Below are 56,958 nucleotides of genomic sequence, written 5' to 3'. Positions count from 1 at the left end.
GGCCGGGGACGAGACTCCGCCGGTCGGCAGGGCGGTACCCGCCGATCGGCGGGGGCGTTACCGAAGGCAGCCGGATGGTCCGCCCCCTGACGTCCACGCGAGGTTCTCTGTATGACACAGAAACAGCCGCCGCAGGAGACGCCGGCTCCGCCAGAGAACTCGCCTCCGCAGCCCCGAACCTCCCCCGAGTCCGCCGTACCCGCCTCACCGGGTCCCTCGATGGGACGCCTCGTCGGGGTGGACCTGGCCCGCGCGCTGGCGGTGTTCGGCATGTACATCGTGCACATCGGCCCCCCGCTGTCGGCCACACACGGCGTCGCCAGCTGGATCCGGTACCTGCCGGACGGTCACTCGTCGGTCCTGTTCGCCTCCCTCGCCGGGCTCTCACTGATGCTGATCGCCGGTCGCCGCGAGCCGAAGACCGGCCTGGCCGGCCGACAGGCGAAGGCCCGCATCACGATCCGCGCCGTGGTCCTGCTGGCGCTGGGCACCGTGATGGCGATGGAGTACGGGGGAGTGATCATCCTCGGCTTCTACGGCGTCTACTTCCTGCTCGCCCTGCCCCTGGTGCGACTGCGTGCCAGGACCCTCGCGATCATCGCGGCCGCGCTCGCCCTCGTCACACCGCAGCTGGCGTTCGCCCTGACCTCGCTGCTGACCGAGCCGATCCAGCAGAGCATCAACGCCTACGACCCGCTCCGCCGCCTCAGCGAGGTGGGAGTGCTCGATCTGCTGCTCACCGGCTTCTACCCGGCGCTCACGTGGATGTCGTTCGTGATCGCGGGCATGGCACTGGGCCGCCTCGACCTGTCCTCCGGCACTGTCCAGCGGCGCCTGGCCGCGCTCGGTGCCGCCCTCGCCGTGACCGCATACGGCATGTCCTTGCTGCTCGCCGGCAAGGACGCGTTGCGGAGCCTCGCGGAAGACGGGCCGTCGTCCGGCAGCTCCGGTTCGCTGCCCCTCGACAAAAGCAGGGATCGACCCGTCGCCGCGGCGTGTGGACTGCTCCTGGGCCGCTTTCCTCAAAGCCCAGGCCTCCGCGATCGTAGCCACCGATCTGTTCCACATCGATACGGTCTTCCTGCGGCGCTGGTTCGTGCTGTTCTTCATCAACCACGGCACCCGGCGGGTGCACATCGCCGGCATCACCCGACACCCGACCGGCCCCTGGATCACCCAGCAAGCACGGAACTACCTCATGGACCTCGGCGACCATGCCGAGTCGATCACGTTCCTCATCCGGAATCGCGGGGCCTACTTCACCGACAGCTTCGACGCCGTCTTCGAGGCGATCGGCGTGCACGTCCTTCCAACACTGCCCCGAGTACCCCGGATGAACGCCATCGCGGAACGCTGGATCGGATCATGCCAACGTGAGGCGACCGACCGCATCCTGATCACCGGAGAGCGCCACCTACGCCTCGTCGTCAGTGAGTACGCGAAGCACTACAACACACACAGGCCGCACCGACCCCTCCAACAACGGGCGCCGGACCGACTCGCCGACCCCGGGCCACCCACCGCCACAGACAACACTCGCATCCGTCGACGCGATCGACTCGGCGGCCTCATCCACGAATACACGCAGGTCGCATAGGGTGACACCGTTTCCGGCACCCACAGGGGCTACACGGTATTTGCACAGTGACGAAAAGGCCGCCGGCTGGTCGCGCGGTCACGCCCAAGGGCCAGCTGTGTCGCTCCGCAATGTGGGCGACCAGCGCGGCGCCCAGCCCGCGTCCAGTTCTGCCGGTGACACTGACCGTCCGGCCCTCGGCTCGGTAGAACGGCTGGGTGACCTGGGCGGCCTGTTCGGGAGAGAGGGCGGGTCCGGAGTTGCTGATGCTGAAGAGGGCCTGCTCGGCGTCGACCGTGAGGCTGACGTCTACCGTTCCCGGCTTCGTGTTGTGCTGGATGGCGTTGCTGACGAGATTGTCCAGCATCAGTCGCAGGAGTACCGGGTCGGCGTTGACCAGGGCCGGAGGGGTTGGGGTAAGTCGTAGCTCGACGTCCACGACAGCTGCTTGGGGCCGTTGTTCACTCAGCACCTGCTGGATCACGGCGTCCAGCGCGACCGTCTGCCGGTTGAGTTCGCCGTCCTCCGCTGCTGCAAGATCGAGGAGTGCCGTCACTGTCTGTGTGCTGCGGGTGCTGAGCTGGCGGAGATCAGTGAGCAGGTCGTGCATATGGCCCAGATTCGGGTCTCCCAGGGCGACGTCAATAAGCGCCTGGCTGGCCGCGAGCGGTGTCTGGAGCTCGTGCGAGGCGTTGGCGGCGAACTGGCGCTGGGTGTCGAAAGATCGCTGCAGACGGGCCAGCATCCCGTTGAACGTGCGGGCCAGGCTGGTGACCTCGTCGGGCGGGCCATCCGCGTCCACGCGGGAACTGAGGTCGCCCGCGACTGCGCTGCGTGCCGCGGCGTCGATTTCGGCGAGGGGTGCCAGAGCACGGCCGACCGCTATGCGCATGAGCAGGGCACCGATCACGATGACGATGAGAAAGGCGAGAGAGGAGAAGACGGCCAGGAGGCGCAGGAAATCAGCGGGGCTCGACACGGTGGTTGGAACACTGGAGGACCTGGCCGAACTCGGTGCCTGACCCGGGACGAGCGTCACATCGACCGGGGTGAGGGTGTACCGCGGCACGTAGGCCATAAGAACCACCACCAGCACGATGAGCAGGGCGGCACTGATGGTGAGCAACGCACCGAACACGATAGTGACCCGCGCCTTCACCGAGAATCGCCGAGAGGTCATCGGGCGGAGTCCTGATCTTTCTGAGGACACGAGGCCTGCTCGGTGATGATGCGGTACCCAGCGCCGGCGATGGTCTCGATGGGCCAGGGGTGGCCGAGCTTGCGACGCAAGGTGGAGATCACCACCCGGGGAGAGTTGGTGAACGGATCGGCGTTCCGGTCCCATGCCTTGGCAAGAAGTTCCTCGGCACTCAGCACTCCGCCGCCTGCGCGCAGGAGCTGCTCGAGGACGGCGAATTCCTTGTTGGTCAGGCTCAGCGGGACGCCGGAGCGAGAGACCTGGCGGGTGAAGGGGTCAAGGCTCAGGTCACCGGCCCGGAGCAGCGTAGGGAGTCGAGGCCCCGTACGTCGCGAGATCGCCCGGAGCCGGGCAATGAGCTCAGGAAACTCGAAAGGCTTGGCCAGGTAGTCATCAGCACCGAGTCGCAGACCCTCCACGCGGTCATCCAGCCGACCAGCGGCGGTCAGCATCAGCACCCCTACCTGCGGGTACGCATGAACGGCGCGACGGCACACCTCATCACCATGCACGACCGGGATATCACGATCGAGAACCATGGCGTCATAGTCGTTGAGCTCCAGCATCTCCAGAGCTGATCCGCCGTCACCGGTCGCGTCGACCGTCATCGAGTCTCGCTGCAGACAGATCTGCAGCGCCTTCGCGAGCAGAGGCTCGTCCTCGACCACAAGGACTTTCACGCCCCTGCTCCTCTCGTCCCCCGCGCCACTTCCGAGCTCTCCCTTCGTAACGGGCCCCAGCAATAGCTTCGCAGACCGTCATACCCAGTGCCGGGGCAGCCGCCCCGGCACCGAGCTGCCTCAAGCAACGCAAGATCAGGGGCGGTACGTCTCGTCGCCCGCAGGCGTACCGGGGCGGTCCCCCTCGGGCAGGGGGTACGCCTGGGAGTCACCCGCCGAGATGCCTGGGCCGTCGCCCCCAGGCAGAACAACCGCAGGCTGATCCCCACCGTTGTGGGAGGAGGCGCCGGACGCAGCATTGGCAATCGTCGCCCCGCCGCCGATCAGCACTGCGGCGGTGACCAGACCGATGCCCCAGCTTCGCCTGAATTGCATGATGAATCCTCTCTGCGGACCCCAGGTGGGCCAGCTCCTGCAGTCAAGCCGGAGGGATGTTGCGAGAGTTTAAAGAGGTAGCCGCGCCTCTCCGTTGCGAAGGACGCCCCGCTGACGTGGGCAGGACAGGCGGCAAGCCCCGTCGACCCCTCCGGCTCCGCGTCGAGGATTCCACTGCCCACAGGACGTCGGCGAGGACGGCCGTGTCGCCCCGCCACCACGCGAGGGACTACGAACGCCTTATCCAGCACTCCGAAACCCTCATCACCTGGGTTGCCATCACACTCATGACCAGGCGCCTGGCTCGGAATGGTGCCACTCCGGGCTGACCGAGGAAAGCAGCTTCGTCCGCACGTCTCACCTACGGAGCCCAGCCAGGCAATCTGCCGCGATCGCACGCCTCATCCTTGCCGATTGGCGCCTGAGCGGTGGGCCGCACCCATCGGGCTTGTGGAACCGTCTGGAGTTCAGGCGTTGCTGATGCCGCTCTCGGTGCTACGGGCGCGACGCTCGGTGATGTAGCGGTACAGGGCGCCGAGCGCGGCGGCCTGGACGATGGCGCCGATGGGGATGCCTCCGTAGCTGCTGATGTCGTAACAGATGGGCAGGAATCCAGCGGCCATCACTGAACGTCACTCGGAATGGAGACCGGTTCGGCCTGGGCTTCGAAACAGGTTCCAAGAGGCCGCGCAGATAGGCGCGATTGGGGAACACCGACGGTACTGCAAGGTGTAGGTCTTGATGATCTCGGATCGACAACGCTCTGTGATTATTGGAGAGACCCAGTACCAGGGGACTTCACATACCCAACCGCAACATATACCGCCGTGCTCACCTTTGACGCGGAGACAGCCTGATACCTGGCCCGTCTTCAGGCAAGATGCTGATCATGAGCGACACACCAGAGGCGAAGAGCGCCTACGTCCTGGAGAAGACGTACAACGGCCAGACGGACTGGAGCTTGTTCTTCGTCTACTCGCAGCGCGAGCACATCCGAGCTCTACTCCAGGATCTGTTCTTCGACAACCCAGATCCCAACCTGATCCAGGGGCAGATAGAGACCCACGCAGAGGGCGAGAGTGCTGACCTATGGCTGATCACGCATGGACGCTGCACGGGCCACATCGATTTGCGGCAGTTTATCGAGATTTCGGACGATGATGACGTCGTCATCGACTGGGACGCCTTCGACGCCGCCGTACCTGAAATCCTGCCCGGCCCACCTCTACGCCATGGCGAACAACTTCACGTCTTGGAAACATCAGAGAGCCTCCACCGTACCGACGGGGAACCGGCCTTCGACTACCCGACAGAACCCATCCACTATGGGATGCAGGTGTGGACTGGAGGGCCGATGTCAGATGAGCCTTACGCCTATTACTCCGATCCCGACCCAGACCCAGCCCCCCACCTGCACGACTGGCCCCCTTTCGATTGAGCCCCCATCAATCGCTTGTCTCGTGATCAACTCGTGCAGACCGGCGCGCTGACGCGTTCATGATGAGGACGTGGTCGAGGGCTTCGCGTCGGATGCTGCCGATGATGCGTTCGCAATGCGCGTTCATCCGGGGAGCCTGTGGCGCACTTTTGAGGATGTCCATCTCTTCGGCTGCAAAGACGGCGTCGAACGCTTCGCTGTACTTGCCATCGCGGTCGCGTAACAAGAAGTGCAGGGACTCGATGCGTATGCCCAGGTCGGCGGTGAGATTCCGCGCCTGCTGCGCCGCCCAGTCCCGTGTCGGGCGGGCGGTGACCCCGGTGATGTGCAGCCGCCGGGTGCCGTGCTCGAGGAACACCAGCGCATACAACCGCCTGCCGAGGGCGGTGTCGATGTGAAAGAAGTCTGCCGCGATGATGCCCTCCGCTTGCGCGGTCAGGAACTCGCGCCAGGTGGGGCGTGAGCGACGTGGAGCAGGGTCGATGCCGGCCGCGTTGAGGATCTCCCACACCGTCGAGGCGGCGACTCGATACCCGAGTCGGGCCAGTTCCCCTTGGATCCGCCGGTGCCCCCACGTCGGATTCTCCCTCGCCAGCGGCCGGTGCCCCGGCGCGCGGTGTAGTCCCACTTTGCGGCGATGAATCTGCGGTGCCAGGCAAGCAGGGTGCCGGCGGTGACAGGGAAGATCTCGCGCCACTGGCGCCGGGGTATCAGCCCGGACAGGGCGGCGAACCAGAACCGGTCGGCAGGCTTATAACGGACCGGTCCGGCCAACTGGCGACGCAGGACCGCGTTCTCGTGCCGCAGCACCAGCAGTTCCGCCTCCTTCGCCGTCCGGCGTCGCAGGAGCACCGATGGAACAGTCAGCAGCTTCCGGGTCACCTTGTACAACAAGGACACGATCACGGAGGACATGATCCCAGCGGACTGACCGCATCCCGCTCACCTGCGGCGATGACCTTTCGAGCGGCACAGGGTCGGTGTCCTCGGTGGAGGACCAGGGCCGGTCCCGGCCGTCCGCGCGCATCCTGGACTCCCCCATCTGCACCAGGTCGGGCACCTGGCCGGACGGTAACCCGGCGTCCTGGAGCCGTCTGCGGTATGCCTCCGCCATGACCGGCGGCTGTGCGGTGGGCAGGTGCTCGTACATCGTGATGTCGATGTGTGCGCCGACGGCGGCGCCCCGGCCGGCTGTCCCGTCCGGCGTGCTGCCTGCCCGTCCTACGCCGCGACCGAGTACAGCGTCCCGCTGTTGCCGAAGTAGACGGTGTCCTTGGACGCGACCAGAGTCCCCACACTGCCGGGCCCGTTCAGGGTGAAGTCCCATTTCTTCTTGCCCGTCGCGGTGCCCAGGGCGTGGACGATCCTGTCGGTGCGGACATACGTAACGCCGCCGATGCTCGCCAGTTTGATTCTTCCGTTCTTCGGATCCTCCTCGATCAGCGGAAAGCGCCATATCGGGCTGCCCGTCTGTGCCTTCAGGGCTCGAATGTTCTGAAGGGTGCCCAGGAGGATCACCCCGAGCTCGGGAACGTGTGCGACTTCCGCGTAGTCCTCGCCGTGGAGAGGGAACGTCCAGGCCGGGTCTCCGGACAGCACGCCCACCGCGTACAGCTTGGTTCTGCCCTGGACGCACACGAAGTCTCCGGTGAGAGTGATTCTGCTGATGGGTTCTTCGACCGGACGCGTCCACTGCCGTGCACCCGTCCGCGAGTCCAGGGCCACCAGGGTGCTGCCGACAACGGTGAACACGGTTCCGTCGGCCACGACCGGATTGGTGGTACTGTTGCCCGACGGGTACTGCCACCGTGTCGTCCCGGTGCGGGCGTCGACTGCGTGGAGTGCCGAGGGGTAGGGCAGATAGACCGTGGTGTCGCTCCCGGTGCCGTCGACCGCCCATCCCAGGGCGTCGTTTCCTCCGGAGGAGATGGTCCTCCGCGTCGCGCCGGTGGACGGGGAAAGGATGTCGAGAGTTCCCGAGCGATACACGTACACGGCGCTTTCGTCGCTGAATATGCTGAACTGCATACCCAGGTTCTCGTCGAAGGAACGGCCCCACTTCAGCTTTCCTCTGGTCATGTCCATCGCTACGACTGACTGGGCCATGTTCACGATTGCGGTGTGGGCGACGACGTCCGTGATGTACACCCCGTATTCGGGGCCGAGCTGCGCCGCGGGGAGGCCCTTCCCCTGGAGCGGGGCGGACCAGAGGGGCTTGCCGTCGGTGGTTCGTGCCGCCACCAGACGGTTGCGGTCGGCGTAGAGGAGTGTGCCGGTGCCCTTCTCGGGCGGGGGCGCCAGTCTGATGGCCTGGGCGTAGTCGACGGGTGCGGTCCAGCGGGCCTGGCCCGGCCGGGATCCGCTCGTCCGGGGAGCCTTGCCCCCTGTTCCGGCGTTCCGGCCGAAAAGTTGCCAGGCTCCGACGCCCCCGCCTGCCACGGCCGCGGCGGCCACCGCACCCGTCAGGAACCGCCTGCGTCCCGTACCCGCGGAACCGCCTTCGGCGTCCTCCGGCCGTGGGCCCGTGGGCATCGGCGGCGGGACGTCTTCCTGCGTGGACAGCGGCAGTGTCTGCGGGTGTTCCACTGGGGATTCCGGGGCAAGGAGCGGAGCCTGTGGCGGTGCGTCCAGGGACGCGATGGCCGCAGCCACGGGCGGCGGTGCCCAGTCGCTGCCCCCAAGCGTGCGGAAGGGACTCCTTCCGCTCCCTTCACCCTCGGCGGCCCGTACCAGCCGGTTCAGGACCTCCGCCGTGGTCGGACGCCGGTCGGCGTCCTTCGCCAGGCAGGCGGCCACCACGTCGGCCAGATTCGGCGGGAGCCCGCGGAGATCGGGTTCCTCGTGGACAGTCCGGTAGCACAGTACGGGGGCCGTACCACTGCCGAACGGGCCTTCACCCCTGCTGGCGAAGGTGAGCACCGATCCCAGGCAGAAGACGTCGCCGGACGGTTCGACCCGGCGGCCGAGCACCTGCTCCGGGGACATGAATCCGGCCGAACCGACAACGGCGCCCGTCTGCGTCAGCGCCGAGGCGTCCTCCACCACCGAGATCCCGAAGTCGATAACCCGGGGTCCGTCCGGCGACAGAAGGATGTTCGACGGCTTCAGGTCCCGGTGCACCACCCCCGCGCAGTGGATGGCTTCGAGCGCCTCGGCCAACCCGGCCCCGAGGGCCAGGACCGCAGCCTCCGGCCAGCTGCCGTGGCGGGCCACCGCGTCACTGAGCGGCATTCCCCGTACGTACATGGTCGCCAGCCAGGGCGGCTGGGCCGCCGGATCGGCGTCGACCACCGCCGCGGTGTAGGCGCCGTTCACCTGCCGTGCCGCGGCCACCTCGCGGGCGAAACGTCTGCGGAACCGGGGGTCGCCGGCCAGATCCGCGCGCACCACCTTCACCGCCGCCACACGCCCCCCGCGTGACCGTCCCAGGTACACGCTGCCCATGCCGCCCGAGCCCAGCCGCGCCATGATCCGGTAGGGCCCCACCTGCCGGGGCTCTCCTGCCTCAAGTGCCTTGTACGCCGTCACGTCCCCGCCGCCGTAGTTGGTTCGTCCGCCCCCGAGGGCCTAGTCGTCATGGCACCGCACCGTACAGAACGGGGCCCTACGCCGTTCCTGGACGCCCGCCGTTGTGAACACCCTTGTTGCACACCCGAAGTCGACTCGGGCCGGGCCTGTCGACGTCCCTGAAGGGTGTCAATATTCCAATCAGGCTGCTGAGCTGGGCCTTCCCTGTGGATGATGAGGTAGCCGGGGTGGCATGGTGTGGTACTCGTTGAGCAGTCCGCCGAGTACCTGCTGGCGCCTGACCCCGGCAGCGGGCAGGGGGATGACGTTCGGGTCGTCGTGGGGTGCTCGTAGCCCGAGGCTGCGGTGTGCTCGCCCCCCGTTGCAGTGCTCCGCGTACGTGGTAAGGACCGTGCGCAGGTGTCGTTCGCCGGTGATGAGAAGTCGGTCGGTGCATTCGGCGCGGGCTGTGCGTATCCATCGTTCGGCGAACGCGTTTGACCGGGGGCTCTGCGGCGGCGTCGGGATGACGGCTGTGAACTTGCTGTCCCGCTCCCGGATGAGGAGCCGGAAGCACCCAGCAGCGCTCTCTTCGAGATCCATCAGCAGGTTGCGGGCGAGCTGGGTGCCCCATACGCCGGTCGGGTGGGCAGTGACACCCGGGACGTGAACGCGCCGGGTCTTGATCTCCATGACGAAGAAGACATAGAGACGTCTGAGGAAGACGGTCTCCACGTGCATCACATCGCAAGCGAACAACGTGTGAGCCTGTGAACGGAGGAAGGAACGCCAGGTCTGCTGGCTTGCTCGCTGCGGTGCGGGCGGTAGACCGAAGCGGCGCAGAACGCGTCGGATCGTCGCAGCGGCGACCCGATCACCAAGCCGACGCAACTCCCCTTGGATCCTGACATACCCCCAGGTCGGATTTTCTCTCGCCAGGCGCTGGATGAGCGCAACTGTCTCTTCCGGCAATGGTGGACGCCCGGACCTGACCGCCGTCTGGCGCCACTTCCAGCGCGCCAGACGGCGGTGCCAGGCCAGCAGGGTGCCCGGAGTGACCAGCCGATGGCGACGTAAGACGGGTGGCAGATGCCGGGCGAGAGCGGAGAGCACGGCACGATCGGCCCATGACAGCCGCGGCCGCTGGACCTGCCGACGACCCACAGCGACCTCATGACGAAGGGCAAGGATCTCGGCATTGTTCGCGGCGGCCGACCGGCCCACCAACAGGAAGCAGCCCAGCAGGCGGCAGAAGATCAGATAGAGCAGTCGCAGACCCACAATCACTGATCATGCCCACACTTGGGCGAGCGCAAAGCCCCAGGTCAACCACCATAATCGCCGTGATGCCGTTACTGGAGACGTACGGGTCGTATTCCTGGAAGGCGACGACCTTGCCGAGCAGGGGGACGTTGGCCTGCCTCCCTGCAGTGAAGGACATCAGTTGCCGCTGCCGTTCTTCTCGAGAAGCTTCTTGTACCAGTCGCGCAGCTTGTCGCCACCGGAGGACTTCCAGGTGGAGATGGCCTGCTGCACATCGGACAGCTTCTTGTGGCCGCGCACGAAGTCGATCTCCAACTGCTCGAACTGGCTGGAGAGGGTCGCGTAGCGGGCCGGCTCGACGATGTTCATGCCATAGGTGGACGTCTTCTTCAGGAAAGCACCCTGCCGCTGCTGCCACTCGACCTGCTTGCGGGCGACCTCGGGGAAGTCGGGGTGGGCGGTGTAGGGAGCCGGGGCCGCCAGTCCCCCCCAGGTGTTGCTCACCTCGGAGTTGCCCTTGTCGGTCTTGACCGGGACGCCGTTCTTGACCGTGTAGTGGGTGCCCTCGACGCCGTAGTCGACGAACATCCGCTCCTTGGTACCGTAGGGCGCGGCCGCGAAGTTGGCGGCGGCCAGCGCGTTCTCGATGGTCTCCTTCGATGCGCCCTTGCGGATCATCGACCAGATGCCGGCGGGCGGGGAGGCGTACAGCGTCGGGTTGCCACCGTCGGCGCCGAAGTAGTCCATGCCCTCGATCTCGAAGTCGGGGTTGGACTTCGCCTGTTCGGCGGTCAACCCGTACCAGCCGTATAGGTTGTCGTTGTAGACCAGGGTCTGCCCGGCGGTGAACCGCTGGCTGGGGTTGCCCGTGTTGGCCTTGTCGTCGGGATGGACCACGCCCGCGTCGAACAGCTTGCGGACCCACTCCAGGTGTTCGAGGTACTCAGGGTGCTCGATGCGGTACGTCAGCTTCCCGTCGTCGCCGAGGTTCCAGCCGAGCGGCCCGGCAGGGAGGACACCGAAGATGCCCGCCGCCGACCACCTCATGTCACTACAGGCCCACACCTTGGCCTTGGCGCTGGTGGCCTCCTTGGCCCAGCTGAGGAACTCGTCGGGCGACTTGGGAACGGAGTAGCCTTTCTTGTCGAAGATGTCCTTGCGGTAGAAGGGCGCGATGCCTGGCGCGGCGGCGGTGGGTATCGGGATGCCGCGCAGCGCGCCGCCGAAGATGGACATGCGCCACGAGTCGGACGGAATCGCGGCCAGGTTCGGATACTTCTTGACCTTGTCGCCCGCCAGGTAGGGGCCGAGGTCCATGAACTTCGCGGTGACCGCGCTCGCGATCTTGCCGACCAGCTCCCAGCTGGGCACGACCACCATGTCGGGTATGGAGCTGGAGGCGAGAACGGCGCCAAGCTTCTCACCGTAGGTGTTGCCGTCCTGGTTCTGCCAGGTGATCTTGGTGCCCGCCGCGGCGTCGAGCGCCGTGTAGTAGGCGCACCCGGGCTTCGGCGGTGTGCCCCAGAACGGGGACATGACCTTGAAGGAGGCGCCGGTGCCGAGCTTGTCCGGGACCGAGGTGGCGAGGCCCGCGAGGTCGATCTTGCCGGTGTAGCCGGCCGACGAACCGTTCTTCGGCGGAAGGTCCGGCTTGGCGACCGTACTGGCGACGTACGTCGGGAGCAGCTTGTCCGCTGCCTTGCCCGACGTGGCACCCTCTCGTGAACCGCTGTCCGAACCGCCACAGGCGGTGAGCAGCGGCATCCCGCCGGCCACCGCGGCGGTGGCGACCGCCGTGGAAGCGAGGAAACTTCTCCGACTCGGCCCTGAGGAGATGGAGGCGGCGTTCGTCGTCATTGCGTCAACCCTTCATGGCGCACCTGCGTGCCCGGCGGAGGTCGTCGGCTGCGGTGCCGTGACTGGAACTGGCTGAGCGGGAAGCGGACATCCCATTACTGCGACGTGATGTCCAGTCGAAGCGCTTCGATGTTGCTGCGAGGTTAAGTGAAGGCATGGGGGCGCACAAGGGTCGCTCCCAAGATTCCTTCGAGGTGCAAGAAGGGGCTTACCCGCATGCCCTGCTCAATGCAACGATGTTGATCCCTTGACACTCCCCTAGCGCCCTGACGAGCAGCGAAGCGCTTCGCAAGCACTATCCGACTCCATCTCAAGGGATCCTATGTGTCTGCACACACCCGCACCCATTACCGCCGTTCCGCGACCGCAGCTGCCGTTCGCGAAGCGCATCGACGACCTTCTGTCGTGGCTCACTCTCGACGAAAAGATCGGATCTCTGCACCAGTTCACGCCCACCGTCGAGCGCATAGGCGTCGACGGGTTCCGGCCAGGAGGCCCTGCACGGCGTCGCCTGGATGGACCAGGCCACCGTCTTCGCCCAGGCTGTCGGCCTCGGCGCGACGTGGGACACCGATTTCGTACGGTTGGTCGGCGAGGCCGTCTCCAAGGAGACCCGCGTGATGCGCGCCCGCGACGACCGGGTGGGTCCGAACTTCTGGTCCCCGAAGGCACGGTCGGTCCATCTCTTCGCGGGTGACGGTCCCTTACTGGTAGTGCTCACGTTCTCCCCGGGCACGGCCGGGCCCACGGCTTCGCCACGTGAGCGCCCCCGTGGTCGAGGGCCGGTGTGCACGGCGTCCGCCTCGGACTGCGTGGCACGGTGCGGCTCGCACGCATCGCCTTCTCCGTCTGAGGTCCCGCATCGGCCGGGCCGCTTGTGGACCGGATGTCGGGATGGGGTCGGTCAGACGGTCGCGGGTTCGAGGGTGACCTGGTGGCCGAGGGCTCGGAGCTGGCGGACGAGGTCGCGGGGTCTGCGGGCGGGGTTGAGGTGACGCTGATGCCAGTCGGCGCCGAGTTCCTTGTAGGAGGCGCCGGGGTCGTTGATCAGGTGCCAGGCGATGACGAGTATCAAGCGGGCGACGACGACCAGGGCTTTGGCGTGTCCACGGCGTTTGACGATGCGCCGGTATCGGGCGCCGAGGAAGGTGTCCGTGCCCGCGGCGGCGTTGGCGGCCTCGCCGAGCGCCCCTTTGAGCCAGGGGTTGCCCTGCCCGGCCGGGCCCGCGCTGTTCTTTGCCCGACTGGATGGTCCTGGGACCCTGGATCGTCCGCGCCGGCCTGGCCAACACCTCCTGCCTGACCTTCGAGTCGGCCAACAACCCCGGCCAGTTCCTGCGCCACTCCAACTCAGCCGACCTCGCTTCGAAATGCGTGCCGACCGAGCTCGACCAAGACACCGGCACCCTGAAGGGTGTCAATATTCCGATCAGGATTCCGATCAGGCTGCTGAGCTGGGCGTTTCCTGTGGATGGCGAGGCGGTCGGGGTGGCGTGGTGTGGCACTCGTTGAGCAGCCCGCCGAGTACCTGCTTGCGCCTGACCGTGGCGGCGGGCAGGGGGATGATGTGCGGGTCGTCATCTGGGGCACGTAGGTCGAGGCTGCGGTGAGTTCGTCCGGGAGTTGTAGTGCTCGGCGTACGTGGTCAGGACCGTACGTAGGTGTCGTTCGCCGGTGATGAGGGGTCGGTCGGTGCATTCGGTGCGAGCTGTGCGTATCCATCGTTCGGTGAACGCGTTGGACCGTGGGCTTTGCGGCGGAGTCGGGATGACGGCTGTTCCGTTGCCGGCGAAGACGGCGTCGAATACGGCGGTGAACTTGCTGTCCCGGTGGCGGATGAGGAACCGGAAGCAGCCAGCCCTCTCCTCGAGGTCCGTGAGCAGATTGCGGGCGAGCTGGGTGACCCATGCGCCGGTCGGGTGGGCATCCGACCGCCGTCTGGCGCCATTTCCAGCACACCAGACGGCGGTGCCAGGTCAGCAGGGTGCCCGGAGTGACCAGCCGACGACGGCGCAAGGCGGGTGGCAGGTGCCGGGCGAGAGCGGAGAGCACGGCACGATCGGCCCATGACAGCCGCGGCCGCTTGATCTGCCGGCGAAGCACAGCCACCTCATGGCGAAGCGCGAGGATATCGGCGTTGTTCGCGGCGGTCGATCGGCCCAGCGACAGGAAGCAGCCCAGCAGTCGACAGAAGATCAAGTAAAGCAGTCACAGACCCACGATCACTGATCATGCCCATACTTGGGCGAGCGCAAAGCCCAGGTCAACCACCCTACGGCAATAAAGACACCGTTCAGGCGCCCCCTGCCACCGGCATCCACGCCTACGCGTGGATCAAGCCCCCGGGCGAGTCGGACGGCTCCAGCGAGGAGATCCCGAACGACGAGGACAAGGGCTTCGACCGCATGTGTGACTCGACCTACGAGGGCAACCCGCTCAACCAGAACCACATGTCCGGCGCGCTGCCGGACGCCCCGCTGTCAGGCCATTGGTTCGACGCGCAGTTCCAGGAGCTGATGGACAACGCCTACCCGCCCCTGTGATCCCCGCGGCCGTCTGACGCCAGAAGCTGAACGTCGCGGGATGGCGAAGAGCCCCACGCACCTCGCCCCCGATGCCACCCAGGCATCGGGGGCGAGGTGTGTTCAGAGCCCATGGCACCTCCATTGTCGAAGCGCTTCGAAGCTGCGAGACGACCGTCGAAGTGCTCATCGAAGTCTGCAGCAGGGGTTGTGCGACCCGCCCATGGGTCCTAATCTCAGCGCACATCGAAGCGCTTCGACCATTCATCTGACCTATGACGCAGCGCGACGATGAGCCGCTTCCCCTCCCCCCACACACACAACCCCACGCCATCGCACGTTCCCGTGCGCTGACCCAGCGATCACCGCCCAGCCCCCGATCGCCCATGCTCGTGCCCACGTCACCTCCACCGACAGGGCACGAGCCGCTTCAACCCCTCGACACAACTGGACCCCCTACAAGGAATACGGCCGCACCTTCACCCCCAACTATGCCGTCGGCCAGATCACCCTGAAACAGGACTTCTTCGCCGAGGTCACCGACAACTCCACCGTGACGCTCACCTTCCACTTCTGGAGCGGCGAAACCTCACCTACACCCTGACCCGCACCGGCACCACCGTCACAGGCACCACAACTTGACGGGCACCGCACCGATCACAGATGAAACCGAGTTTCTCGAGAAAGGCGTGTCCTTCATGCGACGCAGATCGCTCCTCACCGCTGCACTGACCGTACCGCTGGCCACCGCAGGCGTCGTCGGCGCCCTCCAGACCCCCGCATATGCCGCCAACTGGACCTCCTCCGACAAGTGGGGGGAATGGAGGGACGGCGCGTACACGGTGCACAACCACGTCTGGGGCAGCGGCGCCGGCGCCCAGACCATCTGGGCGAACTCCCACTCGACCTGGGGCGTCTGGGCCGATCACCCGAACACGGGAGGCGTCAAGTCCTACCCACATGCCAGGTACATGCTGGGGCGCGATGTCTGGAGCATGGGGAACGTCTCCAGCAACCACAACGTCACCGTGCCCTCGGGCTCGAACCTCGCCTACGCCACCACCTACGACGTGTGGGGCAACGGCCACGACTACGAGATCATGATCTGGACGCAGTGGTACGGCCAGGTCGGCCCGATCGGCTCGTACGTCACCGATGTCAACCTCGGCAGCCGCGCCTGGGCTTACTACCAGGGCAGCAACGGGTCAAACCCCGTTCACAGCTTCCTGGCGCGCAACCAGACCACCGACTCGTGGGTGGACATCACCGCGCACTGCCAGTGGCTGGTGAGCCAGGGCCGAATGCCGCAGGTCAGCATCGACGAGATCGCGTTCGGCTTTGAGATCACCTCGTCGGCCGGAGGCTACAACTTCAACTGCAACAGCTACGACGTATGGACGTAGCGGGCGATCCGACCGCCGGGCCCAAGTGCGGGCCCGGCGGTCCGCCGTCTCACCCTTGGAGGCGGAACCGCTCACGCATGCCTCGGGCTTCTGGCTAAGGGCTTGCAGATCATTAACACGTCGTCTTGATCTTGCTGTTGGTCTCGCAGGTCAGGGCGAGGACCCGTGCTTGGAGGCTGTGAGAGCCGCGGGTGGGGTGGTCGCGGGCGGGATGGCGATGCTGTGGATTTGAAGCAGTCTCCGATTCTTGAGGAGGGTGCGGTGCATGGCGGTACGGCTGCTGCCGAACAGTACGGCCATGGGTTCTGCGGCCAGGGCGACTCGCAGGTGGAGCACGGTGGCCAGGACCTGTTCGCGGAAGGAGAGCCGAGGCGGGCGGCCGCTGGGTGTCACCGTCGGGGGCCAGAGTGTCTGTGAGTTTGCTCAGTTGCCGCTGGCTCATCCCTGTGAGGGCAGGATCGGACAGCAGGGCCTGGTCCCATTCCCGGATCGGTGCCTGCGAGACCGGGGTTGCAGGGATTGCAGGGTCTGGCTGGGGGTGCAGGACATAGTTCCAGTCGCCGTGGAATGTGTGCCGGGTCAGCGGAAGGACGGCCATTCCCGCGTCGCCGATTCGTATTCCGATGGGATAGGTGTTGGTGTCCAGCTGGGCGGTCACGCGTAGTCCGGTGCGGGTCGTGGTTGCCGCGATGCTGTTCACGATGACTTCGTGGCTGGTCAGCGGGCGGCCGCGCCAGTTCATGGTGATGTGTGAGAACTGCCGGTGCTCGATCTTGTTTCACTTCGATGTTCCGGGCGGCAGGTGGCACACGATGATCGTCAGCCCGGTCTCGGCGGCGAGCTGGGCAAGTTCCAGCGGCGGATGGATTCCACCGCGAACGCGGCGGTGTCGTGATCGGTGCCGACGTTGACCCAGCCCGTGTTCGCCGCCATGTCATAGATTCCGTAGGGGACGGCCTTGCCCAGCTGCGGGTCGGCGAAGCCGTGGATGTGAACGGGAACGGGTTCGCCGGTCGGCCGCCACTGGCAGCCGGTGTTCTTGAAGTCGCCGACGAGCTCCTTCTTCTTGGTGTCCACGCTGATCACCGGCTGGCCGGCGTTTCGATGCTCGCGTGCCTGCTCGCTGATGTGGCGGAACTGGGCGTCCCGGTCCGCATGCTGGCCGCCCTCGAGTGTCTTGGCGTTGGCCTGCAGGCTGAAGCCCTCCTCCCGCAGCAGACCGGCAACAGTGTCGGCACTGGTCTTGTGCCCGGCCTGGGTCAGCTCTCGCCGAGGGTGCGGGTGGACTTCACTGTCCACCGCAGCGGCGACATCGGATCTCCGCGTTCGTCAGGCTCGACCAGCTCAAGCAGGGACGGTCGCAGCCTCGGGTCGAGATCCGTAAGCCGCTTGCGTCCGCCGCCCGGTCGGGGCACCCGCCCCAACGGCTCCTCACCGGCCTCCAGCTCGAACACGCCCTTGCGGACGGTCGTCTCGCTCACCGCGGCCGCCCGGGCGACGGCCCGGATGCCGCCATGCCCCAGCCCCCGGGCCTCCGCGGCCATCAACAGCCGTCGCTGCCGCTCATCGAGATGCGGCCACAACACCGCAAACTTCACAAGAGTGCCGAAGCCGGAGACCGGCTGCGCCGCAACGACATGCCTCGCAAGACCAGCTAGTGCAACACCTGCGCGACATGCGACTTCGCATCGATCTGTCGCGATCGCCCCTCCACTCCGTGAGCACTGGCGAGATCTTCAAGTCCGCTCACTTCGAGGCGTCGTCGGGATCGTGAACGCACGTCGGCGCCCAAGCAGACGGAGCAACATAGCGTGGGATCGCCGGTTAGCCAAACCGGCGATCCCACGCACCATAGATACTCCACCGCCACGCCCTGCCCCCCCGCGCCGAGAGGCAACGTCAAGACGAACCAACGCAGGCCATGAGAAGCTACTCCAGAATGGCTTCACTCGGCCTGTCCAGCATGACCAGTCCCTGTGCTGGTGCGGCTTACCTACCTGATCGTCACACGGATCTTCGCCTGGCTGTTCCTGATGACTCAATCCTCTGGCGCCAAGAATGCGGAGATTACGCACCGAAGCCGGGCCACCGCGACCCGGCACAAGTTGACAGGCTCAACCGACCATCACCGTGTTGCAACAGCAGATTTGCCGCAATACCTTGCCCAGCAGCTTGTCACTTCGCGCGCCACTGTCCACGCACGGCCCGACCACCCCGCTGATCTCCCAGCCCAAGGACGCCCAAGGGCGCTGCCTTGCCCTCTAACGAAGACCTCTGCGGGCCGAGCCGCTTGCGGTTGGCGAGTTGGCCGGAGGGCTGGGGGATCACCGCCCGGATTCCCCGCTGCCGCAGATGAGAGCGGATCGCGGGGGATGAATACGCCTTGTCGGCCAGGATCGCTTCGGGTGTCGTTCGGGGGCGACCGATCGGCCTCGGCACTCGCAAGCGAGCCATGATCTGAGGGAAGGCGGGTGCGTCACCGGCCTGGCCGGGTGTAATGACGAACGCCAGTGGCCGGCACCTGCTGTCGGCCGCCAGGTGAATCTTGGTGGTCAGCCCGCCGCGGGACCGGCCGAGGGCGTGATCGTGCGGCTCGCCGGGCGGGGCCTCTTTGGACGGGCCCCCGGCCGCGTGCTGGTGGGCACGGACGACGGTGGAGTCAATCGCGACGACCCAGTCGAGGTCGCCTTCGGCGTCAGCCTGGGCGAGCAAAGCGGTGAAGACCTTTTCCCAGGTGCCGTCGGCGGCCCACATCCGCAGCCGGTTGCGGGCCTCCTTCCAAGACGCGAAGCGCTCGGGCAGATCCATCCACGGCATCCCGGTGCGGTACTTGAACGCGATCGCATCGATCACCTGCGGGTGATCACGCCACCGCCCACCCTGCCGAGGCGTCCGGTCCGGGAGAGAAGCCCCTACGGCGGGGAGGCGGAGGCTTGGTGTCGGTAGTCGCGAGGGGAGAGGCCGTAGGCGGCGCGGAAGGCGCGGGTGAAGACGGCGTGGTGGGTGAAGCCCCAGCGGTGCGCGATCTCGTGTACGGGTAAGGCCCGCTGGCCAGGGTCGTTGAGGTCCCGACGAGCTTGCTCCAGCCGGTGCCGGCGGATCCATCCGGTGACCGTGGCTCCTTGGCCGTGAACCTTGAAGACGCGGTGCAGGTAGCTGACCGAGATATGGTGCGCGGCGGCGATCCCAGCCGGTGTGAGATCGGGGTCACCCAGACGCTTCCGGATGAAGGACTGAATCTGCAGCGCCAGGGTGCGGGTCCGGGTTTCCGGAGCGAGGTGGCTTTCGGCTTCAAGTTCGGCCGCGAGCAGCGCGGACACCAGATCGATCAGAATGCCTTGCAGGAGAGGTCCGTCGGACGAGCGGAAGGAATCAGTACCTCCGGCCAGCTGGGTAACGAACCCGGCCAGGAGCGCACCGAAACCTTCACGCCCCGACAACGGATGAGTGACTAGCCGATCGATCTGATCCAAGGGCACCGGCACCATGTTCTTGGGTACTTCGATTCCGATGACCTTGAGCGGTTCATGCCCGGACGCACAGGCCAGGGCGTCGTACGGGCGCGACGTATCGAGGATCTGAATGTCCAAGGGGCCGCACGTACCCTGCTGATTCCCCTGCCCCAGCGTCTTTTCTCCCCGGAGCATGAGCGTGAGGTGATACGCCTCCGGATCGCTCTGCCGGATCAGCCTCGGGGTTCGCTGGTATCTCGTCGTTTGCACGGTTCCCGGCCATACGCACACGGAGCCGAGCTGCAGGAGTCGCATGTCCGCGTAGAAGTCACCTGCGTAGTCGCTGGTGATGCGCATGGGTGCGTGCAGGTTCACCATCTCCTCGTGCCAGCAGTCGAACCTGTCGGCTCTGGGAAGCTCACTGGTCCGGAACACGGTCTCAATCATCATTTCTCCCCCTGTGCAAAGCAGAGACGTCCGGCCGGTCACCCTGTCGAATCGGCATCGTTGTGGTGATGTTGACCATCGTCTTGCGGCTTGGTGAGCTTGGTGAGCTTGGTGAGCGCGGCCACGCCGTGTTCCGTCTGCGTCTGGTGGCGGTAGTCGCTCGGCGCGAGGGCGTAGGCCGCGCGGAATGCGCGGGTGAAGACAGCGTGGTGTGCAAAACCCCAGCGGGCGGCGATATCGCAGATGGGCAAGGCTCGTTTCGCCGGGTCGCCGAGGTCGCGTCGGGCTTGTTCCAGGCGATGATGCCGGATGAATCCCGCCACCGTGCTTCCCGGACCGTGGATCCGGAAGAGACGGTGCAGGTAGCTGACCGAGATATGGTGCGCGGCGGCGACCGCGGGCGGGGTCAGGTCGGGGTCGCTGAGACGCTGCCGGATGAAGGACTGAATCCGCAGCGTCATGGTGCGAGCATGGGTTTCTGGGGCGAGTGAGTCCTCGGCATCGAGTTCGTGGGCGAACAGGGCGGCGAGCAGGTCCGCCAGGACTGTCTCCAACCGCGGGCCATCGGCTGCTGTGTAAGAGCCGGTGTTTGTTGTCAGCTGGGTGAGGAAGCTCGACAGCAGTGCACCGAACCCACGTTGTCCCGTCAGCCGGCGGCCAATCACCCGGTCGACTTGGCGCACAGGCAGCGGCAGCCACGCCTTGGGGACTTCGACGCCCACGCAGGCGACATGGTCCTGTCGCTCGTCCATGTGGATCGCGAACGGTCGCGAGCTGTCGTTGGTCCGCAGGTCGTAAGCGCCGTACGTGGCGTCCGGGCCGCTCATCGTGAACCCCACCGTCCCGTGGGTGATCAGCGACAGGTGGTACAGCTCCGGGTCGGACTGCCGGATGAGCTTCGGCGTTCGCAGAACAGCTACGGGCTGCATGGCCATCGGCGACACGATCATGTTCCCGAGTTCGACAACACGCTGATGCGCCTGGTAGTCGGACGTGTCCCGTCTGGTGACCTCCACAGGGGCGTGGGTCCTGCCCAACCGCTCGCGCCACGCCGCGAACCGATCGGCCGCGGGCACTTCGTCGGTGCGGAACACCGTCTCGATCACTGTCGTCTCCCCCGTCGCACGGTGCACACACGCCCGAACAGCACACGAGGTCCCGTCGTCAGTCGCAGGGCGCAGGACCAGCATGAAGGAGGGCGTCGGAGCGACAAAGACGTTTTCTCGACACCAGGGGTGCTGGGGCGGACGACCGCCCCCTCGCGCCACGGGACGGATCGCGTGTAGAGGCTGCGTCAAGAAAGCAGCCACTGTCCGTCAAGGAAACTCGACGAGGTTCGTGACAGTGTTGATCTCATCCAGTCGTCGAAGAAAAGCATCAGCGCACTCGACGGATGGAACGCGAAAAGAAATCCACGCACACAGCAGTGCTGTGCAGAAATTCCGCTGTCCAAAAACATTCCCAGTGGTACAGAAGTGAGAGGACGCCGTTGTGCGACGACGTTTCGCAATGCTGCTCAGCGCCATGGCCGTGGCCGTACCAGCCGTCACGTTGGGGGGCGGGACACCCGCGGTCGCCAACTCCGAAACAGGCAGCGCCGCGGTGGAACGGTTCTGGGTCTACGGCGACGACGGAATGAAAGGTGACAAGAAGTCCTACACCGGGACCGACAGAAACTTCGAGAACGACGAGTGGGACGGCGGGTCTGCGGAGGGGGCGGTGAGCGACTCGGTCAGTTCGGTGGACAACAACACCAGCCGCTACGTCGTGCTCTACGCCAACCGCGCACCGAGCGGTTCCACCGTCTGCTCAGGTGCGCAGTACACGTCCCGGCCGTGGACGTCGGACGGCGACCTCAGTAACAACAACTTCGACAACAAGGCCGACTGCCTGGTCTTCCAGTAATCACCGGTCGAGGCGGGTGGTGACTCGCTCGGCGCCCGCCTCGCACTCAGTTCTCCGATCGATCCATGGGAAGCGCCGACATGTCCGTCCGCCCACGAAGTGCCCTTGTCGCGACGGCCGCTGTGCTCATGGTCGGCTCGTTCATGGCGGTGACTGTCGTATCCACGGTATCCGACCCTCAGCGCTCCGCGAAGGCGGCGGATGTCCCGCCGGGGCGAGAGGCACGTGAGCTGATCCTCCCCTTCGACGCGTACGGGCTCTCCACGTTCCAGATCCATACCGTCGAGTACGCCCAGGACCTCCTCATCCGCGACTGCATGCGCGCCCAGGGCCTGGGCTGGAATCCGCTGCCGCCACCGGCCGAGGCTGCCGCCGAACCGCCCAACCGGCGCCGCTACGGCGTGCTCGAAGCCGAGGTGGCTGCCCGCTACGGCTACCACCTGCCCCCTCCTACGCAGGCCATGAACCGCCGTGAAGCGGTGTGGAAGGAGAGACGGGACCTGCCGTCCCATGTGCGGCGCGCCGCTTACGGTGAGGGAGGCGGCGGATGCTGGAAGAAGGCGCAGGAGTCGCTGCTTCAGGGTGCCGAGTTCGACACGTCCCAGTACAACGCCTATGTCTCTGAAGCGTTCGACGAAGCGCTGGACGACCCCGAGGTAACCGCGGCCATTCGTAAGTGGAGCGCGTGCATGCGGGCCCGTGGCTTCGAGCAGGCGGATCCTCTGAGTGTTACGGGCGATCCGAGTTGGAGGAAATCGTCGCGCCCTTCCCCGCAGGAGATCGCCACCGCGCGAGCGGACGTACGGTGCAAGGAAAGCACCGGTCTGATCTCCGTCTGGCGTCAGGTCGACACCCGGATACAGCGGAAGATCATCCGCTCGCACGAGAAGGACTTCCGCGCTTTCGCCGAGAGCAAGACGCGCTGGCTGGAGACCGCCCGCCAAGCGGTGCGCGACGACAGGAGCTGAGCCGCACCGCTGGCAGTCTCACCGTGTGGCGTACGAGCAGTCGGTTGGGGAGGTTCAGTGCGTACGCTCAGTTTCCACCACGGGTGTGATCTACTCCGCTTGAACTCGCCTTGGCGTAGGTGCTGAGAGCTGTCGATCCGTGGGTATGCCCCATCCGTGCGATAGGCGCAGGGGGGCGGGTTCACTGCCCAGGAACAGCAGCGCCAGAAGCGGGTGCGGCTTGATGCCGTGCTGAGCTGGGCGTCTCCTGTGGATGGTGAGGCACCCGGGGCGACATGGTGTGGTACTCGTTGAGCAGTCCGCCACGTACCTGGCGGCGCCTGACCGCGGCAGCGGGCAGGGGGATGACGTTCGGGTCATCGTCGGGCGCTCGTAGGCCGCGGCTGCGGTGGGCCCGTCCCGCGTTGTAGTGCTCCGCGTACGTGGTGAGGACCGTACGCAGGTGTCGTTCACCGGTGATCAGGAGTCGGTCGGTGCACTCGGCGCGGGCTGTACGTATCCATCGTTCGGCGAACGCGTTGGACCGGGGACTTTGCGGCGGCGTTGGGATGACGGCTGTGCCGTTGCCGGCGAAGACGGCGTCGAACGCGGTGGTGAACTTGCTGTCCCGGTCACGGATGAGGAACCGGAAGCACCCGGCCCTGTCGCCGAGATCCATGAGCAGGTTGCGGGCGAGTTGAGTGACCCATGCGCCCGTGGGGCGTGCGGTGACGCCCAGGACATGGACGCGCCGGGTGGCGATCTCCATGACGAAGAAGACATAGAGACGCTTGAGGAGGACGGTCTCCACGTGCATGAAGTCGCAGGCGAGCAGCGTGTTGGCCTGGGAGCGCAGGAAGGAACGCCAGGTCTGCTGGGATGCGCGCTGCGGTGCGGGCGGTAGACCGGAGCGGCGCAGGACGCGCCGGACCGTAGCGGCGGCAACCCGATGACCGAGCCGGCGCAGCTCGCCCTGGATCCTGACGTAACCCCCCAGGTCGGATTCTCTCGTGCCGAGCGCTGGATGAGCGCCGCAATCTCCTCTGACAGCGGTGGCCGGCCGGGGCCGCTTGGGGTCTGGCGCCATTTCCAGCGCACCAGACGACGGTGCCGGGTCAGCAGCGTGCCCGAGGTGACTAGCCGATGACGACGCAAGGCGGGCGGCAGCTGGCGGGCGAGGGCGGAGAGCACGGCACGATCGGCCCATGAGAGCCTTGGCCGCTTGATCTGCCGGCGCAGCACGGCGACCTCATGGCGAAGCGCCAGGATCTCGGCGCTGTTCGCGGCGGTCGATCGGCCCAGCAGGAGGAGGCAGCCCAGCAGTCGGCAGAAGATCAGGTAGAGCAGTCGCAGACCCACACTCACTGATCATGCCCATACTTGGAGGATCACAAAGCCCCAGGTCAACCACCGTACGCCAATAAAGACACCCTTCAGGGTCTCGGGCGGGCGGGTGCGGGGCGATGCCGAGGCACTGCGCTGCGTCTACGCAACCTGCTGGACAACGCCCGCCGCCACGCCAGCCGGCAGGTACGGGTCGCCCTGAGCGAACGCGGAGGCACCGTCGAACTCACCGTCAGCGACGACAGATCGGGCATCCCGCCCGCAGACCGGCTGCGGGTCTTCGGCCGCTTCACCCGACTCGACGAAGCGCGGTCCCGCGAGGCCGGCGGTTCGGGCCTCGGCCTCGCCATCGTCGGCAAGGTCATCACCGCACACGGTGGCACCGCCTACGCCGACCAGGACCCCGCACCCGATGACGGCGGCCTCGGCGGAGCGCGCCTGGTCGTCCGCCTACCCGGCCGTGACCTCCTCCAGCTGATCCGCCGGGCCTACGGCGAGCTGGGGTCATTGACGCGGCTCGATCCGGGTCTGTGCGGTGTCCTCGGCCTGGAGGAGAGCCATACCGTGGGCACGGCACTTTGAGCGACGAGATCACCTCCGCACTGGATCCCGAAACCACCGACGCCATCATGGATCCGCTCACCCGTCTGCGAGCGGAGAAAGGGCTCACGCTCGTCCGCGTCACCCACGAGCTCGACCTCGTGACCGCCTATGCCGACACCACCCACCACATCGAGGCCGGTCAGGTTCGCCCAGCCGTCCAGATGTCCGCGAGTGCTGTTCCCCTCCAGCACAGGTGTTCGCCCGCGGAATAGACCTCTGGCGTGAGGCCCGGCGCGGATGACAGGTGGCCCGCGGCCCAGGACGGAACAGAAGGCGACGAGCGATGAGTTCGACGGTCACAGCAACGGCAATGGCCTGCACCGCCATCAGTGCGATCAGGACAAACAGCTGAACGCCCCCGCCATGAGCGGACTCGCCCCGCCCAGGAGCATGCCCACGAATGCCCCGGGGAGCGTCACCAGCCCGACTGTGCGCGTCTGGTCCAGCGCCGGCAGCAACGCGTCGGACGCGACCGGCCGTGCAATCTCCATGGGGTGCGGCTCGGTTTGAGGGACCGTGATCGGTGGGAGTTTCGCGTTTCGGTAGTCTGGTAAGTCCTTGTGCTCCCTCCTGAGCACCATGATGCCTCAACCGGATCGGTCTCGTCGTCCCCGACCTGATGCCAACTCCGCGGAGTTTCTGCTTAGTTCAGCGGCGCCACGCTGTAGACATGTCGCCGGGCATTCGTCTCGAGCCCGGGCGATGTGATGAGTCAACCGCTCCATGTCCTGAACACGCCGATTCTCTTCCTCAGGAACTGGGGCATTGGGACCAATGATCACGCCAGAGGCCCGATCCGATACAAAGTTCCTGATCACGTCGGGTGTGCGGGTGTTATCGTCGCTCGCATGGCTGAACTGATCGCCCCCACGGAACGACTGCATTCCTCGTGGCTCACGGCGCGCGATGAGTGGCAGCCGGGTGCCCACCAAGATGGCGCTGGCCTGCGTCTAGTTGCCGACGATGACCTTGACAGCCCGGAAGGCTTCGCCGCATGGGTCGAGCGACTGCGCCAGCAGTCAGACCGGTCGCTGCCTGTCGGGGAAGGACGCGTCCACGCCACCCACTGGTGGATCGTCGACGACGAGACCTACCTGGGGGCCATCGACCTTCGGCACTATCTGAACGCCTTTCTGCTCGAAGGCGGCGGACACATCGGCTACAGCATTCGGCCTTCTGCCAGAAGACGCGGACTGGCCACGTGGGCGCTGGGAGCGGTCCTGCTCAAGGCGCCGGGGCTCGGTCTGGACCGGGTTCTTCTCACCTGTGACGATGGCAACGTCGGCTCGGCGCGCACCATCGAGAGCAACGGCGGCGTTCTGGAAGATGTGCGCAGCACCGAAATCGGGGTCAAGCGCCGCTACTGGATCGTTCTCGATAACGCTGGTTCAACCATGCGTTGATAGCGGCGGCGATGACGGTTGCCTCGTAGCGGACCGCGAGCTTGTCGTATCTCGTGGCCACAGCCCGATGCCTCTTGAGGCGGTTGATACCGCACTCGACCGCGCGGCGCTCGCGGTAGTCGATCTTGTCGAACTTCGGGGGCGTCCTCCGTTGGGAGCCGCGCTTCTTGCGGTTGCGAACGTTGTCGACCTTGCGTTCGAACGGCGGGGAGTCTCCACGCTGCCCGGCCGTGATCACGATCGACCTGTCTCACCTCACCCTTCTTGTGCGTCGACGCGAAGCCGGGAAGGGGGAGTGGGCTGGGCGGGTGGGTGTTGTCCGGGCGCGGGTCACTCGCGCCGGTCGGCGCGGTCGTCGGTGAGGCGGGCCTCGAAACCGTCGAGGAGGGACTGAAGGCCGAACGCGAAGGTCTTGTCGGGCGCCGCGGCATACTCCGTGGCAGCCCGGGTCCCGAGGCGTTCGCGCAGACGCGGGAATTGCATGGCGGTCTCAGTGGCGCGTGTCATGGCGTCGGCCATCAGTTGCCCCGCGTCTGCGCTGTTCTTGCTCAGCCGGCGGTTGAGCGAGACCTGCGCGGCAGGGCCGAGCGCGCTGCCGAGCACGAAGGTGAACACGGTGGCAGCCGCCCGGTCCGCGTCGCCGGCCGTGAAGCCCGCCTTTTCGTAGATGGCGAGGCTGAGGTCGTTGTGCCGGGCCTGGCCGGGTCCGTGCAGGAGGTGGCTGCCGAATGCCTGGACGAGCCAGGGGTGCCGGGTGAGCATCGCGTGTATGCCGGAGGCATGGGCGGTGGCGGCCGTGCGCCAGTCGGTGGCGTCGAGATCGGGCAGCTCGACCTCGTGCCAGATCGCGTCGCTGGCGAGTCGGACCAGGTCGTCCTTGGTCTTGATGTGCCAGTAGACGGCCGTGGCGGCCGAGCCGAGCCGTTTCGCCAGGCTCCGCATGTTGAGGCCGTCCAGTCCCTCGTCGTCGAGCAGCTCGATGGCCGCACGGACGATCCGGTCTGCGGTCAGTGTGTCTCGCGGCATGGCCACCACTCTACTTGAACTTAGTTCACGCAAAGTCTTGCACTTTGTTCGAGTGGCGGCCTACGCTCCCTCTCGTACTTAGTTCAAGTGCCCGAAGGGGGACCAATGCCGCAGGACAAGCTGTCGGAGTTCGTCAAGGCGCAGGCCACGGAGCTCGGCGTTCCTGGTGTAGCCGTCGGGGTGCTCCTGGACGGCCAGGAGATCTACGCCTCGCACGGCGTGACGAGCCTCAGCAACCCGCTGCCGGTCGACGAGAAGACGCTGTTTCCTCTGGCGTCGGTATCCAAGACCTTCACAGCGACCGCGCTGATGCGCCTGGTCGCCGAAGGGAAGGTGGACCTGGATGCACCGGTGCGGCGCTACGTTCCCGAACTGAAGCTCGCCGACGAGCAGGCCGCGGGGCAGATCACTGTCCTGAACCTGCTCAACCACACCGCGGGCCTGGACTGGAACGTGATCGACGACGGCGTGGGCGACCGCTCCCTGGCCGGGCTCGTGGCGAAGCTGCCCCAGCTGCCGCTGATCGCACCGCCCGGGGCCCGCGCCTCGTACAGCCAGGCCGGTTACAACCTGGCCGGGCGGATCATCGAGAAGGTCACGGGCCTGCCCTTCGAGCAGGCCATGGCCTCGCTCGTCCTGGAGCCGGTGGGCCTTGCGGACACCGTGTACGGCCTGTCCGAGGTGATGGTCCGCAAGTTCGCCGTGGGCTACAACCGCGGCGACAACGGCGAACTGCACCCCGCCCGGCCCTGGGGAGCGTTCAAGGAGGGCGCGCGCGGCGACAACCCCGGCGGCGGTCTCGCCTCCTCAGTGAGCGATCTGCTGCGCTGGGCACGGTTCCAACTCGGCGACGGCGAGGGCGTGCTGCCCGCCGCAGAGCTGTACCGCATGCGGGAGCGGACGATCGAGCTGCGCGCCAGCACGCTCGGCGACGGCTTCGGCATCTGCTGGTTCCTGCACGACCTGGACGGCCTTCACGGGATCGGCCACGGCGGCTCGGGCAACGGCCAGTTCGCAGAGCTGCTCATCGTGCCCGAGCGCAGCTTCGCGGTGGTCTCCCTGGCCAACGTGGGTCCGGACGGCTACCCCTTCAACCAGTCCGTCGTGCGGTGGGCACTCGAGCACTACCTCGGCATCGTCGAGAAGACGGCGGAGCCGCTCCCGTACGACGAGGGACAGGCCCAACAGGTCGTCGGCCGCTATGAGATCGACGCCATGAACCTCGACATCGCCAACGACGGCACCCGCCTCACCCTGGCGGTCGGGATCAAGCCGGAGATCCGCGAAGCGTCTGACGAGGAAATGCCCCCGGACTACCCGGCCGCGGCCATCGGCTTCCTTCCCGACGGCGACGAGTACATCGTCACCGAAGGCGGTCTCAAGGGGCAGCGTGGCTACTTCTCCCGCGACGCCAACGGCGCGGTCGCAGGCGTCGACCTCGCCGGCCGTCTCTTCAACCGGGTCACGGAAGCATCCTGATCCAACGCAGGCAGGGGCGGTCCTGCGCGGCCGCCCCTGCCTGCACCCGGAACCGGCGGCAGTCGGCTCACGGACACGACCCGTCTCCGCCACAGAGTTGGTGCACTCTCATAGGTACGGGGTGGTGCACATCCACGGCTCTTGCAAGATTTTCGTGATGCGGTGACGGTGGGTGAGCGTTGTCAGAGCGCCTCCAGCGCGGCCCGCACGCTCTCCCCGGCCGGTTCGGTGCGGTTCAGGTCGCGGACCGCGCTGATCACGTGGGTGGAGTCGGTGCGCTGCTTGCCGCCGGCCTTGATCAGCCCGGCCTCGCGACAGTGCTCGACGAGCCTGTCAAGGAGGGCCCGTTCCAGGCCATGACCAGCCAGCCGGGTGCGGAACCTCGACAGCGCGGAGAAGTCGAAGCCAGCGTCGGACAGCTCTGTGCCCAGCGCGTACTTCCACGACAGACGGCCCCGTGACGCGTCCGCGGCCTGCCGGTCGGTGAGGTTCTCGGTGAACTGCACCACCGTCACCAGCGCGAGCAGGGCCGGGGACTGGGCTGGAGCACCGCAACCGTTTCGGCAACTGGGCCAGGGCCGGCCTGGTGGCCTCGATGTGGTCAGCGGCGGTGTTCGAGCCCGTGTTTCCGGGCCTCAGCAGACCCACCACCGGCTCGCCGGACCCGCCGCGGCCGTGGTCGACAAACCCCATCAGCGGGTGGTGCCCGAACGTCTTCTTCCAGGTCGCGGCGGCGTCCTGCTTCTCGGAGTGCGCCAGGACGAGGACGCCGTCGATGTCCACGATCACCCGCCCGCCTGCGTCCGGTGCTGCTTCACCGGCCAATCGCCAGACGTGTTCGCGTGCTTCAGCGCGGGCGGTGCGCAGCGCGGTAGAGCCGGATACGGCGCTCACGCCCTGGGAGTGCCCCATCTGCACGCGGACGCCAAGGGGCTTTGCCCCGCCTTGACGCGGCAGGCAACTCGCACCCTGGACACCCGAGCCCCGGCTGCCTGCGGAAACGGGCCGACCGAGGCCGTCAGCCCGTGCCTTCCCCCCCTGTCGCATGGGGAGCATGACACCGCGCTCCCACCCCGAAAGGGGGTCGAGAGCCGACAAGGGGTTCTTATGCCTCTCGATGCAGAGGGCATCCGGATCGATGGGGTGACGTCGGGGCCCCTGGTTGACGCCGGCGCGTGGGGACTCGGTACGGCGCGGTAGGTCTACCTGATCGGGTGACGGACGAATCGGGCACCGTTGACACGTGGGCGAGTTGGGAGCACGAGGGCTCCCAGAGGGCTCCCCATTGCTCCCAGCCCGGAAACGGTTAAGGCCGCCTCCGCTACCCGCGGAAACGGCCTCCGACCTGCGATGATGCTGGTCGGGACGACAGGATTTGAACCTGCGACCCCTTGACCCCCAGCCCAGCGACAACTCTCCTCAATCATCCGTACCGCTCCGTAGCACCCCGCTCAGGGCCGCATACCCTCATACGGAGCCGGACGAGGCTCTGCCTGGTCACCTCAGTTCCGTAGGCTCCCCGTGCGGTTCGGAAACTCGTCGCAGCTGGTCAAGGCAGACCGTACGCGTCGCCACAAGCATGTCATCGCAGGCCGCGGACCGGCCCGTCCCCGTACAAGGCGCCGACATCAACGAGAAGGACGTCGCGGCGGCGTGCAGCGGCGTCAATGACGTCCTGACGGAAACCATGCAGGGAGAAGAGAGCCAAGGCCGCGTCATCGGGCCGATGCCCCTGCGCAGCCAGAAGGGTCCGGATATGTTCCAGGCGCTCAAGGTCCTTCAGTCCGCGGGGCTGGATAGTTGCCTTGGCCTCGCCGATCAGGGCGATTGCCGCTCGGGGGCTCTGCGGGCGCTCGCCGGGGGCCATGGCCAGTACGTCGATCTCGTGCTTGGTCCGGGCGGCCGGGTCAGCGATCTCCGCCGTACCGACCGCACCGAGAGACAGACCCGTCTCGTCGAGCGCGAAGGAGCGGGCCCAGTCGCGCGCGGTCTCCTCAAAGTGCGGGCCAAGGATCTTTGAATGATATGTCGGCCGGGATGACTGCCACACCTGGCCTCCGCGCCGCCGCTCCACCAGGTCCACCATGGGCAACGTGATCAGCTGATTGAACCGGATCACCGGGTCCGCCACGCTGATGACCGGGTGGCGCGCCTTGAGGAGATCCTGCTCCTTACGGATGTATCCGGTGGATTCGAGTACCTCGAGCGGGGCGACCATGGCCGATCGGGACCGCTCCAGCATCGACCCGACCTTCGCAGGCGTCGAAGCCCCCCGGGCCACCGCGGACAGCACGTCGTAGTACAGCGTGCGATGAGTGATCCGCGGATCCTCGCGCAGGAGGAACTCGGCCTCCACCCGCGAGTACAACGCCCGCCCCGGATCCAGCAGAGTGCGTTCCACCCAGGGGCCGAACTCCGCCTCGCTCTGCGGCGCCGGCCCCGCGGCCAGCGGCCGGTAGCCGGGGGCACCACCCAGCACAGCGTCGACCTGCAGCGCCACGCCCGGGTCTCCCACCCCCCAGTGAGTGCGGGCGGTGCGGTAGTCGAAGGCGGGCAGGCGCAGGTCAAGCACGGCCCGGCCGCGTAGCGGCTTAGTACCGGACAGCAGCTCGGACATCACGCTCATCGCTGAGCCGCACAGTACGATCCGGCCGCCGGGCGCCCTGCCGGACTGCGACTGGTCGTAGAGCAGTTGCAGAAAGCCGGGGATCTCCGGGGAGTGCTGTAGCAGATACGGCAGCTCATCGATCACGATCAGTGACGCCCCGGCCGCTCGGTTCACCACCTCCAGCGCGGCGGTGAGCACATCGCTCCAGTCGTCCAACCGCATCGCGCCAGGCCGCACCCCCGCGTGCGCGGCGATCGCCTCGGTGAACCGGCGCAGCGCGGGCACTCGACCTTCCTCCTGCACTGCGGTCAGATACAGCCCGCCCACTGCCTCCGTGAGCGCCTCCAGCAGGAACGACTTCCCGTTCCGCCGCCGCCCCGAGACAACGGCGAGCCGCAGCTCAGAGGCAGGATCTGCAAGAAAGCCGTTCAGTAGCCGCCACTCATGATCACGGTCCAACAGCCGCCCCGGCTTGCCGATCTCTCCCATCCACCGACCCCTCCGAGCTAGTTAAGGCCTACCCTAACGATTTACGTTAAGGCCAACCCTAACCATTCCAGGAAAGGCGTGCCAGCACACCAGCCGGAGTCGCGGCGTCACGACTGTCGATGCGCCGGGCCGCCGACCTCTACCCCGGCGAGGCCAAGACCGACGCCCGTGACGCGTTCGTCATCGCGGACGCCGCCCGCACCATGCCGTACACCTTGCGCACGGTGGACAGTGACGACGAGGCACTGGCCGGGCTGACTATGCTCACCGGCTACGACAACGACCTCGCTGGTGAGGTCAACCGCACCACGAACCGGTTGCGCGGCCTGCTCGCCCAGATCCTGTGGGACTCTGTCGCCCGATTCGGTCGACCTGGCCCAACCGGTAGGCCGCTGACGCTGAATGCTCAGGTCACGCTGATCGAATCGGGCCTCACCGCGAATCGGGCGACAGAGCCCCACAGGTACTGCGCCTGATACCGAAGGGGCCGCCCAGGCGAGATGCCTGTGCGTGCGCCACGCCGCGCCCCCGCGATCCGTGTGCGGCTCAGGGCGTCCGGAGCGTCGCCAGATAGGTGGACACCAGTGTGCGGGCCCAGTCGGCGGAGGCAGGCTCGGGGGTGAAAATGGCGCGGTAGTAGAGCGGGCCGAGGAGGAAGTCCGCCGCGGTCTCCACGTCGAGTGCCGTCCCCCGGCGGTCCTGTTCGCGCTGGATGATCGCGCCGAGCTGGCGGTGGCGGTCCTCGACGCAGGCGCAGCCGCCCGCCGGGCCGGAGCCGATGGTCGCCCGCATGAGGGCGAGCGTGTCCGGGTCGGCGACGTCGGTGGCCACATCGGCGAGCCAGCGCTGGAGGTCGCCGGCGAGGGAGCCGGAGTCGGGGACGACCAGGTCGCCGGTGAAGCGGCTGGTGGCGACGTCGTTGAGTAGCTGGGCGGCGGACCCCCAGCGCCGGTACAAGGTGGTGGGGTGCACGCCGGCGCGCGCGGCCACGGCGGGCAGGGTCAGGGTCTCCGCATCCTCCTCGGCGAGGAGTTCTGCGACGGCACGGTGGACGGCCGCCCGCACCTTCGCGGAGCGGCCGCCGGGACGTACCTGGGTCGACGAGTCAGCCATGGGGAAATTATCGCACTGATCATTGCGTTAGTGGTAGCGTCCTAAACGCATTGATCACTGCTTTTGGAGTCGCGTCGTGTCCGGTCCCGCCCCGTCCCACCTCCAGCCCTCCCCGCCGCCCACCGCCCGGGTGGCGCCACCGGAGGAGAGGCGACGACGGCTGAGCCGTCCCGTCGCCTTCGCCTCCCTCGCGGTCGTCTTCGTGCTGTTCATGGCCGCCTCCAGCGCGCCCTCCCCGCTCTATGTCGTCTACCAGCAGGAATGGCACTTCTCCGCCACCACCCTTACCACGGTCTTCGCCGTCTACGTGCTCGGCATGATCGGGGCACTGCTCGTCCTCGGCGCCCTCTCCGACCACCTCGGCCGCCGTCCGGTCCTGCTCTCCGCGATCGCCCTCGAAGCGGTCTCGATGGTCCTGTTCCTCACCGCGGGCAACGTCGGCCTGCTGCTGACGGCACGCTTCATCCAGGGCATCGCCACCGGGGCCGCCATGACCACGCTCGGCGCCGCCCTGTCCGACCTCAACCCCGCGCACGCCCCGCACCGGGCGGGCCTCGTCACGGGCACCGCACCCACCTTCGGACTCGGACTGGGCTCGCTCGGATGCGGGCTCCTCATCGAGTACGGGCCGCACCCCACCCGCCTCGTCTACGTGCTGCTGCTCCTCGCCCTCGTGGTGGCCGGCGCCCTCCTGTCGGCCCTGCCCGAGACCTCGCTGCGCCGCCCCGGCGCCGCCCGCTCGCTCCAGCCCCGCCTGCGGATCGCCCCCCATCTGCGGGCCGACCTGCTGAGCCTGGTCCCGATCCTCATCGCGAGCTGGGCGCTCGGCGGCCTCTACCTCTCCCTCGGCCCGTCCGTCGCCGTCGGCCTGTTCGGCCTCTCCAGCCACGTCGTCGGCGGACTGGTGGTCACCCTGCTCACCGGCCCGGCTTTCGTCACTGCCCTCGCCCTGCGCGGCTGGCCCGTCGGACGAACCCTCGCCGTCAGCGCGACCCTGCTCCTCGTCGGCACGGCCGTCGCCCTGACCGGTGTGGAGGAGCACTCCCTGACCGCGGCTGCGCTCGGAACCGCGATCGCGGGCGTCGGCTTCGGCGGCTCCGCCCTCGCCAGCTTCGGCACCCTGGCCCGGATAGCCCGCCCCGCCGAACGCAGCGAGCTGCTCTCCGTCGCCTTCGTCATCTCCTACCTGGCCTTCAGCATCCCGGCCGTGATCGCCGGCATCGCCGCCACGCACGCCGGTCTGCAGGACACGTTCGTCACCTACGCGGCGACGGTCGCCGCCCTCTGCGCCCTCGCCCTGCTCGCCCAGCGCCTGCGCGCGACCCGCACCCCCGCGACCGGGGGGTCAGCCGAGATACGGCCGGAAGGGGTAATAGGGCGATCTTGAGCGGTTAAAAAGTGATCGGGTTCGTGACCGCGGCGGGGACCGGCGGCGTGACCTCGATAGAACGGACCGCGTATCCGCGTTTCAAGCGGCTGATGTCGGCGCGGGAGATGCACGTCTTCTTCACTCCCAAGCCCGAGGAAGCGATCGCGTCCCATGAAGTGGTGTAGCCGGGCCGCGTTCCGGAACGCGCGGGTGTCTGCCCGGGGCGTGCATCCGCTGACCATGCATGCTCCCTGAACAAGGGCAGGCCATCGCGCAAGCCTCCCTGGTGAACGGCCAGTTCAACCGGAGGAACACGCGATGGCCTTGTCCCAGTCTGAGCTGATGCGGCTGCTGGAGTCACTACGTCGGGCCGAGGGAGTTGAAGCAATCAGGGTGGCGTGCGAGCGCATCCTGCCAGAGCTCATCGAGGCCGAGGCCACCGACATGATCGGTGCCGCCCCGGGCGAGCACTCCGACAAGCGCACGACCTGGCGCAACGGACACCGCGAACGCCTGCTGACCACCCAGGCCGGCGACGTGGACCTGAAGATCCCCAAGCTGCGGACCGGGTCGTTCTTCCCCTCCCTGCTGGAGCGGCGCCGCAGGATCGACCGGGCTCTGTTCGCCGTGGTGATGGAGGCATACGTGCACGGGGTCTCGACCCGCTCGGTCGATGGCCTGGTCAAACCCTCGGAGCAGACAGCGGGACCTCCAAATCCGAGGTCTCCCGGATCTGCGGCGAACTGGACGAGGAACTGACCGCGTTCAAGGAACGGCCGCTGGATCACACCGTCTTCCCCTACGTCTTCCTGGACGCCACCCACTGCAAGGCAGGGGTCAATCACCGGATCGCCTCCCAGGCCGTGGTCATCGCGACCGGGATCTCCGCCACCGGGCACCGAGAGATCCTCGGGCTGATGGTCGGCGACAGCGAGTCGAAGCCGTTCTGGACCAAGTTCCTGCGCTCGCTGCGGGCCCGCGGCCTGGAGAACGTCCAGCTGGTCATCTCCGACAGCCACAGCGGGCTGGTGGCAGCGATCCGCACCGTCTTCCTCGGCGCAGCCTGGCAACGCTGCCGCGTCCACTTCGTGCCAGACGTCCTCGCGGTAATCGAAAAGGGCTCGGGAGAGATGGTGGCAGCCACCATCCGCACCATCTTCGCGCAGACCACCGCCGCGGCCGTCCGCACCCAGCTGGACGTGGTCGCCGACATGCTCGGACGACAGTTCCCCCAGGTCAAGAAGATGCTGCTGGACGCCGCACCAGACATCACGGCGTTCGCGGACTTCCCGTCGGCCCATTGGAAGAAGATCTGGTCGACCAACCCGCTGGAACGGCTGAACCGGGAGATCAAACGGCGGGCCGACGTCGTCCAGGTCTTTCCCAACCCCGCAACCCTGGACCGGCTCGCCGCCGCGGTCTTGGCCGAACTCCACGACGCATGGCAGGTCTTCGACAGCCGCTACCTCTCCGAAGCCTCCATGGCCGACCTCTTCACCACTCAGCCAACCCCGCCCGAACCCAAGATCACCCCACAACCGAAATCGAAACAGCTGCCGTGACTACACCACCCAGCGGGACATGACCGAGGAAGCGGCGTGGGTGCGCGAGCGGACCCTGTGGGGCTCGGAAAGTCGTCGCTGCAGGTGACGTCGGGTATTCGGCCTCGGCTGAGAGCATGTCCGCGTGACCGTCTCACTGATGTACAAGGTCGTGCGCAAGCTACTGTCCATCCCCCGGGTACTGCTGCGCAGCGAGGCGACGAAGGTCGCGGAGTTGCTTGTGTTGCGGCACGAGAACGCGGTGTGCGGCGTCAGATCAACGGCCGAGTCCGGCATGAGCCCTTTGATCGGTTCTGGCTGGCTGCGCTGTCCGGGCTGATACCCCGCTGCCGGTGGCGTGGGGTCTTCCCGGTCACGCCCGGCACCCTGCTGGCGTGGCATCGCAGGTTCATCGCGGCGAAATGGGACCACAGCGCGCGACGCGCCCCGGCCGGGCGACCACCGACCAGGGCGGCGCTCAGGAAGCTCATACTGCGACTGGCCCGGGAAAATACGAGGTGGGGCCACAGGCGGATCCAGGGCGAGCTGGCTCGCCTGGGGCACCCGATCGCCGCATCCACCGTATGGAACATCCTGACAGCCGCGGGCATCGATCCAGCCCCACGCCGCACCGGCCCAACCTGGCGCGAGTTCCTCACGAACCAGGCCGAGAGCATCATCGCGGCAGACTTCTTCCATCTCGACACCGTGTTCGGACGCAGACTGTACGCGCTCGCCTTCCTCGAACACGGCACCCGGCGCCTCCATATCTCCAACGTCACGGCACATCCCTCCCGGGAATGGGCCGTGCAGCAGGCCCGGAACGTAGCCGCCGACCTGAACACGCGTATGGAGCCCCTGCGATTCCTGCTACGTGACCGCGATGGCAAGTACGGACAGTCCTTCGACGCCGTCTTCGAGGCCGACGGCATAGACGTGATCAAGAGTGCGCCATGAGCACCGCGGATGAACGCCCACTGTGAACGGGTGATCGGCAGCATCCGGCGCGAAGCCCTCGACCACATCCTGATCACGAACGAGGCACACGCCCAACACGTCCTTGCCGCCTACCAGCGGCACTACAACACACACCGCCCTCATCGAAGCCGAGACCAGCTACCTCCTGACGCCGGGCAGCAGCCCATCACCGTGCACAACCTCAACGCACGCAGACTCCTGCGCACACGCGTCCTCGGCGGCCTCATCAACGAGTACCACTACGCCGCTTGACCAGTAGCGATGACTTTTCGAGCCCGACAGGATCCGTGCAGGTCCAGCAAGTCCTCCAGTGCGCTACGGCATTCCCGCACAGCGGCGATCAGATCCATCCGATCTGCAACACCCGCTTCGCTTCGAGGTTCGTGGCCGCGACCCAGGCCGTCGACGGGCAGCCCCTTCCGAGCTCAGCCAGGAACCGGACCCTCGTGCTGAGGTCGGCCTCGATCCCTCCATCGGATCGGCGGACGCCCAAGGCGAACGCGCCCGCAGCCCGAGCAGCGGCGGCACTCACGCCGGTGATCCGCCGATCTCGCTCGGTCGCTGCGGCTTCGACCGCTGCTTGCTTCGCCGCCGTACGAGCGGCATCGAGCAACGGGACGGACGCGCCGTCGATACTTGTAGTCGTCATGCGCCAGGCAACGTTCCATGATCTACATCTATTCCTCAGGTAGCGCTGGCTGCCAGCGCGCGAGCGGCCGGCCTGCTCACCGAGCAGTACGTGCTGCGCGGACTCCGTGCGCCCGGCGGCGGCAATGTCTACAGCGTCTCCGCCGAACCCCGCCGCCACACCCTCTGATCAGCGGCGGCGTGCGGCCGGGTTCCGCGATTGCTGCCAGCGTGCCAGGGCCTGCGGGGAGACCCAGGTATTCGGCCAGCGAGGCGACCGAGGTGTGTCCGGACAGGGCCAGCAGGGTGGCGGTGTTCGCGCAGTCCTCGGCAGCGTGCGTGAGCGCGGAGTGCCGGAGCTGGTGCAAGGTGAACGGGCCGCCCGGCAGTCAGGTGGTGGCCCGCTCGAAGCACTCGGCGGCACGCCGGTAGAACAACCGCGCCCGCCCCGAATCGGGGTCGAGATCAGCTGGCGGGAGCTCGACACGGGTGCGGCGCCCTTGCATCCGGCGGCGGGCTCGTCGAGGAAGACCCGCAGCATGGAAGGCCATGGCGGTGACGGTGACGGGTCAGTGGCCCGTCAGCTTCCGCCAGGCGCCGGGGGTGACGCCCTCCCTGCCTGAAAAGGCACGGCTCAACGCGCTGCCGGTGTCGTATCCGACTCGGACAGCGATCTCTTGGACACTCAGCTGCGTCTCGCGGAGCAGGACCTTGACCCGGTACATGCGCCATGCTGTGAGGTAGCCCAGCGGGGTGTCCCCCGTCCTCTCCTTGAACAGGGCGGCGAACGCTGAGCGTGACATCCCCGCCGTGCGGGCGAGTTCGTCGACCGTCCACGGATGGGCCAGGTCCGCGTGCAACTCCTCCATGACAACCGCCAGTCGCGGATCTCGCAGCGCGGCGATCCAGCCGACGGTCCCGCCACCGACATCCGTACAGCAGGTCCGCAGCGCCTGGACGAAGAGCACATCGGACAGACGGCTCACGATGAAGCCACCACCGAGCCCGCCCGCCGCGCTCTCCCGCGCGATGAGGTCGAACGTGGTGCGCAGGAGTTGACTGGACGCGTCGTCCAGATTCAGCCGGAACACCGGCGGCAGGAGCGCAAAGAGCGGTTCTGCCGCCACGGCGTCGAAGGCGAATCGAGTGGAGACGATCTGCGTGAGCTCACCGTCGCCCCCGACCCGCGCCGAGTCGCCGGGGACCCGGGAGACCAGTCCGTCGCAGTCCACGACCTCGCTGCCCGCCTCGTCCTGAAGCGTGAATCTCACCCCCGCCCGGACCAGGAAGCAGTCGTTCGTCTCCAGCCGCTGCGGCCCGGCGAGCGTGTCCGCGACGAGCCGGCACGCACCACGGGAGATCAGGACCAGCCGGGCGAGGTGCCGGGGAGGGAACGAGATTCCCCAGGGCGCACGGGCGTCCACCCGCACATATCGCGCGTCCTCGATCTTCATCGTGGCGAGAAGGTCATCGATCGGATCCATCTCCACTCCCTTGGGTCTCCCTGACCTCCCCTGGACGATCTGCGCCAAACTATGGACGCCAAGATACAGATCGTCCAGCCGAGCGCACCTATCGTGGAGGCAACATACGAACGAAAGGTGGATAATGCGTACATTCCAGATGGGAACTGGCGGTGGTCTGATCGCCTCGGCGGAGCGCCCGGTGCCGAGCCCGTCAGCGGGCGAAGTGCTCGTACAGGTGAAGGCCAGCTCCCTCAACGCACGCGATCTGCTTATCGTCACCGGCCGGTACGCCGTCGACGTGCCGCCCGGACGCATCCCGCTCTCCGACGGCGCGGGCGTCGTGGAGGCGGTCGGGAAGGGAGTCTCGCGCTTCCGCATCGGGGACCGCGTCGTGGGCACATTCCACCCGACCTGGCTGTACGGCCCGTTCCCCGAGTGGGGGCAGCTGCGCGGCACCCACCGCGACGGCTGGCTCACCGAATACCTCGTCCTCGACGAGCAGAGCCTGGTCGCCGTGCCGGACCAACTGTCCTTCGAGGAAGCCGCCACGCTTCCGTGCGCCGCGCTCACCGCCTGGTCGGCCGTAAGCGGCGTCGGCCCCGGGGACGCTCTCCTGGTCCAGGGCTCGGGCGGCGTATCGGTCTTCGCGCTACAGTTCGCCCGCCTGGCCGGCGCACGCGTCCTGGCCACGACGTCCAGCGACACCAAGGCCCAACGCCTCAGCGCTCTTGGCGCATCCGATGTCATCGACTACACCAGCACACCGGAGTGGGGCGCGCGGGTACGGGAACTCACCGGCGGCGCCGACCGCGTCGTCGAGATCGGCGGCGCCGGAACGCTCCCCCAGTCCATCGACGCCGTCGCCCAGGGCGGCCAGATCGCCCTTGTCGGCAACCTGGCAACGGGCGGCGACATGGACGTGACGCGGTTCTTCCGTCGCGCGGCGACCCTCCGGTCGATCAGCGTCGGCAGTCGGAGCGACTTCGAACGGATGAACAAGGCCATCGGCCAGCACCGGCTCCGGCCCGTCATCGACCGCGTCTTCCCCTTCAAGGAGGCCCTAGAGGCGTTCGCGCACTTCGAGAAGGGCCCACGCTTCGGCAAGGTCGTCATCAGCCACTGAGCGCCGTCTTCACACGTCCTTGACCGCCGGATGTAGCAGACTTCGCACAGAGCCGAGACCAGGGCGCCGACCCGGCGTCCGCCGCGTGAGAGGTGTTCTAGTAGGACTCCGTTAGGTCTGTCTTGATCTTGGTGTGGTCCTGCTGGGCAGGGGTTGGTGGCAGGTGGTGCAGATGCCGGTCCAGCAGTTCAGCAGGTCCTGGAGGGCGTCGAGGGTCTGGTAGAGGGTGAGTTGGGTGTGTCGGCTTTTGGGGCGAGCCGCTGTTCGGTGAGGAAGGCGTGGGCGGCGGCGACCAGGGTGGCGTGGTGGTGCCAGCCTCTCCAGGAGCGGCCTTCGAAGTGGTCCAGGCCCAGGCCGTGCTTGAGTTCGCGGTAATCGTGCTCGATGCGCCAGCGGATCTTCGCCAGGCGGACCAGCTCCGGGATCGGGGTGTCGTCGGGCAGGTCGGACAGCCAGAACCGGGTCGGTTCGTCCTGGCCGTCGGGCCATTCGGCCAGCAGCCGCACCTCGGGCAGAACGCCGTCCCACCAGCCGTGCCTGGCCACTGCGGCTGCTTGGGCCAGCCGACGCGAGCGCACCCCGGCCGGCCGGACCCGCACCGTCAGGAAGCGGGAGGTCATGGGGCCCCGGGAGCCTTCCCGCCAGGTCACCTCCTGGAAGGCTTCCCGTCCGGCGGCCACTGCCAGTTCCGCCACCGTCACCGGTGGCTGCCGGTAACGGGGCTGGGGCCTGCGGCCGTTGCCGGACCAGGCCGGGGCCGTGGGGTGCGCGTCGTGCGGCTGGACGGTGATATCGCCGCGGATGCCGACCACGTACGCGTGTCCCCGCCCGGCCAGGCCGGCGCGGAAGTCCGCGTTCTGGCCATAGCCGGCATCCGCCACCACCACCGGCGGCACCCGTGCGTGACCACTTCGGATCTTTCCCCCCTGCCGTCGGCGGTCCGCCAAGGTGTGGTCGTCGCCGTTGGCACCTATTCTTTCTGGGCTGTGGAAGGGAGCCGTCAGGGGCCCGGTCTTATCAAGGTGGACGAGGGCGGACAGGCCTTGAGAGGGGCGCTGCTCACGGCACCTGTGGGCAGCGCGGTGTAGGAGTAGCACTGGGCCCAGCCCGATTCGGCGATCCACACCATGAGGATGGTGCGTGTCTTTTCCCGCCGGAGGGAGCGGATGCTCGGTTTGTGGTTCAGGGCCACGTCGATTTCCTGTCCGGCGAGTGTGCCGTCGGAGTTGGCGTCGAGGAGTCGGATCCTGAGTTGTTCGGCCCCGGCGATGACGGCGGCCTGTGCGTCGCGGTCACGGCTCCGTTGGACATCTTGCATGTGGCTGAAGAACCAGACCACCAGACTCGCGGCGATGAGGAAGCAGACCAGTACGGCGGCGCCGACGCAGCCGGCCGTCCGGGCAAGAAGCCTGGCCGGCCGGCCGTTGCGCTGTTGTGCGGTGGGAATCATCCTGTCATGTTCCCGTGTATCCGATGTCGGTCAGGCGTTTTTCCACCAGGCGTGCGTATCCGGTGGTGCCCGCCTGTTTCGGGTGGAAGGCCTCGCGGCTCAGGCACGTCTGGCCGATGCCGGAGAAGGCGATGCAGACAGCGTGCGGGTCGCCTTCGTGGAAGTCGCCGTCCCCGTTGGGACCGAGCACGATCTTGTTGATCCACTCGTCGCTGTCGCATCCTCCGTGGCCGACGAAAGGGTCGATGGGGTTGGCGTACGACACGTGGAGTCCCGCGGCGTGCAGTTCGTCCACCTCGGCCTCCTGCGCGTCGTTCATGTAGTTGGCCAGGGTGGCCAGCGCGTCGGCCTCGCCGCCGTCGATCCACGCGGATCCGATGCACTTGACCGTCCGGCTGAGGATTTCCGGGTATCCCACCAAAAGGATCTCGGCGTGTGGGGCGCGCTCGGCGATGATCCGCAGAGTGTGGTCCATGTCCTCCTTCGTCTTGTTGATGAGTGCCTTGTACCTGCGGGAGAAGTCGTCGTCGGCACAGTCCGTGATGTTCGCGCAGTCGGTGACGGCGTTGACGAAGGCGCCGTAGTTGTTGCCACCGATGGTGAGTGTCACCAAGGTGGTGTCCTTGGTGAGGACACCGGAGTCGACTTGGGGGATCTCCCGGAGCGCGTCCGGTGTCGATCGGCCAGGCGGCCCAGCCCAGCACCTTCTCCGCGTACGACCAGTCCTGTGGATGTGCGGCGTCGGCGTAGGTGTTGTTGTCGAGAAAGGCGTGCCGGTCAGGCGGGTAGAGGGGGTTGGACGGGTTGTTCAGGTAGCCCAGGCCCCAGTACTCGGTCGGGCTGGCCGGGACGTAGTAGTTGAGGCCGGAGTTGTAGTCCCACAGCGCCGCGAACCAGTTCTCGGGGGCCGAAGGGTCGTCAGTGTTGAGCCTGATACCGCCCGGCGTGATGGCGTTGTCGTGCAACTCGTTCCACTTGGTGGCCTGAGTGCGCGCGGCGACCGCGATGTTGGAGGTGTAGTCGAGCGCGATGGCTTTTTGCTGCGCGGCCGGCAACTCGCCGATCTCACCGCTCTTCATGCCGTCGGTCTGCTGACCGATGCCGTAGCCGCAGTCCGCCTTCGCCCAGTCGATCCGCCAGTGGTCCTCGGGCGTCGCCGGGTCGCTCGGATGCCCGTAGAAGCCGTTGGTGCTCGCGAGGGTCGAGCTGGTCTGGCCAGGCAGGGCCCCGCCCTCGGCCTGCCACAGGTTGGACTCCTGAGCCAGCACACCGAGGAGGACCTGAGCGGGAATGCGTCCGCCGCTGGTTCCCTCCAAACTCGGCAGCGGGAACATCCCCTGCGGATTGACCGTGCCGAGCCCGGCGGCGGTGCGCCATCCGCCCTGGCGCACGTAGGCGCTGGTCAGGTTACCTCGGATGGCCATGTCGACGGCCCACTCGACCTGGTTGGGGGTCGGCTGGTCCGCCTGCTGCTTGGGGTCGTTGCGGGGCTGCGAACGGGTGCGGTCGTTGTCGATCGTGGAGGTCGGGTCACCGGCCGTCGTGACCGCCCGTGTCTTGGCGGTGCTCCCCGCCCTGGCGGTGGACGCCGACGTGGTGGCGGCCGAGCCGGTCAGGGCCGGGGAAGCGGCCTTGCCCGCCGCCTTCTGGCCGCTGTCGACGGTATTGACCGTGAACGAGACCTTACTTCCGGTCGCCGGAACCTCGCTCTTGATCTGTACCGATGCCGCCGCATTCCACGCGGTCGCGGCCAACGGATGGCTGACCTGGCTGCGCAGGCTCTCGGACACCGCCCGGTCCACCGCGAGCGCGCCGGCGGACGACACCGTCGCGTCCGCCGCGACCTTCAGGCGCCGGACGGCGGACGGCACCGACGAAGTGGATGTGGGGGTGCCGGTGAGGAAGACCCGTCCGGACGTGCCGGCCTGCAGGCCCAGGGAGCCCGAGGTGCCCTGTGCGAACGTGCGGGTCGTGCCGTTCGCGGTGCGGCGGGCCCGGGCCTTGCCGTCCCACTGGTCCAGGAAGTTGACGCCGCCCTGGCCGTCCACGCGCAGATCGAAGGCAGGGCCCGAGGTCGTGGTGAGCTGGCTGGCGTGATTGTTGTGATCGAAGCGGATCAGACGTCCCACCGCCGCTCCGACGATCGTGTCGCCGGTGGGGACCGCCGAGGTGACCTGGACCTTCTCGGTCTGTCGGCGGACGACGGTGGCCTTGGTGGTGTCCACGGTCAGCAGCCGGGTCTGGTTGCTCCTTTCGTCGCCGACCTGCGTGAGCACGGCGGTCTCCCCCGTGCCGCAGCCTGGGTTGAAGTACGCCAGACTCACGGTGTCCGCGAGCTTCGTGACCTCGCTGTTGTCAGGTCCACGACAGCCGTGAGCGCCACGCTCCATCAGCTCGGGCTTGTTGGTGAAGTCCCGGGGCGCATAGACCACAACCGCCCGTTCCCCCGACCCGGTCACGCAGGCGTTCCCGATCCACAGGTCGGTGCCGAACCCGGGTTCGGAGAGGGTGGCGACCGTGCGCCACTGGTAGGCGTCATGGCTTGCGGCCACGAGGACGGGCAGGCCGGAGCCGTCACCGGCCACGGTCACCGCCCGGTCGGCGGACCCCTCCCAGCCGTCGGGCAGCACATCGTTCGGCTTCAGTACTTTGGACGACTCGTCCTGGCGCGGTGGGTCCGACTTCGCTTCCGCCCCACTCGCGCGGTCCGGCGAAGAGGACGTGGCCGTGGCCGACGCCGTCGGCGGCGCCGCCCAGGCGGGTCCGGTCTGTGTCAGGCCGGTGACCGCCAGGGCCGCGGCCATGAAGGTGATGGGCATTCGTGCTCTACGTCTCAGCCTCAAGACTTCTCCAGGGTCTGGGAGAGCAGTTGTCTGTACGGACTCCGCGACCGCCCCGACGCAGGACGTCGGCTCAGCGGCAGAGGGCTTCGGCGGGCTGGACACGGGCGGCGCGCCAGGCCGGATAGAGGCCGGCGAGCAGGCCGGTGGCCAAAGGCAGGGGGCAGGTCCGCGTCCTGGCCGCCAGTGCCCTTCGGACACCTCGGTCGCGGTGAGCAGATCGAAGCGGGCGTCGATCTGCGAGGACGCGGTCGCGGTCAGTCCCAGGATCGCGACGAACGCATCCACCCCAGGTACGGTGCCCAGCGCGGTCAGCGCGGGGCGGGCGGGCTTCTGCAACAGCCCGGCGAAGGCCTCCGCCAGCAGGTCGCGCGGGGCGAGGCGGGACGGTGCGATCGGACGGCTGGACCGTGGGCGGTGCCACCTGCGTCCGCGTCCGCCGGTCCTGGTCCCGGCGTCGTGCGGCGGGCCACCAACGGCCTCGGTGAGCGTGCCGGCCCGGCAGTCCCGCCATGTCGTACGGCGCTCACGGTGTCCATCTCTCCCGAGTGTTCCGGCGCGGCGCTCATCCGGTGCCTCCGGTGCGGTTGCCGGCCGCCGCTTCGATGGGCTGCTTGTCGGATGACGGGTCGGTCAGCGCGCCGTCGTGCAGAACACCGTCGCGGGCGGTCAGGGTGCGCTGTGCCCGGGCCGCGACGGTGGAGTCATGGGTGATGACGAGCACGGTCAGGCCGTCGGCGTGCAGTTCGTCCAGCGTCTCCAGCACGGTGGCGGCCGTCGCGCTGTCGAGGTTGCCGGTGGGCTCGTCGCACAGCAGCAGCAGCGCGGGCCTGGTGGCCACGGCCCGCGCGATCGCCACGCGCTGGCGCTCTCCTCCCGACAACCAGGGGGGCGTCGCGTCGATCCGGTGTCCCAGACCGACACGTGTCAGGGCCTCGCGAACCCGCCTGCCGCGTTCGGTGAGTGGAACGCCGTTGTAAACCATGGCCAGCAGCACGGGAACGTCGACTTCCCGGAGCGGAGGGCCCCAAGGCCGCGACGCGCTCGCCCCGTTCGACGCGCAGGTCGCAGGGGCGGAGCGCGGTGACGGGCGGGGGCCGGGATAGGTGAGCCCGACCTCCTGGCACTCGATCACGGTCGTGTCGGCAGCGAGTTGCGCTGGCGGGGGGGGCGACGGGTGGGGTTCTTCTCATTCCGCCGCGCCCCCGGTGGCCGTCAGTCGCGGTGGCATCCGCCGCCGCGCGGGCAGCTTTGGCGTTGCGGGGGGGCGGTCGATGGACATCACACCACCGTCATCGTCGGCCTTGAGCTGGAACGGGGTCGACTTTGTGGTGGCGATCTCACGCACTCTGCCACCGTTCACCTCGACAATGTGGTGGCCGCGTGCCGCGGCGATGCCGCCACTGACGGGGATGGCGGAGGTGACCTGGCCGGGAACGGTGGCCTTCGTCTGTACCTTGCCGGTCGCGGCGTCGACGGTGACCAGTCGGGTTTTGTCGCTCTTCGCCGAGTCGTCCGTCAGCGCGGTGAACACCGCCTCATCGCCCTGACCACAGCCAGGAGAGAAGTAGCCGAGCGTCGCCTGGAAGGGCAGTTTGGTGATCGTCCCGCTGTCCAGTTCGACGACGTCGGTGAACGCGCTGCGCGTCATCATCTCGGGTTGTTCGTGAACGTCCGCGGAGCATAGGCGGTGGCGGCGTACTTCCCGGACTCGGTCACGCACGCGTTCCCGATTCATGTATCCGTCTCGAACCCGGTCTCCGACAGCGAAGCGGCGGTCCTCCACCTGTGGCCGTCTTTCTCCACAGCGGTCAGGAGGTGGAATCCGGTGCCGTCTCCCGAGCTTGTCCACGCCATGTCTTTCGACGTTCGGTAGTCTTCCCCGAGCGTCGCCGTACGGTCCTTGACCGGAACCGCTTGTGGCTTGTCACCTGACCTGACACCGTCTGTCCGGCCGCCCCCAGGGGTGCTGCGGCCGGTCGCAGCGATCGTTGCTCTAGTCGGCGACCTGGCGCTGGGCCAGGACGTGACCGGCGTGGTCCATCGCGGCGAGCAGGGTCACGTACGGGGTGGTGGCGGCGCGTGAGCCGCGCAGAGCCTTGCCATCGACGGCGATTGCTCGCAGTCCGGGGCCGGTTGGGGTGGCGCGGGCGGCGAGGAAGGCTCCGATTGCCTGGTCGAGGGCGTCACCGTCCAGCCGGACGAGGAGACGGCGCAGGGTGTGGGGATGCGGGACGGACACTGCGCCGGTCAGCGGGTCCAGGGGGAAGCCGAGGGCCCGAGAGGCCCAGACAGGAGCATCGGTGATCCACTCGGTGATCGCGGTGAGTGACCGGGCACCGGCCAGCACACTTGCCGCGGCCGCGGTGACCAGGGCGGACAGCTGGTAGCGGCGCCCGCGAACACCTCTCGGATCGGGCACCGGGCCCAAGAAGCCGGACAGGGCAACCGCGTCCGTCAGCGGGGCGGCCGGCACGGAAACCTGGACCATCTGTTCCAGCGCGGTGGGCATAGCGGAAGATGCAGGAGCAGGCACGGACTCACCAAGTGTTCACGGAACTTCGACACTCACATGATCACCGGGACCGTGCCTGTACTGCGTCCCTCTGGCCGAACCGGGACGTCCGACGCGACTCCGAACCAGCCCGGCGAGCCGGACGAACCTCGATCACGCAACGACCCCTGACTGCTGGGCTACCACCAAATCGGCGACGACTACCTGGCCGACCCGCCACGGCAGACCCCCCGTCAAGATCATTTGAACTGCTAACCGCTGTACCGATCTCAACCCCGGGCTCGGGGTGAGTCGACTGTCCACAGTGGAGTTCGACGGCCCGCCGCGGCAGGTCGAGCCGCTCACCGTCGAGGAGCTGCAGGACAGCATCCGGCGGGTGAGGCGGCACCGATGTCACGATCACCACGATGTCGTCCGGGACCCGCTGGATCGACACCGCGCGGCAGGAGACCACGTACCGGACCGGCCGGGTCCTGCTGGCCGGGGACGCGGCCCACGTGTACGCGCCGGTCGGCGGCCAGGGCCTCAACGTCGGTATCGTCGACGCGGCGAACCTCGGCTGGAAGCTCGCGGCCGTGGTATGCGGCCGGGTCGGCGAGGACATCCTCGACACGTACACCACCGAACGGCATCCGGTCGCGGCGCGCCTGCTGCAGAACACCCGGGCCCAGATCGCCCTGATGCGACCCGACCCACAGGCGAGGGCGCTGTGGGAGATGTTCTCCGACCTGATGGACCTCGACGACGCCCACCGGTACATCGCCGGCATGCTCGACGGCATGGACGTCCGGTACGACCTGGGCGACGACCACCGGCTCGTCGGCACCCTGTGCCCGGACATGAAGTTGACGCTGGAGCGGCCCGACCCGGACGTCGTCACCGCGGTGACCCGGTCGGCGGACCTGCTGTGTGAGGGGCGTGGGCTCCTGCTCGACCTCGTCGACCGCGCGGAGGTCCGCGACGCCGCGGCCGCGTGGACCGGACGGGGCAACACCGTCACCGCCCGCACGGACCGGGTGGACGCCGACGCGTTGCTCGTCCGGCCCGACGGCTGTGTCGCCCGGGCCTTGCCCACCGGGCAGGATCTCGACGCCACCACGCTGGTGCGTGCGCCGGGCACATGGTTCGGCCAACCGGCCTGAGCACCGTATTAACAGTCGTCTCAGGTTCGCTCGGTACGAAGTAGGCGTCCAGATAAGCGATGCAACCCGTGTGTAGGAGGCTAGTGATGGCAGTCAACTCAGCGCCGTCCGGGGAAGCGCCGGCCGGTCGGTTGGCGGGCCGGTGGGTGCCGTGGTTAGTGATTGGCTTGTGGCTGGTGCTGGCCGGGGGCATGGTGCCGCTGAGCGGCAAGTTGAGCTCGGTCACCACCGACAGCGCCGTAGACACCCTGCCGGCCAGTGCCGAGTCCACCAAGGTGGCGGTGCTGGACGACAGTCTCCCCGGCGGTGACAACAACACGTTCGTCTTCGTGTACCACCGCGCCGGCGGCATGACCGACGCCGACCGGGCGACGGTCGAGCGCCACTACAACACCCTTGCCAAGCGGTACCCGCCGAAGGCGACGGCGGCGGCCGGCGAGGACGACGAGGGCTCACCGACGAGCCCCTCCACCAACGGCAAGGCGATGATGTTCACCCTCGAGGTGAGCACGGCCTATGGCGCACCGGAGGACATCGTCGGCCCGTTGCGGGACGCCGCGAAGGACCGCCCCGCCGGCCTGGAACTCGACGTGACCGGCCCGGGCGCGATCGACGGCGACATGGATACCGTCTTTGACGGCATCGACGTGCAGGTCCTCCTCACCACCATCGTCGTCGTCACGCTCCTGCTCATCCTCACCTACCGCAGCCCGGTGTTGTGGATCATCCCGCTGGTGGCCGTGGGCGCGGCCGCACTGACCGCGATGGCGACCGTCTACCTGCTCGTCAAGGGCTTCGGCATCGTGGTCAACGACCAGAACTCGGCGCTGCTGACGATCCTGGTATTCGGCGTCGGCACGGACTACGCGCTGTTGCTCATCGCTCGATATCGGGAGGCACTGCACCACCATGAGAACGTCCGGGTCGCGATGGTCCATGCGCTACGCGGCGCGGCGCCGGCCATCGTCGCGTCCGCGGCCACCGTGGCCGCCGGCCTGCTCTGCCTGCTCGTCGCGGACCTGAACAGCACCAGCGGGTTGGGCCCGATCGGTGCGGCCGGCATCCTGTGCGCGCTGGTGGCCATGCTGACGCTGTTCCCGGCGGTGCTCGTGGTGCTCGGCAGGCGGATCTTCTGGCCGGCCATCCCGCGGTTCAGCACGGCCGTGGAGGAGAAGCCGGGGCTGTGGGGACGGCTCGGCACCGCCATCAGCCGCCGCCGGTGGGTGGCGACGCTCGGCTCGCTCGGAGTCCTCGGCATGCTCGCCCTCGGGCTGGCGGGCAACACCGGCGCCCTGCGGGAGCAGGACCAGTTCCTGTCCGCGCCGGAGTCGGTCACCGGCTTCACCGTTCTCCGCCAGCACTTCCCGGAGCTCGGCGGCCAGCCGATGACGATCTTCACGCGGCCGGCGCACCAGGAGCGGGTGCTCGGCATCGTCAAGGACACTCGCGGTGTGGCCCTGGCCATCCCGGAGCAGACCAGCGGTGGCTGGGCCAACATCTCCGTGTTCCCGAAGGACGCGCCGGACACCGTCGCAGAGTACGACACGATCAAGCGGGTGCGCACCGCCGTGCACGCGGTGCGCGGGGCGGAGGCGATCGTCGGCGGGCCGAGTGCGGAGAACCTCGACACCGAGGTGACCACCGAGCGGGACGAGAAGCTGGTGATCCCGCTGGTGCTCGCCGTCGTCCTGATCGTCCTCGGGCTGCTGCTGCGCGCGATCCTGGCCCCGCTGGTCCTGATGGCCACTGTGATTGTCTCATTCGCCGCGGCCTTCGGCGGCAGCGTGTTCGTCTTCGACACGATCCTCGGGTTCAAGGGTGTCGACTATTCGGTGCCGCTGCTGGCATTCCTGTTCCTGGTGGCGCTCGGCGTCGACTACAACATCTTCCTGGCCAGCCGGGCCCGGGAGGAGACCGTGCGTCTCGGCACCAGAGAGGGCATGCTCAAAGCCCTCTCGGCCACCGGTGGCGTCATCACCTCGGCAGGCCTGGTCCTGGCGGCCACGTTCGCGGTGCTCGCCACACTTCCGCTGGTGATGCTGATCGAGGTCGGGTTCCTGGTCGCCTTCGGCGTGCTGCTCGACGCCCTGCTGGTGCGGTCGGTCCTGGTGCCCGCCCTCACCCTGCTGATCGGCCGCCGGATCTGGTGGCCGAGCCGGCTGTCCCGTCCAGCGACGGAGCTGCCGGACGGTCAACAGCCGCTCGCCGACGACGAGAAGCCCGCACTGCAACGGTGAGCGCGGCGGCACGGACGAGATCCGGGACGGGGACCCAGGCCCGTCCCGGATTTTTTCATGGGCCCGACGGCCGCCGCCCTTTGGTCCTGCGCCGTGCGGCCGGGGCGGGTCAGCGCATCGCGGTGTCCTCCCCGGCGGTGAGCCGCGCGATCGGGGCGGGCGGGGCCGCGGCCGGAAGGTCGACCCGAAGCAGCGCGCCACCGCGTGCGGAACGGGCGACGGTGGCCCGGCCGCCGTGGGCGTCGACGACCCGCTGCACGATCGACAGCCCCAGACCGGATCCCGGCAACGCCCGGGCGCTGTCGGCACGGTAGAACCGGTCGAACACCCGCGGTACGTCGGCTGCGTCGATGCCCGGCCCGGCGTCGTCGACCTCGAGCACCGCCGACGCGCCCTCGGCACGGAGCCGGACCTGTACCGGCTGGTCCGCGGGGGACCACTTGCCGGCGTTGTCGATGAGGTTGAGCACCGCCCGCTCGAGCGCAGCGGGACGCCCGCTCACCCACACAGAGGTCACGTCGAGCGCGACCTCGATGTCGGGCGCGCGGGAACGCGCACGGGTCGCGGCGGCCACCACCACGTCGGCAAAGTCGAGCAGCTCGGTGCTCTCGTCGCTGACGTCACCGCGCGCCAGGTCGGTCAGCTCGGCTGCAAGGGTGCTCAACTCGGCCACCTGGGCGCCGAGATCGTTGAGCAGCCGGGTCCGGCTCTCCGCCGGCAGTGCGCTGTCCAGGGTGCCGCGCTGATCGAGCCGGATCAGCAGCTCGACGTTGAGGCGCAGGCTGGTGAGCGGGGTCTTGAGCTCGTGGGCGGCGTCCTCGGCGAGCAGCCGCTGGGCCCGCCGGGAGTTCCGGAGCGCGGCGAGCATGTCGTTGATCGACTGGATCAGCCGCCGGATCTCCCCACCGCCCTCATCCGGGATGTCGGCGTCGAGATCCCGGGTGTGCGCGACACGTACCGCGGCGGCGGTCAGCCGGTCGATCGGTGCCAGCCCGGTCCGCGCCACGGTCCGCCCGACAAGGGCGCCGCCGACCACGCAGAGCAGCCCGATCAGCAGCATGCCCAACCCGAACTGGTTGATCGGGCTGTCGTCGGCGACGCGGGCCACCTGGACCGCGCCGTCGCCCGCCCGCAGCGTGTAGATGAGGTAGCCGTCCTCGTCGCTGTCGTTCGACTCCATCAGGTCGGCCGACGCGCCCTGCGCCACACGCCCGGCGTGCTCGCTGACCGGGGGCAGCGCGGGTTGGCCGGCCGGCGTCCGGGTCGAGCCGTCGGGCAGGATGACCCGCACCAGCCGACCGGATCCGGGATACGACGGTAGCTGGACCTTCGCCAGACCGGCGCGCTCCGCGTTCGTAGCCAGGACGCGGGAGTCGGCGCGCAGCTGATTCTCGGCGGTGTCCTGCAGCTCCCAGCCCAGTAGCTCGCTGGCCACCTGGAAGGCAACGAACACGCTGACCGCGATGGCCGTCGCCGCGATCACCGTCAGCCTGGTCCGCAGGGACCGCCGGCGCCACCATCGGGTCAGCCGGCGCGGTTCCCGGCCGGCGGGCCTGCTCACGGAGGAGTCTCCCGCAACGTGTATCCCAGGCCGCGCAGCGTGTAGATCAATCGCGGTTCACCCTCGGCCTCCATCTTGCGGCGCAGGTAGCTCACGTATACCTGGAGGTTGTTGGCCGTGGAGCTCATGCCGAAGCCCCAGATCGCCTCGAACAGCGCGTCGCGGGTCAAGACCCGGGTCGCGTTGCACATGAGGACCTGCAGGAGGGAGAACTCGGTCCGGGTCAGGCGCAGCGGCCGCCCGCCACGCCACGCCTCGAACCTGTCGGGATCGAGCCGGACGTCGGCGAACGACAGGATCTGCGACTCCCCGTCGGTCGGTGTGCGCCGGCGCAGCAGGGCCCGCACCCGGGCCAGCAACTCCTCGGTGGCGAACGGCTTGGGCAGGTAGTCGTCGGCGCCCGCGTCCAGCCCCGCGACCCGGTCGGAGACCTGGTCACGGGCGGTCAGCATCAGCACCGGCAGATCCCGACCCGCGGCCCGCAACCGCCGGCAGGTCTCCAACCCGCCGAGGCGGGGCATCATCACGTCGAGGAGCAGCAGATCCAGCGTGTCACCGCTGGCCCCACCGACCCCGTCGAGCACGGCGAGACCGTTGGCGACGGTGCTGGTGTCGTAACCCTCGACCTGGAGCACCCGCTCCAGCGACTCACGGATGGCCACGTCATCGTCCGCGATCATGATCCGCACGCCGGCCCGCCCCCTTCCAGTCGATGTTTTTGCCGCTCATTGTCCCCGATCAACCTGAGGCCAGGATTAGAACTCCTAACACAATGGGGATGGGTGTCTCTCCCGTCGGGCCGGGCGTGTGTCAGCGGTCGTCGCTCCCGTCCGGAAGTCCCAAGGTGACGGTGCGGGATCCCGGAGAGAAGCCGACGAAAGACTGCTCCCAGCTCTCCCCGAGCCAGTGGTACGTCACACGACCCTCCGCGGGGTGGTACCGGGCCGTGTACACCGTCCCCAGCCATTCGTCGTACGCGTATTGGTACAGCGGCGGTCGTAGCATCGCTGCGATATCAACTCCCGCCGCCTGCACGGCGTTCAGCCTGGCTTGTGTCCGGGTGGCTCGTTCCTGCTCGTCCGGCACTGGGAGGTGCTGATGGTTGGCGGCGCAGGAGTCCGGCATCTCTGTCAACGGGATGTCGGGTCCCACGTAGACCGTCACGGCCCGGTTCGGGTCGACGAGGGTGACGTTCTGCGGGATGGCGACGGGTATGGTCCGCAGTCTGCCGACCGCCTCGTCGACGGTCCGGCAGGTCTCCAGCAGGTAGCGCAGCACGAGGGGAATGGCGAAGCCCGGCCCGTGGACGAACCGCCCGCCGAAGGTGAGCGATACCGCGAGGCCGGCGTTGTTCATGCCGTCCAGCAGACCCCACCCTGCTTCCTGCATGCCGATCACAGGGCGGAGGAAGTGGGAGGAGACGATGGTGCCTTCGCAATGTTCGGGAGCGAAGTCGTAGTTTCTGAGCAGAGTGCCCGGACGGCCGATCTGGGTACAGCCGGAGAAGAACGGCCGCACCGCTGCCATGGTGAGAAGCGTCCTGGTGTGGGGTGAGGCCAGTTGGCCGGCGAGCCGGTCGAGCGCCGGGACCAGCTCGGGCATGTGCTTCTCGAACAGTCGCCGGGAACGGGCCGCGCCCCCGGGCGTCTGGCCCTCCTCGGTCAGCCAGTCTTTCGCACTCACCATGGTCGGCCGGACGTGCTCGGCCCATCGCCCGTCGCCGCCGTCACCGATCTCGATGGCGTGGAATGTCTTGACGTATTGGCTCATGACGTAGGACTCAACCTTCTTTTCAGCCCTCATTTCAATGCTCGCAGGCGCCGCCAGCAGATGAGCGCACATGCGAGGGTGAGGAAGGCTTCGTGGATGTCGTCACGTATCTCCCAGCGGATGCGCAGGCGGCGGAACCAGTGCAGGTGTGCGAACGCGCGCTCCACGACCCAGCGTTGGGTGCCCAGGCCGGAACCGTGCTCGGTGCCGCGGCAGGCGATCAACGGCTTCACACCGAGGTCCCAGGCCAGGCGGCGGTACTTGTCGTGGTCGTAGCCGCGGTCAGCCAGCACCACGTCCGGGCGGCGCCGGGGCCGGCCGCGCTTGCCTCGCACCGGCGGCACCCCCTGGAGCAGTGGGATCAGCTGAGTGACGTCGTTGCGGTTGCCGCCGGTCAGGGTGGCGGCGAGCGGGATGCCGGTGGCGTCGGTGATCAGGTGGTGTTTGCTACCCGTCCTGCCCCGGTCAACGGGGCTTCGTCCGGTCTTGGAGCCCCCTTTAACGCGCGGATATGGGAGCCGTCGACGGCCGCCCGGGAGAAGTCCAGGGCGTTCGCGCTGCGCAGCTTGGTGAGGAGGACCTCGTGCTGTCGGGGCCAGACTCCCGCCCCGGTCCACTCGGCCAGGCGGCGCCAGCAGGTCATACCCGAGCCGAAGCCGAGTTCCTGCGGCAGGTGTTCCCAGGCGATCCCGGTGTACAGAACGAACAGATGCCCTGGAACACCAGCCGGTCCGGATGCCGCTTGCACCCGGGGTGCCGGGTCCGGCGCTCAACCTTGGGCAGCAGCGACTCGATCACCGCCCACAGCTCGTCGTCGACTTCCCACGGCTTCGGCCGCGCCACCCCGCACCCCCAGATCATCGGTCCAGGAGTAATCCAACCACCTCGAAGATCATTTCGTTAGGAGTTCTTAGTAGGACTCCGTTAGGTCTTCCTGCCGGGTCTGTTCAGGAGCATGTTGAGTGTGTGGACGCACATGAAGTGAACCGAGTCCGGGCGACGTTGGCGTTATACGTCGCTGATGTGTTCGCCTCGGTGCCGCGGAAGGACCAGCGGGCCAAGGGCGACTGCTACCTGCGGGGACTGATGCTGGACGGCCGCCGCAAGTCGATCCAGGCGATGGCCTCGCGGCTGCCGGACGGCAACGAGCAGAACCTGCAGCAGTTCGTGAACCAGTCCACCTGGGATCCCATGCCGGTACAGCGGCGGATCTGCGAGCGGATGCTGCCGCTCATCACCCCGACTGCCTGGGTGATCGACGATGTGTCGGTACCCAAGGACGGAAGAATGTCGGTGGCTGTGGCCCCGCAGTACTGCGGGGCCCTGGGGAAACGGGCGAACTGCCAGGTCGCGGTCAGCGTCCACGCTGCCACCGACACTGCCTCCTGCCCCCTGCAATGGCGGCTGTTCCTGCCGAAGGAGTGGGCGGCGGACACCGACCGCAGGGCCGTCACTCGCATCCCGCCCGAGGCCACGCACCGAGAGAAGTGGCGACTGGCTTTGGACATGCTCGACACACTGGCCGACTGGGGCATGAGGCCGCCGGTTGTCGTGGCCGATGCCGCCTACGGCACCAACGCACACCTGCGGGCCGCCCTGGCCGACCGCGCAATCCCCTACGTGCTTGCCGTCCCCACCAGTGCGGATGATATTTTCGGCAAGCGCACCGCCGCGCCAGCGCGCGAGCTCACACCGACAACTGCGGGCCGACCTGGCAGCTCAATCCCCCTCACCGCGGTACGCACGAGGAGATCCGGCGACACGCGAGCACCGTCTCCCGCACCTCAGGAAATGAGGACGATCAGTCTCCGCTGTAGAGGCGGTCCAGGTCGACGAGTTGGACAGTGGGATCTCGACGGGCGAGATCGCGCAGGTCACTGGTGAAGCCGGCGCCGCTGAAGCACAGCAGCCGGGTCCGCTCAGCGTGCACACCGCCCCGGGCGCGCAGCAGGGTGCGGATACGGTCCAGGCGTTGCAGGTGGCCCAGACCCATCGTCTCGTTCCACTTGGCCTCGCCGATGGTCAGCAGGACCTCGCGGCCGTCCTCGTCACGGCCGAAGGTTGCCAGGTCGACTTCGTGACTCGTCTTGGCGGCCGGGTCCGGGACGGTGCCGGATTCCACGCGGGTGCGCTGTCCGCCGAGGGTGTCGGGGCTGGCGTACCAGCGGGTCCAGGTGCGGCAGAGCTGTTCGAAGTGGGGGCCGATGACTTTGCTGCGGAACGTGGCCTGCGAGCGCTCCCATACGGCGGCTGCCTGGCCGGGACGCTCCAGATCACTCCACTCCGGGCGCATGAGCGCGTGGTAGAAGGTCAGGATGGGTTCGGCGATGCGGTAGGCGGAGCGTTTGCCGTGGAAGGCGTCCGGCTCGCGGACGATCATGCCGGTGTCTTCCAGCACTGTCAGCGCGTGGCTGAGGTCCGTGGACTTGCGCTCCAGGAAGCCGGCGATGCCGCCGCGGGTGTGGTTGCCCTGGGCGATGGCGGCGAGCACGCCGTGGTAGAGGGCGGTGTCCCGCAGGTCGGGCTCCTCGGCCAGCAGGAAGCGGGCTTCCCGGAACAGCGGGCGCCCCGGATTGAGGACATTGCGCATCACCCACGGGCCGAAGTCGTCCAAGCCGGCGGGGGTGTCGCCGAGGACGAACTCGCGCCGGTAGGCGGGCGTGCCGCCGACCACGGAGTTGACCAACAACGCCAGCCGGGGGTCGTCGGTCTGCTCCCAGAAGCGGGCGGCCTGGCGGAAGTCCAGGGTCGGCACCACCAGCTCCATGCTGGACCGGCCCCGCAGAGGGGCAGTTCCGGCGAGCAGGCTCCCCATGAACGACAGTGCCGAGCCGCACAGCAGCAGGCGCACCGGACCGCTCTCATGCCGAGCCTGTGGGCCCAGGGCCCGCTGCAGCAGCGAGGGCAGTTCCGGCGAAGCCTTGGCCAGGAAGGGAAACTCGTCCAGTACCACCACCAGGGGCGCACCGCCGGGTCCCGTCAGGGCCATCAGTTCGGAGACCGCCTCCTCCCAGTGCGCGAACCGGTAAGGCGCCCGACGCCCTTCAAACCGTGCCAGCGCCGCCCCGAACTGACGCAGCGACTCTGCCTCAGTCGCCTCACTCGCCGCGAAGAAGAAACCACCAGCCGCCCGGCACACCCCATCCAGCAGGAACGTCTTACCCTGACGCCGCCGCCCCGAGACCACGCCAAGCGTCGCCTCCACCCCCGCATAGGAGGCGAAGCGGACCAGCTCCTCCCACTCGAAATCCCGGTCGAACATCCCCACCGGCTTGTCCACCACACACCTCCAACCAATGATGAGCCAGTTTATTATAAACTCACTCATCACCGATGCGCGTACGCCTGAAACGGTCACAGGGCCCGGTGGGAGTCGCGCAGTGTCGCGGACGGTATACCCAAGCGATACAGGGCGCGACGGATCGTGACAGCAGCCACTCGATGACCAAGCCGTCGCAGCTCTCCTTCCCTTCCGGCAAGGGCGGCCGGATTGGGCGCATGGCCTTCCAGCGCACCAGACGCCGATGCCAGACCAGCAGCGTGTCGGGGTGACCAGTCAATGGTGATGCAAGGCGGATGGCAGGTGCCTGGCGAGAGGGGAGCACACCTGGTCTGAGGTTCCCCCGAGATGCGGGGAGAGGTGACAGCGGGTCAGATGGGTCTCAGGAGAGGAGACCAGACGATGCCTGCCCCGAGGAAGTACC

Annotated in this window: 43 protein-coding genes and 14 pseudogenes; 22 read left to right on the top strand and 35 right to left on the bottom strand. The window is 67.8% G+C overall.

The window, feature by feature from the left end:
• Positions 1–219 precede the first annotated feature (219 nt).
• A complete protein-coding gene (locus tag ACFZDL_RS42160; RefSeq protein ID WP_353595887.1) occupies positions 220–1,377 on the top strand; it encodes a heparan-alpha-glucosaminide N-acetyltransferase domain-containing protein in 1,158 nt (385 codons plus the stop codon).
• Complete coding sequence (locus ACFZDL_RS42155) at positions 1,334–1,597, top strand: integrase core domain-containing protein (protein ID WP_353595888.1); 264 nt, start codon at positions 1,334–1,336, stop codon at positions 1,595–1,597. Before ACFZDL_RS42160 ends, ACFZDL_RS42155 begins: the two co-directional genes overlap by 44 nt.
• Here ACFZDL_RS42155 and ACFZDL_RS42150 read toward each other — a convergent pair.
• From ACFZDL_RS42150 to ACFZDL_RS42135, 4 genes are all read right to left on the bottom strand, one after another.
• Complete coding sequence (locus ACFZDL_RS42150; protein WP_353595889.1) at positions 1,569–2,756, bottom strand: HAMP domain-containing sensor histidine kinase; 1,188 nt, start codon at positions 2,754–2,756, stop codon at positions 1,569–1,571. The genes ACFZDL_RS42155 and ACFZDL_RS42150 overlap by 29 nt on opposite strands.
• Complete coding sequence (locus ACFZDL_RS42145) at positions 2,753–3,454, bottom strand: response regulator transcription factor (RefSeq protein ID WP_353595890.1); 702 nt, start codon at positions 3,452–3,454, stop codon at positions 2,753–2,755. Before ACFZDL_RS42145 ends, ACFZDL_RS42150 begins: the two co-directional genes overlap by 4 nt.
• 135 nt (positions 3,455–3,589) lie before the next feature.
• Entirely contained in the window at positions 3,590–3,829 is a 240-nt protein-coding gene (locus tag ACFZDL_RS42140) for a hypothetical protein (protein ID WP_353595891.1), read from the bottom strand.
• A 467-nt stretch (positions 3,830–4,296) separates the two neighbouring features.
• Positions 4,297–4,452, bottom strand: a complete 156-nt coding sequence (locus tag ACFZDL_RS42135; RefSeq protein ID WP_353595892.1) for a hypothetical protein — start codon at positions 4,450–4,452, stop codon at positions 4,297–4,299.
• A gap of 266 nt (positions 4,453–4,718) precedes the next feature.
• On the opposite strand from ACFZDL_RS42135, the gene ACFZDL_RS42130 reads away from it, so the two are divergent.
• A complete protein-coding gene (locus tag ACFZDL_RS42130) occupies positions 4,719–5,267 on the top strand; it encodes a hypothetical protein (protein WP_353595893.1) in 549 nt (182 codons plus the stop codon).
• 40 nt (positions 5,268–5,307) lie between these two features.
• On the opposite strand, the pseudogene ACFZDL_RS42125 reads toward ACFZDL_RS42130, so the two are convergent.
• From ACFZDL_RS42125 to ACFZDL_RS42110, 4 genes and pseudogenes are all read right to left on the bottom strand, one after another.
• A pseudogene (locus tag ACFZDL_RS42125) lies at positions 5,308–6,173 on the bottom strand (integrase); the annotation flags it as partial.
• Positions 6,174–6,488: 315 nt separating this feature from the next.
• Entirely contained in the window at positions 6,489–8,795 is a 2,307-nt protein-coding gene (locus ACFZDL_RS42120) for a serine/threonine-protein kinase (RefSeq protein WP_353595895.1), read from the bottom strand.
• 180 nt (positions 8,796–8,975) lie between these two features.
• The gene (locus tag ACFZDL_RS42115; RefSeq protein WP_353595896.1) at positions 8,976–10,055 is read right to left on the bottom strand and encodes an integrase core domain-containing protein; all 1,080 of its coding nucleotides are present in this window, start codon (positions 10,053–10,055) and stop codon (positions 8,976–8,978) included.
• A gap of 159 nt (positions 10,056–10,214) precedes the next feature.
• A complete protein-coding gene (locus ACFZDL_RS42110) occupies positions 10,215–11,894 on the bottom strand; it encodes an extracellular solute-binding protein (RefSeq protein ID WP_353595897.1) in 1,680 nt (559 codons plus the stop codon).
• Between the two features lie 317 nt (positions 11,895–12,211).
• Between ACFZDL_RS42110 and ACFZDL_RS42105 the strand changes: the two are divergent.
• Positions 12,212–12,559 (top strand): annotated as a pseudogene (locus ACFZDL_RS42105) (sugar hydrolase); the annotation flags it as partial.
• Positions 12,560–12,798: 239 nt separating this feature from the next.
• On the opposite strand, the gene ACFZDL_RS42100 reads toward ACFZDL_RS42105, so the two are convergent.
• Positions 12,799–12,969: a hypothetical protein gene (locus tag ACFZDL_RS42100; protein WP_353595898.1), complete on the bottom strand. Its 171-nt coding sequence runs from the start codon at positions 12,967–12,969 to the stop codon at positions 12,799–12,801.
• Between the two features lie 173 nt (positions 12,970–13,142).
• Between ACFZDL_RS42100 and ACFZDL_RS42095 the strand changes: the two genes are divergently transcribed.
• A complete protein-coding gene (locus tag ACFZDL_RS42095; RefSeq protein WP_391193993.1) occupies positions 13,143–13,406 on the top strand; it encodes an AbfB domain-containing protein in 264 nt (87 codons plus the stop codon).
• Between the two features lie 65 nt (positions 13,407–13,471).
• Here ACFZDL_RS42095 and ACFZDL_RS42090 read toward each other — a convergent pair whose 3' ends face one another.
• Positions 13,472–13,612, bottom strand: a complete 141-nt coding sequence (locus ACFZDL_RS42090) for a hypothetical protein (protein ID WP_391194024.1) — start codon at positions 13,610–13,612, stop codon at positions 13,472–13,474.
• A gap of 576 nt (positions 13,613–14,188) precedes the next feature.
• Here ACFZDL_RS42090 and ACFZDL_RS42085 point away from each other — a divergent pair.
• The 3 genes and pseudogenes from ACFZDL_RS42085 to ACFZDL_RS42075 form a co-directional block, all read left to right on the top strand.
• Positions 14,189–14,437, top strand: a pseudogene (locus ACFZDL_RS42085) (hypothetical protein); the annotation flags it as partial.
• Positions 14,438–14,777: 340 nt separating this feature from the next.
• Positions 14,778–15,020, top strand: a complete 243-nt coding sequence (locus tag ACFZDL_RS42080; RefSeq protein ID WP_391194022.1) for a hypothetical protein — start codon at positions 14,778–14,780, stop codon at positions 15,018–15,020.
• A 94-nt stretch (positions 15,021–15,114) separates the two neighbouring features.
• The gene (locus ACFZDL_RS42075; protein ID WP_353595899.1) at positions 15,115–15,819 is read left to right on the top strand and encodes a hypothetical protein; all 705 of its coding nucleotides are present in this window, start codon (positions 15,115–15,117) and stop codon (positions 15,817–15,819) included.
• Positions 15,820–16,351: 532 nt separating this feature from the next.
• On the opposite strand, the pseudogene ACFZDL_RS42070 reads toward ACFZDL_RS42075, so the two are convergent.
• From ACFZDL_RS42070 to ACFZDL_RS42055, 4 genes and pseudogenes are all read right to left on the bottom strand, one after another.
• Positions 16,352–17,417: pseudogene (locus tag ACFZDL_RS42070) on the bottom strand (ISAzo13 family transposase); the annotation flags it as partial.
• 577 nt (positions 17,418–17,994) lie between these two features.
• Positions 17,995–18,834, bottom strand: coding sequence for an IS5 family transposase (locus tag ACFZDL_RS42065; protein ID WP_353595930.1), 840 nt, complete (start codon positions 18,832–18,834; stop codon positions 17,995–17,997).
• Positions 18,732–19,718 (bottom strand): helix-turn-helix domain-containing protein, encoded by a 987-nt coding sequence (locus ACFZDL_RS42060; RefSeq protein WP_391193990.1) that lies wholly within the window; start codon positions 19,716–19,718, stop codon positions 18,732–18,734. The genes ACFZDL_RS42065 and ACFZDL_RS42060 overlap by 103 nt, the downstream gene beginning before the upstream one ends.
• A 38-nt stretch (positions 19,719–19,756) precedes the next feature.
• On the bottom strand, positions 19,757–20,824 hold the full coding sequence (locus tag ACFZDL_RS42055) for a helix-turn-helix domain-containing protein (RefSeq protein ID WP_353595901.1): 1,068 nt from the start codon (positions 20,822–20,824) through the stop codon (positions 19,757–19,759).
• 385 nt (positions 20,825–21,209) lie between these two features.
• Between ACFZDL_RS42055 and ACFZDL_RS42050 the strand changes: the two genes are divergently transcribed.
• Both ACFZDL_RS42050 and ACFZDL_RS42045 read left to right on the top strand, forming a co-directional pair.
• Positions 21,210–21,623, top strand: coding sequence for a hypothetical protein (locus tag ACFZDL_RS42050; protein WP_353595902.1), 414 nt, complete (start codon positions 21,210–21,212; stop codon positions 21,621–21,623).
• Positions 21,624–21,688: 65 nt separating this feature from the next.
• Entirely contained in the window at positions 21,689–22,591 is a 903-nt protein-coding gene (locus tag ACFZDL_RS42045; protein WP_353595903.1) for a hypothetical protein, read from the top strand.
• A 181-nt stretch (positions 22,592–22,772) separates the two neighbouring features.
• On the opposite strand, the pseudogene ACFZDL_RS42040 reads toward ACFZDL_RS42045, so the two are convergent.
• A pseudogene (locus ACFZDL_RS42040) lies at positions 22,773–23,929 on the bottom strand (integrase core domain-containing protein).
• A 21-nt stretch (positions 23,930–23,950) separates the two neighbouring features.
• Between ACFZDL_RS42040 and ACFZDL_RS42035 the strand changes: the two are divergent.
• On the top strand, positions 23,951–24,496 hold the full coding sequence (locus ACFZDL_RS42035; RefSeq protein WP_353595904.1) for an ATP-binding protein: 546 nt from the start codon (positions 23,951–23,953) through the stop codon (positions 24,494–24,496).
• Positions 24,493–24,729 carry a hypothetical protein gene (locus ACFZDL_RS42030; protein ID WP_353595932.1) on the top strand — a complete coding sequence of 79 codons (237 nt, stop codon included), beginning with the start codon at positions 24,493–24,495 and terminating at the stop codon, positions 24,727–24,729. The genes ACFZDL_RS42035 and ACFZDL_RS42030 overlap by 4 nt, the downstream gene beginning before the upstream one ends.
• 40 nt (positions 24,730–24,769) lie before the next feature.
• Here ACFZDL_RS42030 and ACFZDL_RS42025 read toward each other — a convergent pair.
• A pseudogene (locus ACFZDL_RS42025) lies at positions 24,770–25,008 on the bottom strand (ABC transporter permease); the annotation flags it as partial.
• Positions 25,009–25,365: 357 nt separating this feature from the next.
• Between ACFZDL_RS42025 and ACFZDL_RS42020 the strand changes: the two are divergent.
• Positions 25,366–25,920: a GNAT family N-acetyltransferase gene (locus tag ACFZDL_RS42020; RefSeq protein WP_353595905.1), complete on the top strand. Its 555-nt coding sequence runs from the start codon at positions 25,366–25,368 to the stop codon at positions 25,918–25,920.
• A gap of 330 nt (positions 25,921–26,250) precedes the next feature.
• Here the strand turns inward: ACFZDL_RS42020 and ACFZDL_RS42015 are convergent, their stop codons facing one another.
• Positions 26,251–26,946, bottom strand: coding sequence for a TetR/AcrR family transcriptional regulator (locus ACFZDL_RS42015; protein WP_353595906.1), 696 nt, complete (start codon positions 26,944–26,946; stop codon positions 26,251–26,253).
• 105 nt (positions 26,947–27,051) lie between these two features.
• On the opposite strand from ACFZDL_RS42015, the gene ACFZDL_RS42010 reads away from it, so the two are divergent.
• The gene (locus tag ACFZDL_RS42010) at positions 27,052–28,425 is read left to right on the top strand and encodes a serine hydrolase domain-containing protein (protein ID WP_353595907.1); all 1,374 of its coding nucleotides are present in this window, start codon (positions 27,052–27,054) and stop codon (positions 28,423–28,425) included.
• A gap of 182 nt (positions 28,426–28,607) precedes the next feature.
• Here the strand turns inward: ACFZDL_RS42010 and ACFZDL_RS42005 are convergent, their stop codons facing one another.
• The 3 genes and pseudogenes from ACFZDL_RS42005 to ACFZDL_RS41995 all read right to left on the bottom strand — a co-directional run bounded on the left by ACFZDL_RS42005 (position 28,608) and on the right by ACFZDL_RS41995 (position 31,522).
• Positions 28,608–28,940 carry a transposase gene (locus ACFZDL_RS42005; protein ID WP_353595908.1) on the bottom strand — a complete coding sequence of 111 codons (333 nt, stop codon included), beginning with the start codon at positions 28,938–28,940 and terminating at the stop codon, positions 28,608–28,610.
• A gap of 34 nt (positions 28,941–28,974) precedes the next feature.
• Positions 28,975–29,313, bottom strand: a pseudogene (locus tag ACFZDL_RS42000) (transposase); the annotation flags it as partial.
• 694 nt (positions 29,314–30,007) lie between these two features.
• On the bottom strand, positions 30,008–31,522 hold the full coding sequence (locus ACFZDL_RS41995; protein ID WP_353595909.1) for an ATP-binding protein: 1,515 nt from the start codon (positions 31,520–31,522) through the stop codon (positions 30,008–30,010).
• A gap of 113 nt (positions 31,523–31,635) precedes the next feature.
• Here ACFZDL_RS41995 and ACFZDL_RS41990 point away from each other — a divergent pair.
• Positions 31,636–31,863, top strand: a pseudogene (locus ACFZDL_RS41990) (transposase); the annotation flags it as partial.
• A 205-nt stretch (positions 31,864–32,068) separates the two neighbouring features.
• Here ACFZDL_RS41990 and ACFZDL_RS41985 read toward each other — a convergent pair.
• Entirely contained in the window at positions 32,069–32,635 is a 567-nt protein-coding gene (locus tag ACFZDL_RS41985; protein ID WP_353595910.1) for a TetR/AcrR family transcriptional regulator, read from the bottom strand.
• 76 nt (positions 32,636–32,711) lie between these two features.
• Between ACFZDL_RS41985 and ACFZDL_RS41980 the strand changes: the two genes are divergently transcribed.
• The 3 genes and pseudogenes from ACFZDL_RS41980 to ACFZDL_RS41970 all read left to right on the top strand — a co-directional run bounded on the left by ACFZDL_RS41980 (position 32,712) and on the right by ACFZDL_RS41970 (position 36,775).
• Entirely contained in the window at positions 32,712–34,022 is a 1,311-nt protein-coding gene (locus tag ACFZDL_RS41980; RefSeq protein ID WP_353595911.1) for an MFS transporter, read from the top strand.
• A gap of 300 nt (positions 34,023–34,322) precedes the next feature.
• A pseudogene (locus tag ACFZDL_RS41975) lies at positions 34,323–35,566 on the top strand (IS256 family transposase).
• Between the two features lie 124 nt (positions 35,567–35,690).
• Positions 35,691–36,775: pseudogene (locus tag ACFZDL_RS41970) on the top strand (integrase core domain-containing protein).
• 88 nt (positions 36,776–36,863) lie between these two features.
• On the opposite strand, the gene ACFZDL_RS41965 reads toward ACFZDL_RS41970, so the two are convergent.
• Positions 36,864–37,331, bottom strand: a complete 468-nt coding sequence (locus ACFZDL_RS41965; protein ID WP_353595914.1) for an acyl-CoA dehydrogenase family protein — start codon at positions 37,329–37,331, stop codon at positions 36,864–36,866.
• Between the two features lie 388 nt (positions 37,332–37,719).
• Positions 37,720–38,634, bottom strand: coding sequence for an AraC family transcriptional regulator (locus tag ACFZDL_RS41960; RefSeq protein WP_353595915.1), 915 nt, complete (start codon positions 38,632–38,634; stop codon positions 37,720–37,722).
• 124 nt (positions 38,635–38,758) lie between these two features.
• Here ACFZDL_RS41960 and ACFZDL_RS41955 point away from each other — a divergent pair, with 124 nt between their 5' ends.
• Entirely contained in the window at positions 38,759–39,739 is a 981-nt protein-coding gene (locus ACFZDL_RS41955; RefSeq protein ID WP_391193978.1) for a zinc-binding dehydrogenase, read from the top strand.
• Positions 39,740–39,927: 188 nt separating this feature from the next.
• Here ACFZDL_RS41955 and ACFZDL_RS41950 read toward each other — a convergent pair.
• From ACFZDL_RS41950 to ACFZDL_RS41920, 7 genes and pseudogenes are all read right to left on the bottom strand, one after another.
• A pseudogene (locus ACFZDL_RS41950) lies at positions 39,928–40,650 on the bottom strand (IS701 family transposase); the annotation flags it as partial.
• 89 nt (positions 40,651–40,739) lie between these two features.
• The gene (locus ACFZDL_RS41945; protein ID WP_353595918.1) at positions 40,740–41,189 is read right to left on the bottom strand and encodes a hypothetical protein; all 450 of its coding nucleotides are present in this window, start codon (positions 41,187–41,189) and stop codon (positions 40,740–40,742) included.
• Complete coding sequence (locus ACFZDL_RS41940) at positions 41,186–44,008, bottom strand: hypothetical protein (protein WP_353595919.1); 2,823 nt, start codon at positions 44,006–44,008, stop codon at positions 41,186–41,188. The genes ACFZDL_RS41945 and ACFZDL_RS41940 overlap by 4 nt, the downstream gene beginning before the upstream one ends.
• A gap of 216 nt (positions 44,009–44,224) precedes the next feature.
• A pseudogene (locus ACFZDL_RS41935) lies at positions 44,225–44,425 on the bottom strand (ABC transporter permease); the annotation flags it as partial.
• A gap of 169 nt (positions 44,426–44,594) precedes the next feature.
• Entirely contained in the window at positions 44,595–45,014 is a 420-nt protein-coding gene (locus ACFZDL_RS41930) for an ATP-binding cassette domain-containing protein (RefSeq protein ID WP_391193976.1), read from the bottom strand.
• A 204-nt stretch (positions 45,015–45,218) separates the two neighbouring features.
• Entirely contained in the window at positions 45,219–45,815 is a 597-nt protein-coding gene (locus tag ACFZDL_RS41925; protein ID WP_353595920.1) for a hypothetical protein, read from the bottom strand.
• A 210-nt stretch (positions 45,816–46,025) separates the two neighbouring features.
• Positions 46,026–46,541 (bottom strand): transposase family protein, encoded by a 516-nt coding sequence (locus tag ACFZDL_RS41920; protein WP_353595921.1) that lies wholly within the window; start codon positions 46,539–46,541, stop codon positions 46,026–46,028.
• A 410-nt stretch (positions 46,542–46,951) separates the two neighbouring features.
• On the opposite strand from ACFZDL_RS41920, the gene ACFZDL_RS41915 reads away from it, so the two are divergent.
• Entirely contained in the window at positions 46,952–47,686 is a 735-nt protein-coding gene (locus tag ACFZDL_RS41915; protein ID WP_353595922.1) for an FAD-dependent monooxygenase, read from the top strand.
• 86 nt (positions 47,687–47,772) lie between these two features.
• Positions 47,773–49,923 carry an MMPL family transporter gene (locus ACFZDL_RS41910; protein ID WP_353595923.1) on the top strand — a complete coding sequence of 717 codons (2,151 nt, stop codon included), beginning with the start codon at positions 47,773–47,775 and terminating at the stop codon, positions 49,921–49,923.
• Positions 49,924–50,032: 109 nt separating this feature from the next.
• Here the strand turns inward: ACFZDL_RS41910 and ACFZDL_RS41905 are convergent, their stop codons facing one another.
• The 4 genes and pseudogenes from ACFZDL_RS41905 to ACFZDL_RS41890 form a co-directional block, all read right to left on the bottom strand.
• Positions 50,033–51,484 (bottom strand): ATP-binding protein, encoded by a 1,452-nt coding sequence (locus ACFZDL_RS41905; RefSeq protein WP_353595924.1) that lies wholly within the window; start codon positions 51,482–51,484, stop codon positions 50,033–50,035.
• On the bottom strand, positions 51,481–52,173 hold the full coding sequence (locus tag ACFZDL_RS41900; RefSeq protein WP_353595925.1) for a response regulator transcription factor: 693 nt from the start codon (positions 52,171–52,173) through the stop codon (positions 51,481–51,483). Before ACFZDL_RS41900 ends, ACFZDL_RS41905 begins: the two co-directional genes overlap by 4 nt.
• Before the next feature lie 121 nt (positions 52,174–52,294).
• Positions 52,295–53,326, bottom strand: a complete 1,032-nt coding sequence (locus ACFZDL_RS41895; protein WP_353595926.1) for a C45 family peptidase — start codon at positions 53,324–53,326, stop codon at positions 52,295–52,297.
• Positions 53,284–54,115, bottom strand: a pseudogene (locus tag ACFZDL_RS41890) (IS5 family transposase). Before ACFZDL_RS41890 ends, ACFZDL_RS41895 begins: the two are co-directional and overlap by 43 nt.
• A gap of 105 nt (positions 54,116–54,220) precedes the next feature.
• On the opposite strand from ACFZDL_RS41890, the pseudogene ACFZDL_RS41885 reads away from it, so the two are divergent.
• Positions 54,221–54,884: pseudogene (locus ACFZDL_RS41885) on the top strand (IS701 family transposase); the annotation flags it as partial.
• A 171-nt stretch (positions 54,885–55,055) separates the two neighbouring features.
• Here the strand turns inward: ACFZDL_RS41885 and ACFZDL_RS41880 are convergent.
• Positions 55,056–56,534 carry an ATP-binding protein gene (locus ACFZDL_RS41880; protein WP_353595927.1) on the bottom strand — a complete coding sequence of 493 codons (1,479 nt, stop codon included), beginning with the start codon at positions 56,532–56,534 and terminating at the stop codon, positions 55,056–55,058.
• Positions 56,535–56,958: the final 424 nt, after the last annotated feature.

The organism is Streptomyces sp. NPDC007917 (assembly GCF_042959105.1).
In the GTDB taxonomy this organism is placed as follows: domain Bacteria; phylum Actinomycetota; class Actinomycetes; order Streptomycetales; family Streptomycetaceae; genus Streptomyces.
The sequence above is the reverse complement of the archived record's forward strand: the minus strand, read 5'-3'. Positions and strand labels throughout refer to the sequence as shown.

Coding starts and splice junctions, on each gene's coding strand:
- ACFZDL_RS41930 (WP_391193976.1), bottom strand. CDS start 45,014: ATGGTTTACAACGGCGTTCCACTCACCGAACGCGGCAGGCGGGTTCGC.
- ACFZDL_RS42020 (WP_353595905.1), top strand. CDS start 25,366: ATGGCTGAACTGATCGCCCCCACGGAACGACTGCATTCCTCGTGGCTC.
- ACFZDL_RS42160 (WP_353595887.1), top strand. CDS start 220: ATGGGACGCCTCGTCGGGGTGGACCTGGCCCGCGCGCTGGCGGTGTTC.
- ACFZDL_RS42075 (WP_353595899.1), top strand. CDS start 15,115: ATGCGACGCAGATCGCTCCTCACCGCTGCACTGACCGTACCGCTGGCC.
- ACFZDL_RS42110 (WP_353595897.1), bottom strand. CDS start 11,894: ATGACGACGAACGCCGCCTCCATCTCCTCAGGGCCGAGTCGGAGAAGT.
- ACFZDL_RS42140 (WP_353595891.1), bottom strand. CDS start 3,829: ATGCAATTCAGGCGAAGCTGGGGCATCGGTCTGGTCACCGCCGCAGTG.
- ACFZDL_RS42060 (WP_391193990.1), bottom strand. CDS start 19,718: ATGATTGAGACCGTGTTCCGGACCAGTGAGCTTCCCAGAGCCGACAGG.
- ACFZDL_RS41915 (WP_353595922.1), top strand. CDS start 46,952: ATGTCGTCCGGGACCCGCTGGATCGACACCGCGCGGCAGGAGACCACG.
- ACFZDL_RS41940 (WP_353595919.1), bottom strand. CDS start 44,008: ATGCCCATCACCTTCATGGCCGCGGCCCTGGCGGTCACCGGCCTGACA.
- ACFZDL_RS42095 (WP_391193993.1), top strand. CDS start 13,143: ATGGTCCTGGGACCCTGGATCGTCCGCGCCGGCCTGGCCAACACCTCC.
- ACFZDL_RS41985 (WP_353595910.1), bottom strand. CDS start 32,635: ATGGCTGACTCGTCGACCCAGGTACGTCCCGGCGGCCGCTCCGCGAAG.
- ACFZDL_RS42015 (WP_353595906.1), bottom strand. CDS start 26,946: ATGCCGCGAGACACACTGACCGCAGACCGGATCGTCCGTGCGGCCATC.
- ACFZDL_RS41960 (WP_353595915.1), bottom strand. CDS start 38,634: ATGGATCCGATCGATGACCTTCTCGCCACGATGAAGATCGAGGACGCG.
- ACFZDL_RS42130 (WP_353595893.1), top strand. CDS start 4,719: ATGAGCGACACACCAGAGGCGAAGAGCGCCTACGTCCTGGAGAAGACG.
- ACFZDL_RS41910 (WP_353595923.1), top strand. CDS start 47,773: ATGGCAGTCAACTCAGCGCCGTCCGGGGAAGCGCCGGCCGGTCGGTTG.
- ACFZDL_RS42150 (WP_353595889.1), bottom strand. CDS start 2,756: ATGACCTCTCGGCGATTCTCGGTGAAGGCGCGGGTCACTATCGTGTTC.
- ACFZDL_RS41945 (WP_353595918.1), bottom strand. CDS start 41,189: ATGATTCCCACCGCACAACAGCGCAACGGCCGGCCGGCCAGGCTTCTT.
- ACFZDL_RS42045 (WP_353595903.1), top strand. CDS start 21,689: ATGGGAAGCGCCGACATGTCCGTCCGCCCACGAAGTGCCCTTGTCGCG.
- ACFZDL_RS41955 (WP_391193978.1), top strand. CDS start 38,759: ATGCGTACATTCCAGATGGGAACTGGCGGTGGTCTGATCGCCTCGGCG.
- ACFZDL_RS41995 (WP_353595909.1), bottom strand. CDS start 31,522: ATGGGAGAGATCGGCAAGCCGGGGCGGCTGTTGGACCGTGATCATGAG.
- ACFZDL_RS42135 (WP_353595892.1), bottom strand. CDS start 4,452: ATGGCCGCTGGATTCCTGCCCATCTGTTACGACATCAGCAGCTACGGA.
- ACFZDL_RS42155 (WP_353595888.1), top strand. CDS start 1,334: ATGAACGCCATCGCGGAACGCTGGATCGGATCATGCCAACGTGAGGCG.
- ACFZDL_RS41895 (WP_353595926.1), bottom strand. CDS start 53,326: ATGTGCGCTCATCTGCTGGCGGCGCCTGCGAGCATTGAAATGAGGGCT.
- ACFZDL_RS41920 (WP_353595921.1), bottom strand. CDS start 46,541: ATGCCCACCGCGCTGGAACAGATGGTCCAGGTTTCCGTGCCGGCCGCC.
- ACFZDL_RS42010 (WP_353595907.1), top strand. CDS start 27,052: ATGCCGCAGGACAAGCTGTCGGAGTTCGTCAAGGCGCAGGCCACGGAG.